Origin of the sequence: Actinomyces sp. S6-Spd3 (assembly GCF_000758755.1) — a bacterium.
In the GTDB taxonomy this organism is placed as follows: Bacteria; Actinomycetota; Actinomycetes; order Actinomycetales; family Actinomycetaceae; genus Pauljensenia.
Genome location: NZ_JRMV01000272.1, coordinates 1 through 57,671, shown reverse-complemented (window position 1 = coordinate 57,671; position 57,671 = coordinate 1). Strand labels below are relative to the sequence as shown.

The following is a 57,671-nucleotide window of genomic DNA, read 5'->3' as shown; positions in this document are numbered from 1 at the left end:
ACCTCCAGATGAAGCGAAGCTCACCGCAATGCGTTGTTGTGTCAGGGGTTTTAGATGATCCCTATACCGGGTGCCAGATCGACTTCCAACGAGGCGAGGATTCCTCCGAGGCAGTCCAGATTGATCACGTTGTTGCTCTTGCTAACGCCTGGAAGAGCGGGGCATGGCAATGGGACGCGGCGCGGCGTCAAGACTTCGCTAACGATCCTTTCAACCTGCTGGCTGTTGATGGAGCCGCGAATCAAGATAAAGGCGCGAGCAGCGCTGATCAGTGGTTGCCGTCCAACAGCGCATACCAATGCGCCTACGTCCAGCGACAGATTGCAGTGAAAGCTTCATGGGGATTGGGGGTGACCCGGGCAGAGAAGAAAGCAATGACATCGGTTTTGGAACGGTGCCAGTAAGGGAACTTGGTGGGGACCCTGGTTTCTCCCTGTCTTCCTCGAGCAACAAAAACACCAACTTTCCCGTACCATCAGGCCGAAAAGTCAACACTCCAGCAACACGTAGCGTCCTATAACCCGAAAAGTCGCCCCGCCAGCAACGCGTAGCGTCCTATGATTCTGGTTTAAAGCGCATCACCGCGCCCGAAAGTGGGTAAAGCAAAGCCCCGACCGGTGGGACGCACCGAGCGGGGCCGCTTGCGCGCTCGAAGGGACTCGAACCCCCAACCTTCTGATCCGTAGTCAGATGCTCTATCCATTGAGCTACGAGCGCAAAGCCGATTGATTGGCCGAGAAATAGTTTAAGCACAAGCTGCTCTGACAAGCAAACTCACAAATGCGTCATCAATCACATCCCCTGGTTTTCTGCTTCCCTGTGCCACGGAATTACCGCGCGATATCACGGAAGGAGGTGCGGCCTCGTCAACTAAAGAAATAGCAACGCGAATGGAGGGAACTTTCATTTGCTCGTCAAAATGAGTAAAAATGAAGAGGTCCATTTTTGAGTGACGTGCAGGAGCACAGCCATGGCAAATAGCCAGCCAAAAATGTCCACCATCCACATCGACCCTGTCAATGCAGTCCCTTCATTCCCCAAGCTCACAATCCTTGGTTTTCAGCATGTCCTGGCGTTTTATGCCGGGGCAGTTGTCGTTCCGCTGGTTATTGCCACCGGACTGGGACTCGATTCGGCAACCACTGTTCACCTGATCAACGCGGACCTCTTCACCTGTGGTATCGCCTCGATCATTCAATCTGCAGGACTTGGACCCAAGATCGGTGTCCGCCTGCCGCTCCTTCAAGGAGTAACTTTCACTGCGGTTTCGCCCCTGATTGCTGTCGGTCTGGCGGCAGGAGGCGGAGTTGAAGGCCTTGCGACAATGTATGGCTCCATCATTGTTGCTGGTATTGCAACCTTCCTTGCAGCGCCCTTCTTCGCGAAACTGCTACGTTTCTTCCCGCCGGTCGTCACCGGTACCTTGCTGACCGTCATGGGCACAACCCTTCTCTCGGTCGCGGCAAATGACATTGTCGCCTGGGGAACTGCGGCGGCAAAGGTCGGCGCGGATCCCATTCCCGGAACCTTGCGCGGCCTCGCATACGCACTGGGAACCCTTGCTGTCATCGTCATCATTCAGCGCATTTTCTCCGGATTCATGGCGACTATCGCGGTCCTTCTGGGCCTGGTCGGAGGAACCCTTGTTGCGTGGCTCCTTGGGGACGCAAACTTCTCGGCTGTGGGGGAGGCGGCACCGCTGGGTGTCACCACCCCCTTCTTCTTTGGAATTCCGAAGTTCTCTGTCGCTGCGATCATCTCAATGCTGATCGTCATGGCGATTACGGTAGTCGAGACCACGGGCGATGTTTTCGCCACGGGTGAGGTTGTTGGAAAGCGCATTACCCCCGCGCATATCGCTAACGCTCTGCGTGCCGATGGCCTCTCCACCGCTCTGGGCGGTGTCTTGAACTCCTTCCCCTACACCTGCTTCGCTCAAAACGTTGGTCTGGTGCGTCTGACTCGCGTGAAGTCCCGTTGGGTCGTCACCGCGGCCGGTGTGATCATGATCATCTTGGGTGTTCTCCCCAAGGCTGGCGCCGTTGTCGCCTCGATTCCTAAGCCGGTTATTGGTGGCGCTTCCTTGGCGATGTTCGCTGCCGTTGCGGTTGTTGGTATCCAGACCCTGTCCACTGTTGATATGCGCGATAACCGCAATTCGGTGATCGTGTCGACCTCGATTGGTCTGGGGCTGCTGGTGACCTTGAAGCCGGACTTAGCAGGATACGTGCCTTCATGGGCGCAGATTTTGTTCGGATCCGGCGTGACCATCGGTTCGATCTGCGCGATCATCCTCAACATCATCTTCTTCCACATTGGCCGCAAGCCCGCTCCCGCGGTGTCGATGCTCGACGGTCGTCCGCTGGACTTGGACGCAGTCAATAGCCTGGGTGAAGAGAAGTTCGTTCGTGTGTTTGAGCCAATGTTCTCCGGTGTGACCTGGCCTCTGGAGCGAGCATGGGCCCGCGCGCCTTTCGCAAGCGTGTCAGAGTTGCGTTACGCCTTCCAAGACGCCGTTGCTCAGGCGAGCCCCGAGGAACAGGAATCACTGATTGCCGCCTACACCGATATCGTTGACCTCCTCTTGTCTGACGAGGCCGATGAGCAGGCTTTGGTGGACACCGGTTCCACCTTGCTGGGTGACTTTGACCCTGCGAAGCAAGAAGAGCTTCGCGTCTTGGGCAAGGCCTACCGTGAACGCTTCAATCGTCCGATGATCGTGTGTATTTCGCGCATCGATTCGGCGGATCAGCTCTTGGCTGATGGCTGGCGTCGCGTTGAGAGCTCGGACTTGCGCGAGATGCGCGTGACCCTCAACGAGGTCATAGAGATCGCCGATAACCGTTTCGAAGCCATGGTCGCGGATGCGAATCCGATCCACTCCGCGTGGATGCGCTCTTTCGACCAGCTTGACTGAGGTCTTCTTCAGGCAGCGGCTCATACCGCCGCTTCTTGGCTAAGGCCGTGTGCCCCTGGGTGCTGTCCGCACCCAGGGGCACAGTCGTACCTGTACGGTCCCCAGGGCGCGGGGTTGTCGGCGCGCGTTGCCCGGTGCGGCCTCGTTCCCTCGCTCTCTTCTTCTTCTTCTTCCTCCCTCCCTCCTGGTTTAGCTCATTCATTCCGGGTCTATTGCTGTTCTAAGGCGGCAGGTGAGCGAGCTAAACCAGGAATGAGAGAGCTAACGGGGGAAGGGGAGAGCTAAAGCATGACTGCGCGATCTAAGCCGCGGTGCGCGCACTGTTAAGACCGCAGGTTGGGCAGCACAAAGCGAACTCGCAAAAGCACGCCCCTGGAGACATAACGATAAAACACACAAAAGGGCCGGGCCCCGACATTCGTCGAGGCCCGGCCCGAGCTTTGCGGTTAGAACCGCACTCGCGTCATGCGATCAGTTGCGACGCTTGCGAGCGGTGCCAAGGGCACCCACACCAGCGGTCAGCAACATGGCCGTCAGGATCGCGATCCACTGTGCATCCGAACCGGTCTTTGCCAGGATCGACTTCGCAGGCTGCGAAGGCGTCGGGATCAAGGTGACCGGGAAATCAATATCCAAGTTGACCTCGCCCTCGGTGAGGGTTACGGAAGTGGAGGTCGACGCGGCCTCGTAACCGGAAGGAACCTCGATCGACACGGTGTAGGTGCCGGGGAGGAGTCCCTCGAAGCGGTAGCGACCATCGGAGTCGGTCGTCGTACGCGCAACCTCGGTGCCGGAAGCATCCTTGAGGATCACGGTCACGCCGGGAACTCCGGGCTCGCCATTGTCAACGCCGTTGTGGTCCTGATCGTTCCACACGCGGTCGCCGATCGTTGCCGGCTTGACGAAGCCGAAGTCAACGCCCTGGACCGAGGAATCGGTGATGGTCACCGGTGCCTGGGTAGCACCGCGTCCGGTGTAGGCCTGGGTGTTGGTCAGACCGGCCAAGACGCCCGTGTTCGGATCAACGATCGAGACACGGTAGGTGCCCACTCCGAGGGCAACGAACTGGTAGTTGCCATCGGCATCGGTCACGGTCGTCATGGGGTTGCCATCGTGATCGAGGACGGGGTTGCCATCGCCATCGAGCAGAGCGACAGTCACGCCAGCGAAACGTTCTTCGGTCGAGCTCTTGGAGAAGCTTGCATCGGAGTCACGATAGATCGTGCCGCCGAGGTTGTAGCCGCCCTTGAAGGACGCCGAGGACTCGTTGTTCGTCGGGTTGTCGCCCGCCTGATCCTGGTGGGAGATACGCGCGACGTTCGTGACGAGCGCGCCAGCACCTTCACCGGTGATCTCGACGGTGATTTCGATGGACTGATCATCACCCTTGGCGATGGTCTCTCCGGACAGGTTCCACTCGCCGGTGGTTGCATCGTAGGTGCCGTCGCCCTCAGCCTTGACGAACTTAACGCCCGCCGGGAGCTTGTCGGAGACGGTGACACCGGTTGCCACGCCCGGACCATTGTTGGACAGGGTCAGGGTGTAGGTGACCTTCTTACCGGGGGTGAACTCGAAGGTTTCCTGATCGACCTCGTCCGGATCGGTGATCGCCTTCTTGATGGCGGTGTCAGCCGAGATTCCGAAGCCCCAGTCCTGATCAAGGTTCTGGTTCTTCTCGCCCGTCAGAGTCAGGTTAGCCGTGAGCTTCATGGCCGTTGCGAAGGCGGTGGAATCAGCCTTGGTTGCATCACTGACCACGGTCTTGTTCTCAACATCTCCAGCGGGGGAGTGGGTGAGAACGTCGAGCAGCGGTTCGGCGGTCTGGAGAGTCTCGGGATCGATACTCACCTTGTAGTCGCCGGGCAGCAGGTTCTCGAACTTGTACTTGCCATCCGCATCGGTCGTGGTCTCGTAGGTGCGGGTGATTCCACCCGGGCCGGTCCAGGTCAAAGTGACCTTCACGCCGGGCAGCACCTTGTCGCCAGCGTCGGGGGCATTGCCACCGTTCTGGTTCACGTCGAGGAACAGCTGATCGCCGATGACACCGGTACCAACGGCACCGAAGTCAATCGTTTCATCCGTCTGATCCTGAGCCAGGGTGACCGAGGCCGTGGCGCCGTTGGAGTCGAGAGCGCGGTCGGTTCCGGCGTCCGAGGTTGTTGCTTCGTAGCCTGCAGGTGCCTGGAAGGACACCTTGTAGTCGCCGGGCAGCAGGTTCTCGAACTTGTACTTGCCATTTGCGTCGCTCGTCTTCGCTGTAACGACGTTGCCAGAGGCATCGGTCACGGCGGAGCCATCCGCGTAGGTCAGGGTTACCGTCACGCCGGGCAGAGCCGGTTCGTCGGTATCCTGAATGCCATCGCGGTTGACGTCCATCCAGGTGTAGTCGCCCAGCGAAGCGGGCTTGACGAAGCCGAAGTTCACGTCGATAACGGAACCGGTTTCAGCCTTGATCGTCACTTCAGCGCTGGTCTTGTAGCGACCCGTGTAGGCCTCGAGAGGCTTGGTGCCTGCGAGAGGACCAGAGGTCGGGTTAACAACATCCACCTTGTACTCACCCAGGGGAAGACCCGCGAAGGAGTACTTGCCGTCAGCGTCGGTCACAGCGGTTACAGGGTTGCCATCCTTGTCGAGGACGGGGGTGCCGTCCTTCTTGAGGAGCGCAACGGTAACACCCGAGTAGGGGTTTTCGCCGTTATCAGAGCTGAAGGATGCGTTGGCATCGTTGTAGAGCTTGCCAGCGATCGTGTAACCGGCGGTCAAGGGCACCGAGGAGGTGTTGTCCGCGGTCTTATCACCGAACTGATCCTGGTGCTCGATGGTCGCCGTGTTGGTGACGATCGAACCAGCGGCCTCGGGAGTCACTCGCACGACAATGGTGTGCGTGCGGGTTGCGTCCTTCTCGATGACCTCATTGCTCAGGTCCCACTTGCCGGTGGTTGCATCGTAGTCTCCGTCGCCGGTAGAGCTCACGAAAGTCACGCCCGCCGGGAGCTTATCCTGCGCGATGACACCGGTTGCAGGGTTGGGGCCCTCGTTCGTCAAGGTGATCGTGTAGGTGACAGTCGTGCCGGGGGTGAAGCCACCCGCGGGCTCGGCTGCCGGATCCGTGATGGTCTTGGCGATCGCGGTGTTCGCGGGACCGGTGAAAGCCCAGTCCTGAGAATCGTTGCTCATCTTGCCCGGGCTCAGAGTGACCTTCGAGCTCAGGGAGAGCGTCTGGTTCTCTGAAGCGGTCAGATTGCCCGAAGGAGCGTGGGTCTGTGCGGTGCACACGGGGCACGCAGTCGTCAGCGAGGCCTGATCAACGGTGACCTTGTAGTCGCCGGGGGCCAGGTTCTCGAACTTGTACTTGCCGTCCGCGTCGGTCGTGGTCGTGAGCGTCTTCTCAACACCCGCCGGAGTCTTGAAGGTCAGCGTCACGGTTACGCCAGCCAGCGGCTTGTCGTGCTCAGTGGGGTTGAAACCACCGGAGTTGTCGACATCCCAGAAGATGGTGTCACCGATGTAACCGTTTGAAATCAGGCCAAAATCGATGCTCATATCCTTCTGGCCTTCAGCCAGGGTGACCTTCGGGGTGGGACCGTTGGAATCAGTATCCGCGTCGGTACCTGCGTTCGAGGTCGTGCCCGTGTAGCCAGCGGGAGGAGTGAAGCGCACGGTGTAGCTATCGTTACCGTTCTGGGCGAGCATACGCTCCGGGTTCGGCAGAAGGTTTTCGAAAGTGTACTTACCGTTCGCGTCGGTGGTCACTGCTGCAACGGTGTTTCCGTTGGCATCGACAACGGGATTGCCGAGGCTGTCGACCAAGGTCACGCGCACGCCCGCAACGCCGTATTCATCGGCGTCCTGGATGCCGTCCTTGTTGGCGTCGAACCACACGTAGTCACCGATCGATGCGGGCTTGACGAAACCGAAGTCGATCTTCGAGGCCGTCGGTGCCGCAGCGGTCAGGGTGATCGCCGTGGGGGTGGTGAGCTTGCCCTTGCCGGTGTCCGTGCGGCTAGCCGAGGAACCGTAGGCGAGGGTCTGCGTGTAGTCGGACAGTGCGACGGTGTCACCGTTCAGGGTGACGTTTCCGGGAACGACCTCAACCTTGTAGGAACCAAGAGGCAGGTGGGTGAAGGTGTAGTTACCGGAGGCGTCGGTCGTCGTGGTGATATCCGCGCCGGCGGCATTCTTCACGGGATTCCCGTCGCCGTCGAGGAGGCGCACGGTAACGCCCTCAAAAGGCTTGTCGATTCCCGGATCATTCGTCCATGTTGCGTCGGTGTCATTGAAGATGGTGCCGGACAGGGCGCCACCAACAGTGAAGGTCGCAGTGGAAGTGTTGTTCGCCGGGTTCGAATCGATCTGGTCGAAATCGCCAAGGCTTGCGGTGTTCGAAATGGTCGTACCCGCGGTACCGTCCTTGACCTTCACGAGGACGTACAGGGTCTCTGTTCCGCCAACATTGAGGGTGACGTCGGGATCTCCCGATGCAACTGCCTGCCATGTGGAGGTCGTCGGATCGTAGTCAGCGCCGGTAACCGGGGTTGCGTTTGCGCAGGGGGTTGCGCCCGCGGTCTGGCAGATTCGCGCCTCAGAGGAGACGTACTCGACGCCCGAAGGCAGGGAATCCTTCACCGACAAGCCCGAGGCAACCGCGGGACCATTGTTCTTCAAGTTCACCTTGTAGAGCATGTAGTCGCCGGGCATTGCCGGGCCGGTCGATTCGATGGTTTCGGGAAGTCCGTTTGCGTCGCGAACCACCTGATCGCCATTCATCTTGACGCGAGCGACAGACTTTTCGACAGCAACATCGGTGGAAACGTTGATACCGACCTTGGGAGCTTCATTCGGCTGCAGGTAGGACACCTTGCCGTTTTCAACGACGCCACCGGACAGTGCAACCGAGTTCCATGCGATGAGGTTCGCGTTGACCGGAGAAGTCATGGTTGCAACGAACTGGATTTTTTCTCCGATTTCGATATCGCGGTTCATAACAATGCGGAAACCGGTGATTGTCGACAAATCAGCGGGAGCAGCGCCCCAGGCGTTGGGGGTACATCCGGAAGGACCGGAGTTCATAGCTCCACCCGCGCTCATCACCTCGCCGCGGCAGGGGTTCTGAACGGTCGTGTATTCCACCGTGATATCCGAGGCCGGAACAGCCGTCGTCACGGGAGCCTGGCCTGGGAGCTGCTTAATTGACTGGAAGGACCAGTTGGTGGAGTTCAGCTGCGGACGCCAAGAAGATCCGCGTGCCTGCGAGGCAGCGGGGCCAACGCCGACATCGCCCTTGTAGGGCAGGATGTCGTAAGCGACAACCTTCGTCAGGGCAGCATTACCGGCATTGGTGATGGTGAAGCGGTAAGCACCGTCTGCACCCGGGTCGATCTGAGCAACCTGACCTGCGGGAACAAAGTCGGTGTCCTTGTTGCCCTTGACTTCCTTCGTGATGTTCATCGCGGGCGTAACGGCAACGTTGAAGGTCGACGATGAATTACATACGTAATCCGTCGTTGAGCCATTGCCGTTGACATCGAAGGTGTCCTGCGTGCGGCCAGCCCAGCAGTAGGAGGTGTTTCGCAGACTCTTATCTTCAGTGACGCTCTTCGCTCCATCTCCGGGCATGAAGATCATACCGTCGTTCGTGTTCTGTCCCGCCGGAGCAGTGGAGAGAACGTTCGTCGTGAGGTAAGCGTACAAGACTCCCTCGACGGCATCGGGAACGGTGATGCGAACCAGTGTGCGACCAGTGCCGTTGTAGTTCTTTTCGATGCTAACCGTGACCTTGGAGAGGTCATAGGCAGAGCCGTCTGCAGTAACGAGTCGCGATGTCTTTGCCACGCTGACCGCAGAAGCATCATCAATGTCAAAACCGGAGGGAAGCAGATCCGTCATGGTGAAGGGGGTAGGAACACCACCGTTGTTCTTCGGGCGAACGTTTCCCTGCAAGTAGAAGAGCGCAGGCTTGCCGATAACGACAGGATTCGTGGCGATGGACTTAGTGATATGCACGCTGGGGTAATTGTTGCGCACGCGCATCCACGAGCACAGGTTGTCGTTTGAGAAGATAACCCTGCCGGTCTCGATATCGGTCGCGGTACCGCTTGCACAGTTCTGGTAGCGAACATAGTCCGACGAGGCGACGTAATTGTAGTACCTCTCGGGCGGTGCAACAGGGTTGTAGTGGCTTGCAAAATCAGCCGGTTCTTCAGTCGGGAAGTTCGTTGGAATCGTCCCGTAGAAGAAAATGTTCGGGCTGGTCTGGGGGAGCGCATCCGTATCGATCGTGTAGCGGGTGATCCACTCACCCTCTGGAAGAGTCAAGGTAGACGAGGCCGTGTAGTTGACGCTTGCGTGGTTGCCCTTGTTAGTCCAGTACTCCAAGGTCCAGCCCCCGTTATTTTCGAAGCCGGAATTGGAGAAGATGGAGAAACGGTAGGGGCTAACCATTGTCGGCTGGTCACAGGGGGTACCAGCGGCCTTTGCGTCCTGTGTGGACCAGGTGCAGGGCAGAGTGTCATCCCAGTGGAAATGCAGCGTAGTGTTGCCTGAGTTAGAGGCTCCCAGACGCCACGGCGCGGAGCCTCCGCGAGTTTGATACTGGTTGTCATTGCCGAGCTTGATCATGGAACCAGCGGGCTTGCTTTCGGAGAAGCCGTGGGTGATTTGAGAGCTCTTGGTGACGACGGTCGTCGGATCGTTCTGTGCCTCGGCGGTGATGGTTGCCTTGTTGGTGACAGTGTCAGCGGTGGTGACGCTACCCGCAGGGTACTTGACGGTAACCGTCGAGGTAATGGGGTTTTGCCATGCCCAATTCGCGTAGGTCCAATTCACCGTGTGAGTGGCCGCGTCGTAGACGCCGCCATTCGTTGCCGAGACGAATTCAGCGTTTGCAGGAAGCGGGTCGCTGACTTTGATGTTCTGAGCCTGAACGAAGTTGAGGCCGTTGAGGTTAGCGGACTTTCGCGCGGAGCCGTTCCAGCGGATACCGGGCTTATTGGGGTTAGTCTGGTCGATCTGCTGGTAGCCATAGTAGAGCTTGTAGGTTGCGAGGCCGCCAACCGCGGGGTAGTCCTGCTGACGCGTCGGACCAGTCTTTTCGATTGCAACATCGAGGTCGGCAGTCCACTTTGTTGTCAGAGACTGCTCAATCGTGTCAGCATTCGTTGCCGAGAAGACGACTCGGGTCGTGGTCGTCGAGTTGTTCGGCGCATCGTTGGCGAAGTAGCTCCACGGAATCTGGATACGGTCCGAGGTTCCGGCAGGAATCGAATTCTTGAGCGTGAAGAGCAGGCGCTGCATGCGCGGGGTGCCGGAAACAACGTTGTTCTGGGTCTTGACGACGGTGTCACCGGTAACCGGGTATGTCTGATAGAAGCTGGTGGACAGCTGCTCACCCGCGGGGGTAACGGGTCCAGGGAGCCACACCTCAATGGTTCCACCTTCACACGGTGTCGAAACCGAGGAACAGGAGTAGTTGATAGTGGTGATCTGCTGGTCACGAATCGGTAGCGTTGCGGAGTCGTTCGAAACAGACATGGACAGCGTTGCTGAGTTTGCGACTGCGCGTGCGCGGCGCGTGCGAGGGGTGTTCGCGTTTACTCCTGCGGCCTGCGCTGAAATCTCTGCGGGGGCTTCGGTATTTGTTGCCGGAGCAGAGGTTTCTTCAGCAGAAGCGCCGCTTGCTTCTTCAGTCGTGGCGTTTTCGCTGCCTGTATCCGAGGCTTGGGCTGCCTGAGTGGTTTCGCTGCTGTTGTCAGCCGCTACGCTCCCGTATAGGGGGCTGAGCGGCGTGAACAGTAGCGAAAGTGTGGCAATACTTGCCGCACCAGCTATACGCACACGCGTATTGAGCAGTCGAGGGCGTGTCATCGAAATCTCTTTCATCGCACAATTTACAGGGATACAAGTTTTAATTTACTTTCTGCGTGCCACCCGGGCAATTGTTTGTGTATTTCATCATTGTGACGAAAAACGCTCAGACAAGTTAATGACGGCGCAACAAGGTGTCAGCCTACTGAAATAGGCAAAGAAAAACCCCGAGTTTTCAAGGAAAACTCGGGGTTATCTGCGGAGACGGCGGGATTTGAACCCGCGAGGGGCGTGAACCCCTACCTCCTTAGCAGGGAGGCGCACTCGACCGGACTATGCGACGTCTCCAATGCCGACTACTCTAAGGCATTTTCTTCGCGGACGCGAAATGCGCTGCGACCCTATTGTTGTCGGAACCGCGGAGGGCAAGGGATTCGAACCCCTGGTGCCATTGCTGACACAACGGTTTTCAAGACCGTCACCTTCGGCCACTCGGTCAGCCCTCCAGACCCGCCAATCATAGCGGATCTTGAACTATTCGCACATTCGTCTTCACGAATATGTAATAGATCCCCAAATGTTCTTCAGTGACGCCGACGGAAAGGAACCCAGGAGCGACGGTCGGTAGGAGCCTCCTCAGGGTGGTCAAGAAGGCCTCGTGAAATGGCCGAAGCGAAAGGCGGCCACATCGGAATACGGCCAATCAATACGGTCTGAATTGCCCACGCAATATCGCCACTGCGCGGGGCCGACTCCTCAGTCACCTGATTGTCAAACGAGAGAACGTGCAGCCACTGTCCCGGACGGACAATGAGCTCATCGTTGATGAAATCGAGCCATGAACGATAGCAGTGCTCATAGTGTTCGACTTCACCCTCGCTCGCGCCGTCATCGCGAAGCGCGCGCGCCAGAGAAACCGCGGCGCATACGCCCTCGCAGACAACCCACATGTAGTGGCGATTATCCAGGATCTGCTTCTCGTGGTCATCGAAACCAACAGAGGTGACAAAGCCGGCATGCCCCAGCTGCCTCCAGCCGTCGACGCGAGCACGCTCAAAGAACTCGGTCGCGGCCTCGAGAAGGGCATCATCGGGTTTCCTTCCCAAGGAACGCAGCGCAGCGCGGACCTGGATCGACAAACGCGCCCAGCGCAGCAGGGTACCGATCTGTACTCCCTCAAGCACGGGGGTTGAGGACCAGTGTTCCCACTTCTTCGCCCACCCCTGCTCCCCTTGGGCGACGGGGGAGGAGGTCTCGATATCGATGTATTCGCCCAGCCTCCACGAGGCCCCGTTTCCCATGCGCGCGACCGCAAGGGTGATCGCCTCTGCGCGGTCGATCCACACGGGGTCGGCGGTCGCTTCAGCGGCGGCAAGGTAGGCCTCGGTTGTCGAGGCCAGGGTCCCCAGGGAGACAATCGGAGCCTTGTGCTGTGTGCTTCCCGAGGCGATTGCGCCGTAGACCAGCGAATTCGGCGCTAGCCAGCGGCGTTCCTGTTCGTGAAGAGCCTCCAATAGGAGCTCGTGTGCGCCGGGGCGATTCGCAACCGCGGCCGCAGCGCTCGCGCTGATTAAGAGGGCGTTATCGAGCTGGTAGTCAATGTCGCCGCCGCGAACTTCGGCCTTATAAGATTCCGAGTCGGTGTTTTCTTCTTCATCAACGGCGCTTGGGTCGGGCAGTCCCTTCAGGTGCTCGTCAATTACGCGACGCAAGGTGTGTGTTGCGTGGTCGGCGTAGCGGCGAGAGCCGGGAAGCCCCAAGAGAGTCCCCAAAGAAAAGGCGTGGAGCATTCGAGCACTGAGGGTGAACTGAGCGCGCGGGCTGGGTTCTTCACCTTCTGGGCCTTCGCTGAAGCCAGAAGGTGTTGTACTGACTTTTGCTTCTGCGATCAGTGCTTGAAGTTGCGCCGAAAGCCAGCGATTGTGCTCGATTGAATCCAACCAGCCCATGTGGTTCTCCTTTGCCGTCCATGCCTGTCACTGTCAGCGTCGTTGCGAAAGCGACATCCTGACCGAGTTTATCCCAAGGGCGCCCCAGGTGTCGGAGCTTAACGAATATTTACTCACGATTGTGCTCTATGTGGACTCTCTTGCACGCCTGAGGGAAACATTGCAGACTAAAAGCATGTTTGATCGAGCTGGCACTGTTGCCCTTCCCGAAGACCTCACCGATATTGATGCGCTAATTTCCGCGTATTACGACATTGAACCGGACCCCTCAAACCCCGATCAACGGGTGTCTTTTGGTACCTCCGGTCACCGCGGTAGCGCATTCGATGGCAAGTTCAATGAAGCACACATCGTTGCGATCACCCAGGCGATCGTCGACTACCGAGCCGAGCAGGGCTTCAATGGTCCGCTTTTCATTGGTCGCGACACCCACGCGCTGAGCGAACCCGCATGGCGGACCGCCCTGGAAGTCTTGGCCGCCAATAACGTTGATGTCCGCATTGATGCACGCGGATCTTTCACTCCGACCCCCGCGGTTTCCGTGGCGATCCTCGGCGCAAATGGTGCACCCAAGCACCTGCGCGCGACTGGGGAAGGGCTGGCTGACGGTATCGTCGTCACCCCCAGCCACAACCCGCCTCGTGACGGCGGATTCAAGTACAACCCGCCTCACGGTGGTCCCGCGGACTCCGATGCGACCTCGTGGATCGCCAAGCGCGCCAACGAAATCCTTGAAAAGGGCTGGCGCAGCGTCGATCGCGTGCTGGGTTCGGACCTGCTGGATCACCCCTGTATCCACCGCTTCGACTACCTTGCCTACTACGTCGATCAGCTTGACCAGGTCATCGATATCGATGCGATTCGCGAGGCCGGCGTGCGTATTGGTGCCGATCCGCTGGGCGGAGCATCGGTGGACTACTGGGGTGCAATTGCCGAGCGCTACGGCTTGGAGCTGACCGTTGTGAACCCCAAGGTTGACCCCGCATGGTCCTTCATGACCCTGGACTGGGATGGAAAGATCCGTATGGACTGCTCCTCTCCCTATGCGATGGCGTCTCTTCGCGATGCGATGACTCCGGACGAAAACGGGAACACTCCCTACGACATTGCGACAGGAAATGACGCTGACTCGGACCGTCACGGAATCGTGACACCCGATGGTTTGATGAACCCGAACCACTACCTGGCCGTTGCGATCGAATACCTCTTCACGCATCGCCCGAACTGGCCCGCACAAGCTGCAGTCGGTAAGACTTTGGTGTCCTCGGCGCTCATCGACCGCGTTGCTGATTCGATTGGCCGAAAGCTCGTTGAGGTTCCCGTGGGCTTCAAGTACTTCGTTCCCGGGTTGGTCAGCGCCGAGCTTGGTTTCGGTGGTGAGGAAAGCGCAGGAGCCTCCTTCCTTCGCAAGGATGGCACCGTGTGGTCCACCGATAAGGACGGAATCATCTTGGCCCTTCTGGCCTCTGAGATTCTGGCCGTTACCGGTAAGACACCCTCGCAGCTGCACGAAGAACAGGTCGAACGTTTCGGGGCCTCGGCTTATGCGCGGATCGACGCGCCCGCGAACCGTGAAGAAAAGGCGAAGCTTGCCGCTTTGTCTCCCGAGGATGTTTCCGCAACCGAACTGGCCGGTGACCCCATCACCGCAAAGCTCGTGCGCGCTCCGGGTAATGATGCAGCAATCGGTGGCCTGAAAGTGACGACTGACGTCGCGTGGTTTGCGGCTCGTCCTTCGGGCACGGAGGATGTCTACAAGATCTATGCCGAGTCCTTCCGCGGAGCCGAGCACCTTGCTCAGGTTCAGGAAGCGGCTAAGCAATTGGTGAGCGAGGCCTTGAAGGGCTGAGCTCGCGTTCATAACCGTTGTGAGGGGTGCGGGGGCGTGTGACGGCTCCGCACCCCTTTCGTTATTCATGTTCAGGATTTGCGGCTTGGTGGAAAAAGAGCCTTCTGACCGGTACCTTTAAGGGGTCTCATTAAAGCAGGAGAGGTCCGGTAAAAATGGTGGAGAAAACGCGCGAAGGTGCGGATACCTTAACCTCTGCACGCCCGCCTTTTCCCTGGCGCCGGATGATCCTGCTCATGGGGGCGGCACTTGCCCTTCTGGCGGGACTTGACGCAGCTCTTGTCCGCCTGGGGGCCCTTGCTCCGGTGAGCTCAACGGACTTGGGCGCAATCCATGGAATCCTCATGGTTTACGGCTTCCTGGGAACAGCGATCTGTTTAGAACGCGCAGTAGCGCTGAACTCTCGATGGGCCTACCTTTCCCCGGCCACCTCGGCGCTCGCGGGAATTGCAGCCATCGTCATCTCTCAAAGCCGAGCGGTCGCCAATTTCATTGCTACATTGCCGCTTCCGGCCTACCTGAGTCGCACCCTTCCCGGGTATCAATCCCAGCGAATGCTTCCGGCAGTCCTGTGGACAATCTCCATGATCACCCTGGTCATGATTTACCGGCATGTGTGGAAAAAGCGTCAAGCTTCGTACGCGGTCCTCATCCAATTGATCGGTGCATGTGTCGGCCTGTGCGGGATCCTCTTATGGATGCGAGGACTGGAAGTCGCCCTCATCATGCCCTGGTGGCTCTTTTTCTTGCTTTTGACGATCGTTGGCGAGCGCTTGGAATTGGCGCGCCTCGCCTTCAATGAGGCAACCGAGAAGCGAATTTTGGTCTGGGTCGGGGCTCTGCTCATTTCCTTGGCACTGACGCTGATTGTCCCCCTTGTCGCCTACCCGCTTTTAGGAATCTCACTTGCGGCACTTGCAATCGATATGGGGTATCACGATGTCGCTCGTAAAACCATAAATATCCCCGGAATTCCGCGTCTTTCCGCGGTCGCTATGCTCGCTGGATACGGGTGGGTGATGCTCCCGGCTGCTCTGTGGATTACCGCACCCCCGACCTTTTCCGGCTATGGCTACGATGCGATTGTTCACGCCTTGACAGTTGGCTTCGCAGTCTCCATGGTCATTGCGCACGCACCGGTTATTATCCCCTCGGTGATTCGTCGCGAGGTTCCCTACCACTTCTCAATGTGGGTCCCTCTGGTTCTTTTCCACCTCAGCTTGCTGATTCGTTTCCTTTCTGGCGCGCGCGAGGCCGCACTTCCCTGGCGTTTTGGCGGAGCGCTTGGAGTATGTGCATTCCTCCTCTTCGTTGTTACGACTGCCAGCGTGACAATTGTGAACACGCGACGTGGGCGGAGCACCCATGCCTGAGATTTCTTCTCCCCAGGCGGGAGTGAGTATCGGTGCGGAACCGGCAGGTGCTCCCACCGGTGCCCCGGGGTCCGGACGCCCCTCCCGAATGCGCATCGATCGCTTGGGAACCACGTGGATGATCATCGCGGTTCTTATGGCAGTAGTGACCCTCTTCCTTCACCGCCGCATGCCGCAGCCCCTGTGGACCATGATCCATCTGGTGACTTTAGGCGTCTTAAGCAATGGAATTTTCCAATGGTCATGGTTCTTTGCCCGCTCCCTTGCACGTCTGGCAGCCGATGACCGCAGAGCTCACTCGGACAACCTGCGTCGAATGCTGAGCTTCAATGCGTGTTTTGCATTGCTCTTTATTTCGATGTGGCTTGGCTGGTTCATCGGAACTGTCGTTGCGGCAACGGGCATTGCGGCAATTGCTGCCTGGCATGGAGCCGCGATGCTGTCGGTTCTTCGCGAGCGTTTGGCCTCGCGCTTTGTCATCGTTGTGCGCTACTACGTGTGCGCGGCAGCTTTCTTTGTACTCACCGCGCTTCTTGCTGGTTTTGTCACCACCACAATGTTTTCTTCTTCCATTCCCGAGGCCTTGCTTGCGATGCGTGATCGCCTGACCTTTGCACACGCTCTCAGTGGTGTTGGCGGATGGCTGGGCCTGAGCATCGGTGGCACCGCAATTACCTTGGGGCCGACAATCTTGCGTACACGGATGTCTCCCGATGCGGTTTCCTGGGGGATTAAAGTTCTTCCGCCTTGGTGCGTCAGTTTGCTGATTGCGGTATGCGGAGCTCTCTTAGGAGCTATGCCCCTGGTCGGTGCTGGAATTTTAGGTGCGGCCGCCTGCGGGATTATGGGGATTCTTATCCCTTATGCGCGTGTTTTAGCAGCAAAGAAACCTCAAGAGTATTCCGCATGGTCATTCCTTATCGGATTGGGATGGATTGCTCTAGGCATTCTTTTCTTGGGGATTACGGCGCTTTTTGTCAGTACTCCGAGCGAAATTCGAGCACTGACCATGATGTGGCTTCCGATTATTGGCGCGGGCGGCTTCGCCCAGCTCTTTGTGGGAGCACTGAGCTATCTGATGCCAGTTGTCATTGGAGGCGGTCCTTCGGTTGTCAGAATTGGTATCGCAATTCTTGACTGGCAGTTCGCACTGCGTGTGGCGCTGAGAAACGGAGCTCTGTTCCTTCAAGTTGTCCTTTTCTGTGCTGCCGCAAGTACAGCGGTTACTACTCTTCGATACGCGCTTTGGCTGGTCATGATCATGACCTTCGCAATTGACATCGTGATGTTTGCGCGCGCGGGAAAAAATCAAGCACGAGCGCGTCAAGAACGCATCAAAGAGATGAGTGAAAGTAGGCAGGTTCAATGAGCGAAGAAAACACTGGGCCCTCGCGGGCAGCAATGGTCTTCACTGGCCTTGGCGCTGTTGTCGCCCTTGTTCTTGCCAGTGTCCTAGCTGGCGGAAGTAACGCAACGCAAAACTCAGCGGTGGGGAACACCTCAGGCGTGGCCTCGTCAACTCAGGTGAAAGAAACCGGTGAAACCACCCACGTGGAAATCGGTGTCCAAGGGATGTCCTTCACTCCTTCTGTCGTCCACGTTCCGGCGGGAAATCGACTGCACATTACTTTCACGAACACCGCGGAACAACGGCACGACCTCGTTCTTGCTAGTGGGCAAACGACCGGCTCTCTGGCCCCTGGAGCGAGCGCAGAACTGGACGCCGGAGTGATCACTGCCAACACTGAGGGCTGGTGTTCACTGCCGGGGCATCGCGAGATGGGAATGACGTTGAGCATTCTCGCCGATGGAGCACCGGGCGGCTCTGCATCAGCGGGCTCACACTCTGGCGGCGCCTCCCACAACCACGAGGTTGCAACGGGAACGGGAATCCCAACTGCAGACCAACTGCGAGCCTACGCAGCGAAAGTCGATCCCTATCCCGCTGAAGTTGCACCGGCCTCGGAAGAAAAAGACCACTACTACACCCTGGTTGCCCGCGACGATATCGTGCAGAATCTGAGCGAGGATGTCAGCCGGACGGTCTGGACCTTCAACGGGAACACTCCCGCTCCCACCCTTCGTGGAAAAATCGGCGATACCTTCCACATCACCCTCAAAAACGAGGGAACCATGGGGCATTCTCTGGACTTCCATGCGGGCGATATTGCGCCGGATGAGGCCATGAAGACGATCGATCCCGGGCAGACGCTGGAATACACCTTCACGGCGAAGGCAGCCGGAATCTGGATGTACCACTGCTCGACGCACCCCATGTCCATGCACATTGCTAACGGAATGACCGGTGCCGTCATCATTGATCCCAGCGATCTGCGCCCGGTCGACCACGAGTATGCGATGGTTGCGACCGAGCTGTATCTGGGGGATAACGGTGGTACTGCCAACGCTACGAAGATCGCCTCGATGATGCCCGACCTGCAGGCTTTTAATGGCCGTCCCTTCCAGTACGATGCGCACCCCCTCAAAGTGAAGGTCGGCGAGCGCGTGCGATTCTGGCTGATGGATTCGGGCCCAAATACCGCCATGTCCTTCCACATCGTTGGTGGACAATTCGACACCGTCTGGGACGAGGGCGGCTACACGCTCATCGACGGAGGCAACGCCATCAGCCGTGGGGGAGGGGGATCCCAAACCTTCCCCATGCTTCCCGCACAGGGCGGTTTCGTTGAGCTTTCTTTCAAGGAGCCGGGAACCTATACCTTCGTCAACCACGTCATGAGCCTTTCCGAGGCCGGGGCGCACGGAAAGATTGAAGTGACGAACTAAGCCGTGGCACGCGGCACGGACGAAGCGTACGCGGCGCGGAAATGGTCGAGGCCAAGCGCTGTGTCTATGCGTTGAAGGGTGCGCGGCACCATACGCGTGGGGAGTGCCAAACGTCTTGGTGAGCGCATAAACTGGCACAGTGCTGTCGACCTATGGGGAAATTCTTCGTCTGAACCGTGCTTGGTGTTTTTCGGCTGCTGGGTTCATTTTGCGTCTACCCATGTCCATCATGCCGATCTCGATTATTTTGTCGATCCAGGCGGCATATGGAAACTACACCCTCGCGGGCGTGGTCTCGGCGATCAATATCATCGCTTTGGCGGTGACCGCACCGATGTGGGCACGACTGGTTGACCGCTATGGACAGCTCAAAATCATGGGACCGGTTTTCGCGGTTTCTGCTATCGCGACCACCGTTCTCTTGTTTGCAACCTTAGAGGTTGCATCCACATGGATCCTCTTCGTATCGGCAGGTATTGCGGGAGCCACGTGGGGTTCCCCGGGTGCCCTAGTTCGTGCACGTTGGATTCGCGCGACTGACACCGTTGCCCAGCTCAATAGTGCCTTCGCATTGGAGGCCGCAGTTGACGAGTTTGTCTACATCGTTGGCCCCGTGGTTGCAACGGTTTTGGGTACTGCTCTTCACCCGACAACGGGTGTTGCCGTTTCCATTGTTTTCCTTGTCCTCGGAGCAGCGCTCTTCTTGGGACAGCGTTCTTCCGAGCCGGTTCCCGTGTCCCATCGTTCGCCCGTCCACCTTGACGAGGCGGGGGAGGCATCCACTTCCGAAGACGGAGGCAAGGGGACTGCTACTGGCGCCGCGGCCTCGGCCCCTCAGCGCTCTCTGCTTCTGCTCCCCGCAATGATCGTCCTCATGCTGACTTACGCGGGAATGGGCGCGCAATTCGGAGCAAACGATATCGCGGTTGTCGCATTCACGAAGGAGCTCGGGGTTCCGGCGCTTTCAGGCGTTTTGCTGGCCATGTTCTCCGTCGGTTCCTTCATTTCTGCCCTGCTCTATGGCGCGCGAAGCTGGCGCCACCCCCTGTGGAAGCTCTTCGCAGTCGGCGTTGTTGCCCTTGCCATTGGAATGACTGCATATCTGCTGGCGAACTCTTTGGTCTCGCTGGGGATCATCATGTTGATCAGTGGCATTGCCTGCGCGCCTACCATGACGAACGTCAACATGATGGTCACGAAGTCGGTTCCTCGCCATCGTCAAACCGAGGGCTTGGCATGGCTGAGCACAGCGATCAACTTGGGTGTTTCCCTTGGTTCTTCCGCCTCTGGACCGGCAGTTGACCGCTATGGTTCCACCGGTGCCTACGTGATGATTGCGATTTTTGCCTGGCTTATGGTTCTGGGTATGGTTGTTGGCCTGCCGACCCTCAAGAAGTCTCTCCTCAAATCCGCCCAGGAGGAGGCTGAACACCAGCGCGAAGTTTTGGATGAGGATTGAGATGATCGATAACGAAACCCCATCCCTCGCGCTTTCCGTCGCTGCTTCCCTTGACGAGGCGACTTCCCGAGGCCTCGCAGGCCTGCTGGGGTGGGCGGGTTTCTACCCTGGGATCGTGGGTTTTGGCGGTTATGCCTCCGAAAAAACGGCTCGCGTCATGGCTCGAGTCATTATGGAGGACCGCGGTGGTGAGCGTTCGTGGCTCAGCCAGCGTCGCGGCTGGCGTCAGTTTTTCGATGCCCAGGTCCCCGGCCAACCTGTTGTCGTGACTTTTGGTCAGGCACAAACTCTTGCCTTCAGTGACCGCGGTGGATACATCGATATTGATCTTGAGGGACACGGTTTGGCGGCGGGATGGCATACTGCTTCGATTCAGCCCTTGAACGCCTGTGATGTCGTAAAACTGGGTTTGCAAGAGGGTGAGAAACTTTTTCGTTTATCCCAGCTCGGCCACGGCGAGCTAAGCGCGGGCGGCGAGTTGTTCCGTGTTCAACGCGCTGACGATGATCGTGTATTGGGGCGGGTACGCGCAGCAAAATCGGTTGATGTCTCTTTGCGCGTGATTGGCAACGACGAAGAGTTTGGTGTGGTTTCCGATATCGATGACACCATCATTGTCTCGATGATTCCGCGACTCCTCACGGCCGCAAAACACGCGCTGATGGAGCGAGTTTCTCAGCGCGAGGCCGTGCCTGGAATGGCCCGTTTCCTACGTAAACTTTCTCGTCGAGAGATGCCAATCCTCGCCCGAGGAAAGGGCGCTGGTGGGCGCGCAGGAGCGCGGCCTCGTGAGCTTCCAGTCATGTATCTGTCGACGGGGCCGTGGAACTTGGTTCCCGGCTTGCGTGAGTTTTTGCGACGTGCCGACTATCCGATGGGTGCTTTGCTCATGACGGATTTTGGGCCCTCGAATACCGGGTGGTTCCGTTCTGGGATGGAACACAAGAGGCGCGAACTTCGTCGTTTACGCCGGACTTTTCCGCATATTAGGTGGATCTTGGTCGGTGACGACGGGCAGCACGATCCCGAGATTTATGCCGAATTTGCGCGGGAATTTCCGCACAATGTTGCGGGAATTGCTATTCGTTCGCTCTCACAAATCGAGCAATTGATGGCGCACGGTACTTTTGAAGCGATTTCCTCAGGCGCTTTGGATGATGTGCCGGCGGGTATCCCGCGTTGGTGCGGCGAAGATGGAGATGCGTTAAGGCGGGCGGTTGCAACTGAGCAGTCGCAACCGCCAACCCCGTAACGTCTAACCGGATATTTGGGCCGCTGAAGCAAGACCAAATATCCGGCTGCAGTCCTCGAGGCGGCGGGTCCTGCACTGTTTAGAGTAGTCTGTTTCAGTTCATTACGGCAGGGGTTAGTTCGTGCGGAAAGCTAAATTTTCGCGCCATTTAGCGGGCTGTTGACTAGGCAATAAGCCTGATGGGACCGGGTATCGATGGTTGACGAGGAAGCAAAATTGATACCCCTGTGATTTGTGGCATAGGTTGACGTAATGAGCACTATTCTCAAAGAATCTTCTTTACCAAATCTTGACAATCGTAATCGAAATGTAATGTTTAAATCATGGACACGTGAAGTTTTTGGGAAGAAAGTCGGCTATGCTCTCGGTCATCAGCACTTCTGATGAACAGCATTCCTAATAGGAGGAATCCCTATGAACCTCAAGAGGTCTTGGCTGGCAGTGCCCGCCGTCCTTGGTCTGACACTGACCGCCTGCTCTTCTGGCAGCACCGGCTCCAATGGTGGGTCGTCTGGTGGGTCTTCGGACAACATTGTCACCGTTAACGGTTCTGAGCCCCAGAACCCGCTGATCCCGGCGAACACCAACGAGACCGGTGGTGGCCGCATCGTCTCCAGCATCTTCTCGTCCCCCGCTTACTACGCGGCTGACGGTTCGACTCAGCTGGACGCTGCAGAGTCCATTACCCCTAACGCTGACAACACCGAGTGGACCATTAAGCTCCGCGCCGATGGTAAGTTCTCCGACGGCACCCCCGTTCTGGCAAAGAACTTCGTCGAGGCATGGAAGATGGCCACGAAGCAGAACCTCGGTTCCGCAGGCTTCTTCGCTGACGTTATCGGCACCGACGATGACGGCTCTGGCGACATGGAAGGCGGCCTCGAGATCCTCGATGACTACACCTTCGTTGTCAAGCTGAAGGGTCCCGAGTCGGACTTCATGAAGCGCCTGGGCTACACCGCCTACTCTCCGCTTCCCGACTCGACTCTGGCAGACCCCAAGAACGGTGGCGAGCACCCCGTGGGTAACGGCCCCTACATGCCTAACGGTGAGAATGCTTGGCAGCACTCCAAGCAGATCGATCTGGCCGTGAACCCCAACTACTCCGGTCCTCGTACCGCGAAGAATGGTGGCCTGCGCATCGTCTTCTACCAGTCCCTTGATGCTGCTTACGCTGACCTGAGCTCCAACGACCTCGACGTGCTCGATGCTGTCCCGAACTCGGTCTTCTCCAGCTACCAGCAGGAACTGTCCGGACGTACCGCCAACCAGCCTGCGGCCGTCATTCAGTACGTCACCATCCCCAGTCGCCTGGAGCACTTCTCCGGTGAAGAAGGCAAGCTGCGTCGCAAGGCCATCTCGATGTCGATCGACCGTGATTCGATCATCAAGACCGTCTTCGCCGGTACCCGTACCGCTGCTAAGGACTTCACCTCTCCCGCAATCGATGGATACAAGGAAGGCCTGAAGGGTTCCGAGGTTCTGACCTACAACCCTGAGAAGGCTAAGGAACTGTGGGCACAGGCCAACGCCATCTCCCCGTGGAGCGGCAAGCTGCAGATCGCTTACAACTCCGATGGTGGACACCAGCAGTGGGTTGACGCAACCTGCAACTCCATCAAGAACACCCTGGGTATTGAGGCTGAAGGCGACGCCTACGCAGACTTCAAGTCCCTCTTGGGCGACATGAAGGCCGGCACCACTAAGGGCGGCTTCCGTCAGGGCTGGCAGGGCGACTACCCCTCGCTCTACAACTTCCTGTTCCCGACCTACTCCTCGAATGCTTCCTCCAACTACGCCGGTTGGAAGAACGCTGAGTTCGATAAGTACCTGAGCGACTCTCTGTCCGCTTCGGGCACCGAGGCTCTTGAGCTCCAGTACAAGGCAGAAGAGCTGCTCTTCGAGGATATGCCGGTTATCCCGACCTGGTACTCGAACACCAACGGTGCATGGTCCACCAAGGTGAGCAACGTTCAGTTCACCTGGAACTCGACCGTGAACTACTTCGCGATTACCAAGAACTGAACATAGTTCTTCCCCGCTGAACATAGGCGGAAAAACTGTGGGGTGGAGGTCATTAGGCTTCCACCCCACAGTTGTTCATGACTTCACGCGAAACGTGCGTGTGTGCGCGTAATTAAAGACACACGATTGACCATTTACCACTTCTTTGCATTACTATGATCAGTAGTACGCATGAGTAGTGTCGTGTACCTGCTTTCGGCCTCAGGCTTGTAGAGTGTGCGACCCATGCGAAATCCCGTTCATCTTGATGAACCCCGACGAGTTTGCGAAAACCATTCGTAAACGCATGTATTAAAAGGACCTGTCCATGCTGCGATACATCGGACGACGTCTCCTGCAGACCATTCCGGTCTTCTTTGGAGCAACGTTCCTGATCTTTGCGATGGTCTACCTGATGCCAGGTGATCCCGTCGCGGCCCTCGGTGGCGATAAGGGCTTGACCGAGGCTGCGGCAGCTCGAATCCGCGAAGAGTACAACCTTGATAAGCCTTTCTGGCTGCAGTACCTGCTCTACCTCAAGGGCATCTTCACCCTTGACTTCGGAAAGACCTTCTCCGGTCGACCGGTCACCGAGGTACTGGCAACCGCATTCCCGATCACCATCCGACTGGCTGTCTACGCCCTCTTGATTGAGGCTATTCTCGGCATCCTCTTCGGCGTTATCGCAGGTGTGCGTCGCGGCGGTATTTTCGACTCGACGGTCCTGGTTCTCTCGCTGGTCGTCATTTCCGTGCCGACCTTCGTTATCGGCTTCCTCATGCAGTTCTTCCTCGGCATCAAATGGGGTATCTTCCCGCCAACGGCAAGTACTGTTTCATTGAAGTCGTTGACGATGCCTGCAATTGTGCTAGGCGCAACCTCTCTCGCATACGTCATCCGACTCACGCGCCAATCGGTGTCCGAAAACGTTTCTGCCGATTACGTGCGTACCGCTCGCGCCAAGGGCCTGAAAGAAGGCACCGTGATGACGCGCCACATTCTGCGTAACTCGCTGATCCCCGTCGCAACCTTCCTCGGTGGCGACTTGGGTGGCCTCATGGGTGGCGCAATCATCACCGAAGGTATCTTCAACATCAACGGTGTTGGCGGTACCTTGTGGCAGTCCATCGTCCGCGGTGAGCCCGCCACCGTTGTCTCCTTCACGACAGTCCTGGTCATGGTTTACATCACCGCAAACCTCCTTGTTGACCTGCTGTACGCCGTTCTTGATCCGAGGATTCGCTATGAGTGATTTCATCCCTTCGCAAGCTATTTCGCGTACTCGCGCCGGTCAGGAGCACTACGTCTCGGATATCGATGAGACCGGTCTGGGCGCAGTTGACGCAGTTGCCGATGAGTCCGCACCCGCCTCAATGTGGGGTGAAGCGTGGAAGAACCTGCGCAAGCGTCCCCTGTTCTGGATCGCCGCGGTCATTATCGTCATTGCCATCTTGATCTCTGCCTTCCCGCAGCTTTTCACCAGCGTTAAGCCCGACTACTGCGAACTCTCGCACTCTCTGGGCAAGCCCGAGGCCGGACACCCCTTCGGCTACACCTTCCAGGGCTGCGATATCTACGCTCGCGTCATCTACGGTGCACGCGCCTCGGTTTCCGTCGGCGTTCTGACGACGATTTGCGTCGTCTTGATTGGTGCAACTCTTGGCTCCATCGCCGGCTTCCTCGGCGGTTGGATTGACGCCGTGATCTCACGTGTCACCGACATCTTTTTCGCAGTTCCTCTGCTGCTTGCAGCAATTGTCTTCATGCAGATGTTCAAGCAGCACCGCAACATCTGGATGGTCATCTTGGTCTTGTCGATGTTCGGTTGGACTCAGATCGCACGTATCACGCGCGGTTCGGTCATGAGCGCCAAGAACGAAGAATTCGTCACGGCCGCGAAGGCAACCGGTGCATCGCGTTGGCGCATCCTGCTTTCCCACATCATCCCGAACTCCATGGCGCCGATCATTGTCTACGCGACGGTCGCTCTGGGTTCCTTCATCGTCGCCGAGGCCTCGCTGTCCTTCATGGGCATCGGTCTTCCCCCGACGGTGGTGTCTTGGGGTGCTGACATCTCGCAGGCGAAGGATAACCTGAGGCAGGCACCGATGGTTCTCTTCTACCCCGCTATGGCACTGGCCTTGACCGTGCTCAGCTTCATCACGATGGGTGACGCCGTTCGCGAAGCCCTTGACCCGAAGGCGAAGAAGTGAACGAAGAACAATTCGAAGAGACTGTCACCGAGGTCATCCTCGAAGGCGCTGAGAAGGTCGAAGTCCACCCGGACGACGCCAACCCCTTGCTGAAGATCACCGACCTCGAGGTCACCTTCACGACCTCGACCGGTGTTGTTCCCGCCGTTCGCGGAGCTAACCTGACCATTTACCCCGGTCAGACCGTTGCAATCGTCGGCGAGTCCGGTTCGGGTAAGTCGACCACAGCCGCTGCCGTTATCGGCCTGCTTCCGGGCACCGGTAAGGTGACCGGCGGCTCCATCGAGTTCGACGGCAAGGAGCTCACCAAGATGAGTTCCAAGGAATGGATCGAACTGCGCGGATCCGGCATTGGCTTGGTTCCCCAGGACCCGATGAGTAACCTGAACCCCGTTCTTCGCGTGGGCACGCAGGTGAAGGAAGCCCTGCTGGCGAACAATATTGTTCCCCGCTCCGAAGCAGGGGAGCGCGTCACCGAGCTGCTCGAACAAGCCGGCCTTCCCGACGGTGAGCGCCGCGCAAAGCAGTACCCGCACGAGTTCTCGGGCGGTATGCGTCAGCGCGTGCTGATCGCAATCGGTCTTGCTTCTCGTCCGAAGCTGCTCATTGCTGACGAGCCGACCTCCGCACTGGACGTGACTGTTCAGCGTCGCATTCTCGATCACCTCGAGACGCTCACCAAGGAAATGGGCACGGCAGTGCTCTTCATTACCCACGACTTGGGTCTTGCCGCTGAGCGCGCCGAACAGCTCGTCGTTATGCACCGCGGTCGCATCGTGGAATCCGGTCCTGCTCTGGAGATCCTCCAGCACCCGCAGCACCCCTACACGAAGCGCCTGGTGTCCGCGGCCCCGTCCTTGGCCTCGGCACGTATCGAGTCCGCTCACGCGCGCGGCATCACGCACACGGAAGAAGAACTCACTGGCTCGGCGAAGAACGCCTCGAGCGAGGAAATGATTCGCGTCGAGCACCTCACCAAGGAGTTCCACATCCGCGGCGCGAAGGGCGAGGCCGCGAAGCTTCTTGCGGTCGATGATGTCTCCTTCACGCTGCGTCGTGGAAAGACTCTGGCGGTCGTGGGTGAATCTGGTTCGGGTAAGTCAACTGCCGCGAACATGATCCTCCACCTGCTGGAGCCGACCTCGGGCAAGATCTTCTTCGACGGTGAGGACACCTCGGAGTACAGCGAAGCACAGCTTTTCGCGCTGCGTCGTCGCCTCCAGGCCGTGTTCCAGAACCCCTACGGTTCGCTGGACCCGATGTATTCGATCTACAGAATCATCGAAGAGCCGCTGCGCATCCACAGCTACGGTACTAAGGCCTACGCTCAGCAGGAAGTGGAGCGCGCGAAGGCGACCGGTCGCGATCCCGAACCGTGGGCCGTTGCCGCTCTTGAAGGTCATGGCGAGGCCGAGAAGAAGCTGCGCGCAGAGCGCGTCGCCGAACTGCTCGACCTGGTTGCCCTGCCGCGAAGCGCCATGCGTCGTTACCCGAACGAGCTTTCCGGTGGTCAGCGTCAGCGCGTTGCGGTTGCGCGTGCGCTTGCGCTGAACCCCGAAGTGATCGTCCTGGACGAGGCCGTGTCTGCTCTGGACGTGCTCGTGCAGAACCAGATTCTGCACCTGCTGAACGATTTGCAGGCTCAGCTGGGATTGTCCTACCTCTTCATCACCCACGACCTGGCTGTTGTTCGCCAGATCGCCGATGATGTCGTGGTCATGGAGAAGGGACGCTTGGTTGAAGCGAATACGACCGATGCTCTCTTCGACAATCCGGTTCAGGATTACACTCGCGAGCTGATCGAGGCTGTTCCTGGTCGAAAGATCCAGCTGAACCTCTGAGCGTTCTTTCGCAGTTTTCTCGTGTGGGCAGGCCTTCGGGTCTGCCCACACGTGTGTGTGCGGCTGCCTGTCGTTCTTCCCGCCCACATATTCCTGCTTTAGCTCACTCGTTCCTGTCCTATTGCTGTTCTGAGGCCGTAGGTGTGCGAGCTAAAACAGGAATGAGGGAGCTTAGACACGGACGGTTGAGCGGCGGATCGACAGCGTATGCGAGACCGTCACATCTGCCACGCCCTGAGGTTCTTCCTCTAACGAGGCCGCGCCTTCCTCACTGCTGAGCTTCCCATTAGCTGCGTGGGGTTGCTTTCCGCCCGCGCCACCGCGCCCCTCAATGAGTGCAATCAGGCCTTGGACGGCCTCGCGAGCAATCGCGTGAGTATCGGGGGTGATCGTGGTCAGCGTTGGCGTTGAGAAGCGTGAAAGAACCGTATCGTCCCACGTGGAGACCAGCACGTCCTCGGGTACGCGCACATTTGCCTCGGCAAGCGCGCGCAGTGCACCGATTCCCAAGAGGTCGTTCATCGTGAAGATCGCATCGGGGAGGTTGTTGGACTCCAGCCACTGCGAGAGTGCTTCCTGCGCTCCACCTGCGGTCCAGGGGGACACTTCGACGCTGCGCCATGCCCACGAATCCAAGCCGAGCTCGGCCAGTGCCTTCTCGATCCCCCGTTGGCGAAGTGCGCCCGCGCTGGAGGTAGCCTGCGTGTGCGTCGATCCCAGAACCAGGAAACTGCGCGCTCCCTGGTCGTAGAGATGATGGACCATTTCCGAGGCCGCGGAGACGTTATCCATTGAAAAGTGGGGGATACCCGCGTCTTGGATCCTTTCACCGAGCAGCACCAGCGGTGCGTCCAACTCGAGCTGGTTGAGGCCGTCAAGGTCGAGCTCGATGGGGGAAAGGATGAGTCCATCGATGAGATTGGTTCGGAAATCGCGCAGGACCGAGACTTCATGTTCGCGCGAACCAGCAGTCTCGACAACCATGATCGAATATCCACTGCGCCGCGCCTCTTCTTGGATGAGGTGCGCGAGTTCCCCGAAGTAGGGCCATGCGAGGTTGGGAATTGCCAATGCCAAGGTGTGGGTCTGTCCCTGTCGAAGGCGCTGCGCAGCAATATTCGGTCGGTAACCCAGTTGACGGATTGCGTCCTCAACTGCCTTCCGAGTAGCGGGGGAAATATGGGGGAAATTATTTACTACGTTTGAAACGGTGCGCTGTGAGACGCCGGCGAGTTGCGCAACATCGCGCATATTAGGCCGTGAAGCTTTCATGTCCGTCTCCGATAAAATCGCGGCGAGATGTGGAATTATCAGGGGATATGGGCTCTAGTCTACTGAAAAATCAGGGAATCCGCTGAAGAGATTGCGATAATTTGCTACGTTGCAATTTTCTGGAAAATCCTGCATGATAATTCCATGAAGGTCAACGTAGACACTTTTGAAGCATGGAGCGACGCGCACTATCCTCGCCCCGATCTTTGCCGTGAATCATGGTTGAACCTAGGCGGCCAATGGGAATTCGCAACGGATCCTACCGATGAAGGCCTTACCTTGGGATGGCACCTCCCCGGTGCTCACTTCTCGCACACAATCTGTGTTCCTTTCCCTCCCGGAAGCCCCAGCAGTCAGTGGAGCGGAGAGCGCTCCGATGTTGTCTGGTATCGCAGGCGCGTCACACCTGAAGAAATCAAAGACGCCGGCCTAGCTGACGCCGGCCACCGCCCCCACCTCCTCATTCACTTCGAGGCCGTCGATTTCGCAAGCGACGTGTGGGTCAACGGACTTCACCTCGTCCATCATGAAGGTGGCTACACCCCCTTCACCGTTGAGATTGATCCCAGTGACTACCTCGACGCAGGCTTCGAAATTGTTGTGAGGGCGCACGATCGCCTTGACGCGGTCGATCAGCCTCGTGGCAAGCAAGACTGGCAAGAACATCCCCACGGTATTTGGTACCACTCCGTCGTCGGAATTTGGCGCGATGTGTGGATGGAAGTAGTGCCCGCAAACTACGTTCGCTCGCTGACCTGGTCATGGGACATCGAAGAAGCCCAAGTGACCTGCGATGTGGAGTGTGCTGGCCTCCCGCTTAACACGGGCACTCACGAGGCCATCGAGGCAAGCCTCACCCTTGACCTTGCGGGCGTCACGCTAGCGGCAACCATGGTCCGTGCGCGCTCAGGCCAGCTCCGCCTCGTCGCACAAATCCCCGCATTGGCAAACCGTCAGGAATGGGGCCGGCTGCTGTGGTCGCCCGCCCACCCCAACCTCATCAACGCGCACATCTGCGTGGGCGAAGACGAGGTTGTCTCCTACGTGGGAATCCGCGACGTCAACCTCTCGCACCGCTACCTCGAGATCAACCACCAGCCCACCTACTTGCGTGGCATCCTCGACCAGGGCTACTGGCCGAGTTCATACTTCACTGCGCCAAGTGCCGAGGCGCTGAAAGCAGACCTGGAACTTGCCCGAGATATGGGCTTCAACTTCGTGCGAATCCACGAACGCAGCGCCGATCGGCGAACCCTGACATGGGCTGATCGTATGGGAATGATGGTCTGGGGAGAATCCGCCTCGGCCTACGCTTTCAGCGACCGAGCGGTCAGCGTCACCACGCAGGAATGGCACGACCTAGTTCTGCGCGACCGCAACCACCCCAGCGTCATCGTGTGGGTGCCCTTCAATGAAAGTTGGGGAGTAGACCTCATCGTCACCTCATCGCGCCAGCAGGCATTTGTCCGCTCGGTCGTCGCGCTCACCGATGCGCTTGACGGAACTCGCCCAGTCATCGCAAACGATGGGTGGGAGCAGCTGGAAACTCCGATCGTGACAACCCATGACTACGGGGTTTACGGCGAGCAACTCCGCGTCAACTACGCCGACCGTGAATCGATTGCAGAGCTGGTGAACGGAGTCGGTCCACAGGGACGCAAGATCCTTCTGGGGCAGCCGTGGAGTGATGACCGCCCCGTCATGGTCACGGAGTTCGGCGGGATCTCATTGCCGCTGGATGCGGAAGACGCATGGGGCTACGCGGTTGTCCCCAATGCGCAAGCCTACGAAGAACGCGTGAGTGGTCTTTTCGAGGCCCTTGAAGCCTCTCCGATCCTCGCGGGCTTCTGCTACACGCAACTGACCGACACCCGCCAAGAAACAAACGGCCTCGCTGACGAAAACCGCACTCCGAAGCTCCCGCTGGATGTGATTCGTGGTTTCGTCACCAGCTCCGCTCAGCAGAGCGGACAGATTCGGCCTCGCACGATTGTCGAGGCCAGCGCGGTGCTAGGCACCGATGAGCGCAGTGTCGTGTCAACGGCTTTCGAAGGTGATCACAATGCCTAAGCCACGCGTGCTTCGCAGATGGGCCGTGAACTTCGCCTTCACGCTTCCCTTCCTGATCTTCTACGGGATCTTCATCCTCTTCCCGGTCGTCCAGGCTGTCCTCATGTCCTTCTTCAACTGGGACCTGCTGGGCAGTACCCGCGAATGGATCGGGTTGGAAAATTACACCCACATGCTTGGCGGTACCGGCCTGGTTTGGGACGCCACTTCGATGTGGCTTGTTCGATTGCTCTGCTTAGTGTGCGGAGTGTATGTGGCCGTCAAGGCGGTGCGCGAACGCGATCTGAACTCGGGCCGAATCCTCTTGATCGTCACCTTGATCGCCGCGGCAATCATCTTGGGAATCCACCCCGGTGACGGTGGCTCCTGGTCTGACCCGCGTTTTTGGAACGCGATGAAGAACACCGCGATCTTTACCCTGGTTTCGACGCCAATCATCGCGGGCCTCGGCCTGATCTATGCGCTCCTCCTTCAACGAGGCGGACGGGCAAGCTCCTTCTACCGCGCGGCGCTCTTCGTCCCCTACGTTCTTCCGGTCTCGGTTGCCACCCTGATCTGGGGATATATGCTCAATCCCTCGCGCGGCATCGTCGCGCGCTTCACCGAATACATGGGGTGGGGGACCATCTCGTGGCTTTCGGATCCGCAGTGGGCAATGACCGCAATCGTTGTAACAACCGTATGGTGGACGGTCGGCTTCAACCTCATCCTCTTTGGTGCGGGCCTTCAAGACATCGATCCGACGCTGTACGAGGCCGCAAGCTTGGACGGCGCGAATTCCTTCCAAAAATTCGTCAACATCACCCTTCCGGGCCTTCGTCACGCAACGGTCTTGGTTCTGGTCACCCAGATCATTGCCTCGTTCCAAATCTTCGGTCAGGTCAACATCATGACCGCGGGCGGCCCCGGTGGAACAACGGATGTCCTCGTGCGCTACATCTACCAGACGGGCTTTAGGGATACCCAGCTTGGCTACGCCTCGGCAATGTCCTTGGTGCTCTTCGTGCTGATGGTCTTCATCTCGCTCATTCAATTCCTCATTTCACGCCAAAGGAGCCGCTGAGATGCGAGAGAAATTCAAGTCCTGCGGCTACCACGCAGTGATGCTCGTACTTGCCTTGCTGTGGCTGATTCCGCTGCTGTGGACGGTGGTTATTTCCCTGAGCTCGAACTCTTCACTGAAGACGAACTCGCAGATTCTTGTCCCCACCGAGCCGACCCTGTCGAACTATGTGGACGTTTTTAGAACTGGACTCGCGGGGCGCTGGTTCCTCAACTCGATGATTGTTTCGATCACCGCCACGATCATCACCGTCCTCATCTGCGCGGCCGCCGGATACGCCTTCGCGAAGCTGCCTTTCCCCGGGCGCACCGTGGTCTACGGGCTGACCTTGGCGGGAATGATGGTTCCTAAAGAGGCAATGTTCGTCCCCTTGTTCATGATGTTTTCCGAGGCCGGGCTGGCGAATTCCTACATTGCGCTGATTTTCCCCCGCGTGGCCTTCCCCCTGGGCGTTTTCATCATGACGCAGTTCTTCTCTCAGGTACCCAGCGAAATGGAAGAGGCTGCGCAAGTTGATGGGGCTTCTCCAATTCGAGTCTTCTTCTCCATCATGGTTCCGCTGGCGCGACCGGCTTTGATCGCCCTGGCAACCTTCTCTTTCGTTCAGACCTGGAACGACTACCTGTGGCCCTTGGTTTCGGCAACAAAGCCCGAAATGTTCACGGTGACCACGGGCCTCGCATCCTTGCAGGGAACCTTCGCGCAATCGACAGAACTGGGCTCGCTGATGGCTCGAGGAATCGTCGGTGCTGCGCCCCTGCTCATTGTCTTCCTCCTGCTTCAGAAGTATCTGATCAGAGGAATCTCACTGTCCAGTGGCGATAAGTAGGCTATCGCCACCTGCGCCACACGCCTGATCGGCTTTCCCGGGGTTCTCAACGATGGCCTCGGAAATGGCGATCTTACATACACAGGAAAACTCACCACACCATTCACCACACAGATTGAAAGGCATGACAATGCGACAAGGACGCGCACTGGCACGTCACGCGGGATTCAGCGCATGCGCGCTGGCAACGACCGCTCTCTTCGTGCTCACCGGATGCGGAGTGTCCTCCACATCCTCCTCAAAGACCGTCGACGGTGCAGCAATTGCCGGCGTGAGCGATGAGGACCTGAAGGGGACCACCATCACCATGGCTCGATTCTTCGGCGATTGCCAGGAAAAGACCGAGGGAGTCACCGACCTGTCCAAGGCCAATAGCGAATGCACCGCTATCTCGATCCTCACGAACAAGTTCAACGCTGAGAACAAGTGGGGCATCAAGGTCGAGCGTATGGGCGGCGCCTCGTGGCACAGCTACTACGACTCACTCAACGCTGCTCTGGCCTCGTCGGATCGCCCCGACGTGGCGATCATGCACGGCTCCAACCTGCCCGACTACGCGGCCAAGGGCCTGCTCATGGAGGTGCCCGATGGAGTCGGCATCGACCTGTCCGGCTCGACGAAGCCCGCTTTGGACGCTGTGACCTACAAGGACAAGAAGTGGGGCGTTCCCTTCGACACCCACGCCATCATCAGCCACCTGAACATGGACATCCTGTCCCAGGCCGGATTGGTCGGTGAGGACGGCACCTACAAGCTTCCGACTTCGCCCGACGAACTCCTTCAGCACGCAAAGGCCGTGAAGGAAAAGACCGGAAAGAACTACATCGATATCGCCCTGTCAAAGGACCCGATGGGCGAGCGCTTGTGGATGACCCTGGTCCAGCAGCAGGGCTCTGACATCATTTCCGCGGACGGTACCAAGGCAAACATGAACTCGGCCGAGGCGAAGACCTCCCTGGAGTTCATCAACACCCTGGTCAAGGACGGCTACACGACCGTCAACCACGACTACGACGCTTCCGTGCAGGCCTTCCTGCGTGGCGAGTCGGCCGTCATGTACAACGGCGTGTGGTCGGTCAACCAGTTCACCGCTGAAGCTCCCTTCAAGTACGAGACCAGCGATGCGCTCATGCTCTTCAAGGACAAGGCAACCTGGGCAAACTCCCACGTGTGGACCGTTCCCGTCTCGGCCAAGCCCGATGCTAAGAAGTACCGTGCAGCCTTCGAGTTCACCAAGTTCCTCAATGAGCACACCGGCGACTGGGCAATCGCGACGGGTCACATGCCTGCAACCCAGAAGGCTCTGGACTCCAGCGAGTACCTCAATGCTCCGCACCGCTCGCAGTACCTGAAGACCGCGACGACCTACGCTCGTATGGCTCCGCGCGTCGAGGCCTGGCCGAAGATCGCCGATCAGATTCAGGAACAGATCGAGGCCACCTGGCTCAACGGCGCAGGTGTGGAAGAAACCTTGAACTCCTTGCAGGAAGCGGCAAGCTCATCTCTGAAGTAGCGAGAGGTAGCTGCTGCTCGTAGTAGGGCAGAGTAGCCGGGGGTGAAGGCGTGGGCTTTCGCCCCCGGCGCACGTTTGCGCTGCCCGCTCGAGCTGCCGTGTCTGTCCGCTCTCGCCCCCGTGTGCGCTGCCCGCTGCCGTTTTGTGCCGTTAGCTCCTGGTGCATGCTCCCGTGTGCTGCCCGCTCTCGCCCCTCTCCACACGAAGTCGTGAAATGACACAGCTTATGGCCTGTGACTTTTGCTGACTTCGTGTGTCATTTGCGGGGGAGGGGGATGCGCGAGGCGTCGCGCCGAGCGATCAAGCGAAGAGCCTCTCCAAGTCGGGTGTCCACGGCTGATGGGGAAGCGCGCGCAGCCTCTCAACATCCATTGATTCAAGAAGCTGCGAGGCCGAGTAAACCCCTTCAACTCCCATCGAACGAGCTAGAACCTCAATGATCTGGGCAATCGTCACACCACGTTCTGCAAGTTCCTCGATGGTTACCGCACCATCACGCTTGGCTAGGCGCGCCCCCGTTTGCGCTAAAACCAAGGGGACGTGTGCGTAGGTGACCTCCGGATAGCCGAGCAATCGTGCAAGGACAGCTTGGCCGGGGGACTGAGACAAGAGATCATCTCCGCGAACGACCTGATCGACGCCCTGGAAGGCATCATCGACAACGACCGCCAAGTTATAGGCAGGGGCGCCGTCAGAGCGCTGAATGACGAAATGGTCAACGGGCCCCGTGTAATCGCCGAAATACTCATCATGGACAGTCCACTCGGCGACGGGGGCTTTCAAACGCAACGCGGGACGGCGTCCCTCGGCGGCAAACTCTTCACGCTTTCGACTGCTTTCGGCCTCGCTCAGGTGCAGGCAGGTCCCGGGGTAGTGTCCCGGTGGAACGTGAGGGGCAGACGAGGCCTCGCGAATGTCCTTACGCGAGCAGAAGCACTCGAAAGCGTAACCCTCGTGGAAGAGGCGGGCGACTGCCTCGTCATGGACGTGTGCGCGCGAGGACTGGATGAGGACCTCGCCATCCCAATCGATTCCCAGCGCGCTCAGCTCGTCGATTTGCCGCTGCGTGGAACCGGAGCGCACGCGATCGATGTCCTCGATTCGCAGGACGAACTTCCTTCCGGTCGTGCGCGCCCACATCCACGCCAGCAGCGCCGTGCGGAGGTTCCCCAGGTGCAGGTCGCCGCTGGGGGAGGGAGCGAAGCGTCCCACGCCACTTGCATGCAGCGCAGTATCTCCCATTGCCGAGGCCGCGGGAGCGCAGGCGGAAAAAGGGGAGTTTTCCGCACCATTGCTGGGGTGAGAAGAAAAAGGTGCCGCAGTTGCCATACCCCCAGACTAACCTTGAAGACGTGGAAGAACGAAGAGATCGCGGATGCGGCGCGGCAGGGGAAAGCTCTTCAGCGTGCGGGACGAACGCGTCAGACTGCGTGGGGACAGATGCGTCACACCGCGGCGGAACAGGCGCCCCGAGCAGTGACGCGACCCATACGCATATGGCGTGGGTGTCGAGTATTCCCTCGTGGTTGTGTGTTGCTTTCGGAGCCTTCCTTGGCACAGCGATTCGTGCGGGATTGGATCTTGCAGCTACGGGTAGTGGGAAACTTACGGTTTTTTCTTGGTCCACGGTAGCCGTAAATCTTTGTGGAGCCTTCTTTCTCGGTTTTGTCACTGCCTGGGCTCAGAGCTATTTCCGTGAGGATGCGGTACGCAGAAAAGTCATGCTTGTCGCAGGAAGTGGGTTCGCCGGCGCTTTGACCACATATGCCACCATGGTCATGGCCAGTATCCATAATGCAGTCCAAGCAATGACAGCAGTCCCCGCTGATGGGGGCGAGCTCTCTGGAGCTGTTTCATCTCCGTTTAGTGCTGCGGCGCTGTCCTCCTTACCTCTGCTTATCGAGGGAATGCTTGCAAGCCTTGTATTGCTTGCAGTTGGTATTGGGATTGCTGCTTTGGGGTACTCGCTGGGAATACGTGCGGGCGGATCATCTCAATTAGGTGACAATCAGAAAGCATCTGAAATGCCTGAGGTTCTACGCACTGCAAGTGCCTCTTCGCCCACGTCAAATGAGGACTCTTGCCCTCGGGGGGCAAAGAAATGACCCCACTGCTCTTTCTTCTCGTGTGTGTTTTCGGCTCCCTGGGTGCGCTCTCTCGCTGGCAGCTGGATCTTTATCTCAAAAAGTGTCGTGCAAAGCGAACACCCCAGTGGGGGATCGGCCTTGTCAATATGCTGGGCTGTTTATGCGCGGGGCTGGTTGCTGGTTCGCTTGCTCCGGTTTCGCCACTGTACTTCCTGGTATCAACGGGGTTTTTAGGCGGATTTACAACCTTTTCGACCGCTGTGCTTGATGCGGTAACCCTCATTCGTGAGCGGCGATACCGCAGTGTTGCAGGCCTTGTTCTAGGGGTCTGGCTGGGCGCAAGCGTGTTGGCCGTTACCGGTTTCCTCATTGCTGTCAGTTTCGCTATGTGAGGTTGTGTAACAAAAAATTTGGACACTCCGGCAGGGACTCATAGTCTAAGACTGCATGGAAGGAGGACCCAGTGATTGATCTGATCGACGTCTCGAAGATCTATCCCGTGAAGGGAAGTGATGATGTCGTTGCCCTTGATCACGTGAATCTGCACGTTAAAGCAGGCAGTATTCACGGAATCGTCGGCCAGTCAGGTGCTGGTAAGTCAACACTCATTCGCTGTCTGACCGCTCTGGAAAAACCGACCTCTGGGTCGATCATCGTTGACGACATTGATCTGTCGCAGCTCCGCGGACGCGAATTGCGCCAAGCACGACGCAAGATTGGCATGGTCTTCCAAGCAGCGAACCTTTTCGATGCCAAGACTGCGGGAGAAAACATTGAATTCCCGCTGAAGGTCGCGGCGAAGAAAGAATTCACCCGTGAGGAACGCAAAGAACGCGTTCGTGAACTTCTTGCCCTAGTCGGCCTTGAACATCGAGGCGGAGCCTACCCTTCCGAACTTTCTGGCGGTCAGCGCCAGCGCGTGGGTATTGCACGCGCGCTCTCAGACACCCCCCAAGTTTTGCTCTGTGACGAGCCGACCTCAGCACTTGACCCCGAATCAACCCGTGCGATCCTGTCATTGCTGCGCCAGGTTCGTGACGAAACCGGCGTCACCATCGTCATCATCACTCACGAGATGTCAGTCGTTCGCGAGATCTGTGACTCCGTGACGCTCCTGAAAAATGGCGGAATTGTCCAGAGTGGAACAATCGAAGAAGTCCTAGCCGACCCGGGTTCACCTCTGGCAAAGGAATTGGTTCCCGCGCCCAGCGTCGACGAACTCGATGTCACTGACTTCAACCGCGAGCTGACCGACCGTGAAATCGCTGCACAGGGCGACTCGGCGGAAGACGATACCCCAGCCCAGGCCTCGGAAGACGGAAATATTCTTCTGGACGTCATCTTCACCTCGCATCCGGGTGTTCCAACCGGTTCAAATATGCTCAACCTTGCCGCGAAGGTCGGCGCGGACGTGACCGCAGGAACTTTTGAATCAATGGGGTCCGTCCAGGTTGGACGCTTGGCTCTGGCGATTCCCGCCGCCCAGCGGTCCTCGATTATTGACCAACTTCGCGCCCAGGGCGCACATGTGGAGGTGCGTTCGCTGTGAAGCTTTCGGCTCTGTCAACAGTCCTTACGTTGCTTCCACTGGGCAAAGGCGACCCGACGTGGGGCGATAACCCCGCACTCACCCAGCAGTTCCTCCCGGCAATCGGGGAGACCCTGCTCATGGTCGTCTTCGGCACGCTCTTTACCGTCCTCGTTGGTCTTCCTCTCGGGCTGCTTCTTGTTCAGACATCGAAGACAGGCCTGACTCCTAACAAGATGATCAACCAAATCGTTGGTTTGATCGTCAACGTTGGCCGCTCTTTCCCCTTCCTGATCCTCATCATCGTGCTGCTTCCGGTGACCAGACTTGTCATGCGCAGTGCGATTACCTGGCAGGGGGCAACCTTCCCCTTGGTTATTGGTGCGATTCCTTTCTTTGCTCGCTTGGTGGAAACCAACTTGCTTTCCGTCGAAAACGGCAAGGTCGAGGCCGCGCTTATGGCGGGGGCTTCCAATCGTCGGATCCGGTGGAGCATTCTGGTTCGCGAGGCCTTGCCCGGCATTATCCAGTCAGTGACGGTTTTGGCGATCACCTTGGTGGGTTACTCGGCAATGGCGGGCGTCGTTGGTGCCGGTGGCCTCGGAAAGATGGCGATCGACTACGGGTACCACCGCTTCCAGACAGACACAATGATCTGCTCGGTCGTTGCGATCATCATCATTGTTCAGTTAATTCAAATGATTGGCGACATGCTCAGCCGGCTGGTGGATCACCGCTGAGCATCCACCAGCCGGGTCGCGAACTCTGCTTGGTAATTAGGTAATAATTCGCGGGATTATCCCGGGCCACTCAGGTCCCCCCGCTTGTAGGAAACAGACAATCTAAGGAATTACTCTCATGCGTCACTCTCGTTCACTTCGTACTCTTGCCGGTCTTGGCGTTGCAGCAGCACTGGTTCTCTCGGCCTGCTCCAGCGGCTCCGCGGGCTCTTCATCATCTTCGAACGGTGCAACCACCATCACCGTTGCAGCCAGCCCCTCGCCTCACGCAAAGATCCTCAAGTACATCCAGGACAACCTGGCAAAGGACGCGGGAATCAACATCAACATCAAGGAATTCACCGACTACGATCTGCCCAACCGTGCGCTGGATCAGGGTGAAGTTGATGCAACCTACCACCAGACTGTTCCCTACTTGGAGAAGGCGGAGCAGCAGTTCAACTACGATTTCACTCCCGGTAAGGGTATTCACCTCGAGCCCCTGGCTATCTACTCCTCCAAGCACAAGTCGCTGGATGAGCTTCCCGAAAAGGGCGGAATCATTGGCGTGATCTCCGATGTCACCAACCAGGAACGCGCCCTGCGCCTCTTGGCTGCGAACGGCTTTGTTGAGATCCCCGCCAGCGGTGATGTCAACGTGTACACAGTCAAGAAGCTGAAGAACTTCGATTTCAAGGAAATCGACGGTCCTGTTCTGGTGAGCAACCTTGGTGAGACCGACTACTCGGTCATCAACGGTAACTTCGCACAGGAAGGCGGCCTTGCTCCTTCTCGCGATGGTCTGGCCGTTGAGTCCCCCGAGAACAACCCCTCGGTGAACGTTCTCGTGTGGAAGACCAGTGTTTCGGGCGATAAGGCCGAGGCCGTGAAGAAGCTCGATGAGCTCCTGCACTCCGACCAGGTGAAGAAGTACATCGAAGACACGTGGAAGGATGGCTCGGTGATTCCGGCCTTCTGATCAGGGGGTCTCGCGATTAACTGATCGCTACTTTGATGTGTGGGGGCGCGGCTTGGCCGCGCCCCCACACATGTCTCACACACGCATAAAGGTGCCGCGCCCTTTTGGACGCGGCACCTTGAGCGTTTAAAACCAGTCGTTAGACTCAGTCGACAATGCCGTAGAGGCGGTCGCCGGCGTCGCCCAGACCCGGGACGATGTAGGACTTTTCGTTGAGGCGCTCGTCAACGGATGCGACGACAACGGTGACATCGGCGCGGTCTCCGACGAACTCTTCGAGGACCTTCAGGCCTTCGGGAGCGGCCAGCAGGCAGACGCAGGTGACGTCCTTGGCTCCACGGTCGAAGAGGTACTTGGTTGCTGCGACCATCGTGTGGCCGGTGGCCAGCATCGGGTCAAGAACGAAGCACTGGCGACCCGAGAGATCTTCGGGAAGACGGTTCGCGTAGGTCTCGACCTCGAGAGTCTTTTCATCGCGCTTCATTCCCAAGAAGCCAACCTCGGCGGTGGGAAGGAGACGAGTCATGCCTTCGAGCATGCCCAGTCCGGCGCGAAGAACGGGGACAACGATGGGGCGAGGCTCGCTGATGCGCTTGCCAACGGTGGGCGCAACGGGAGTATTGATTGCGATCTCAGTGGTTGACACGTGACGCGTGGCCTCGTAGGCAAGAAGCGTAACCAATTCGTCAACCAACTGGCGGAAAGTCGCCGAGTGAGTGTCGCGGTCACGCAGGACGGTGAGCTTGTGGGCAATGAGCGGGTGATCTGCAATATGAAGGCGCATAGTTCAAGAGTAACCCGCGAAGGGCCCTTTACGCGATAGGCTTTGAGGGTGACAACAATGGATCAGTACAAAGAAGCGATGGCCCGCGCGCTCTTCTTGGCGAATAAAGCCCGAGAAATGGGGGATGTCCCCGTGGGCGCAGTCGTTATTGACTCTCTGGGACGCATTATCGGCCGGGGTTGGAATTGCCGCGAAGCCCTGCATGATCCCTGTGGCCACGCCGAAATAATGGCCCTCCGCGAAGCCGGAGAGCGATTGAATCGATGGAACCTCATTGGGTGCACCTTGGTCGTCACCCTTGAGCCGTGCACGATGTGTGCAGGAGCCGCCGTCTCTTCACGAGTCGATCGCGTTGTTTTCGGTGCATGGGACCCGAAAGCCGGTGCCGCGGGCTCACTGCGCGACGTTTTGCGCGATTCTCGCCTCAACCATCAGGTCGAGGTCGTTCCCGGCGTTCTCGCCAAGGAAGCGACCGTTCAGCTGCGTGCCTTCTTTGAAACCCGTCGCGACCGTCCCGATAACCCCTTCGTTGGAGTTCCCCCGCGCGCTCACCGCGCCGAGGAGATCGAAACTCTGAGCGGTTGGGCCCCGGCAACGGCGACCCCGTCAGCCACAGTGTCTGCACAAGAACCCGCCGCCGCGCTGGAGTCCGCCGTAGTCGCCTCGCAACCGCCCGTCCTTGCCCCGGAACCTGCCGCAGCGACTCGTCAGGAGCCTCGCGTCTCCGATTCTCCTGACGAGGCCATTGCCGCCATCCGCGCACGCCTGACGAGGCCGGAAGTGCAGGAAGCTCCTGCACCTGCCCCCGTTCTTCCCCGTAAACCCGCCGCTTTCGTTCCGGGAACTGCTGGGGTAGTGGTGCGTACTCGTGCGTCGAGGCACGGGAAGCCGCCTCAGGAGTAATCAAGCTCTGCGAGGGATCCGAGAGGACGATCCGGATTAAACAAACGATAAGGGTGTGGCCCGCGCGTGGAACGCGCGGGCCACACCCTTCGTCACAAACGAGAGCGCAAACTGGGCTTATGAGCGGGAGGCGTCGCCTGATCCCATTGCCTTCCACAGGCCACCAACAACGGCCGCTCCGGCAGCGGCCTTGACGATACCGCCGATGATGAAGGGGGTAAATCCCGCGTTCAGAGCCTCAGTCAAAGACATGCTCACTCCGCCGATTCGCAGAACCGCCCACATGTAGGGGATTCCAACAATGAAGGGAATCAGGGTCGCTCCGCCGAAGGCAGCAAGAGAGAGCCAGAAGTGGCGATCCCATGCTCGCTCAGAGAGCTTTCCGATCAGCCATGCTGCGGGAATGAAGCCCAAAATGTAGCCAAAAGAAGGCTTAGCAAGGGCAGCAAGACCGCCGCTCGCAGCGGAAAACCAGGGCATTCCTGCCAAGCCAAGAAGCATGTAGGACAGCAGGGACAAAGCACCCCTGCGCGCACCCAAAATTGCTCCGACAATAAGGACCCCAAGGGTTTGGCCGGTGATCGGAACTGGCCACATCGGAACCGAAACCTGCGCGAGTACGCCCACGAGGGAGGCTCCTGCAAGAACCATCAGTGCATCTTTCGCAAAAGAATCGACACCGAGGCGATCGGCCAAAACGGAGGAACGTCCCACAGATGCGGGCGAAGTTAGTTGTGTACTCATGAGAATTCCTTTGCTTCGCGCAGATCAGTCTGGTTCACGCTGACCCACGCAATCGCGTAGTTACCGTCGTGTGAGAGAGAAAGAAGCCAAGAAAGCGATGCCTTGAGTTCTTCTTGCGTCTTATCTAGTTCGGAGGCGATCCGGCCGTGGAAACGGAATGCGGGGCGTCCCCAGCGGTCGCATACCACCTCGATTTGAGCCCAATCGATGTCGGTGGACTTCAGTGGGTCCTCTCTGCCGTAGTAGAGCGAGGACCACGCCTTGATGAAGGCTTCCTTCGCAGCCCAACGTGCGGCAAGGGAGTGCAGGGCGCGTGTGGGCAGTTCAGGCACGGAAGACTCAGACAGAAGATGACTTACAGACTCCTGAAACGGCCCTGAAGGAGAGCGCCCGGCAGGCGAGGCCCCCTGCTCGGGAGCAAAACGCAGTGCCGCGTTCCACTCCCGAGCAGTGAACACTCGATGAAACACCGAGCCTTCCTGGCGAAGCTGCTCCCCGAAGGAAGCAACGTCGACCAGGTCAACTCCGATTGCCGCGGATGTCACGCTGGGCTCAGTTCTCTGCCCCCGCGTAGGTGCCATCTGCACCCAAGCGAGCGGAAGGATCCAGAAGCAGGGCAACCTCGGCCTCGTGCGTGCGATCGGCGGGCAGGCGACGTCCCTCAATGGGAACGAAGAGCTGCGCGCGGCCAATCATGGCCTCGTCCAGGTGACGACGTCCCTCTTCGAGGCGTACTTGCGCGCGCTCGCGCCACTGGGCCAGCGCAGCCTCGCCGCGTTCGGCCAGTAAAGCGGCCTCGAAGGCACCGGGGTGTGCCAGGACAACTATTGCCGCAATGTGACCGAATCCCAGTGAGGTCAGCACGCCCGCGCGAACCGGGGATGCGGAGACATCCAGGGGCTTGCGCAGCCACAGGAGCGGCATCCACTGCGCCATGTCGGGATCCAAGCAATCCAGAGAGCGGTTTGCGGGGATTTCCTGACGGCGGAAGATATCGATGAGGCCCGCTGCCTGGAAGAGCGCAGCGCCACCCTTCGCGTGACCGGTCAGGGTCTTCTGGGAGACAACGTAGAGCGGGTTGCCCTCGCTTCGTCCCAGGGCCGCCGACAGGCGCGAGTGGAGCTCGGCCTCGTTCGGGTCATTCGCGCGAGTCGAGGTGTCGTGCTTGGAGACAACCGCGATATCGTCCGCGCTCAGTCCGAGGTCGGCAAGCGCGTGAGCGAGAGCAGAATCGCGGCCACCGCGTGCTGCCGCCAGAGCGCCGAGGCCGGGAGCGGGGATCGAGGTGTGTGCGCCGTCCGCGAAGGAACGCGCGTAGGCGACAACCGCCTGGACCGGCAGGCCCAGATCCGCGGCAATATCACCGCGGGTCACCAGCAGGGTGCCACCACCAGCGGCCTCGAGGAAGCCCGCACGACGACGATCTCCAGCGCGAGAGAAGTGACGCGGGGTAATTCCGCGGGCCTCAAGAGCGGCGGACTCAGCGGTCGCGTTCATGTTGCCGAAACCGGTCAGCGATTCGACGGAAATATCGTCGATACCGCCTGCGACCACGAAGTCGGACTTGCCCAGGCGAATCTTGTCGACAGCCTCCTCGATGGAAACCGCTGCGGTCGCGCAAGCGCCCACCGAGTGGATCATCTGACCGTAGCCGCCAATGAAGGACTGCATGGTGTGTGCGGCCACGACATTGGGCAGGGCCTCCTGAAGGATGTCCTGCGGACGATCCTCACCCAGGAAGCGCGAGAGGAAGACATGGCGCAAGGACTCCATGCCGCCAATACCCGTGCCCTGCGTCGAGGACACATCCGCGGGGTGGACGGCCCGCAGGAGCTCAGCGGGGGAGAAGCCCGAGGAGATGAAGGCGTCCACTGCGGTGACGAGGTTCCATACGGCGATGCGGTCCAGGGCCTCGACCATGGAAGCGGGGATACCCCACTGAGCCGGATCGAAGTCTTGCGGGATCTGGCCACCAACCGTGCGGGTCAGGGTTGCTCGCGCGGGAACTTGGACTGGGGAACCGGCGGACTTGGTGACGTGCCAGGTGCCGTTTTCTTCCCAGATCGTCGTGTGCGAGGGATCGGCCAAGACGTAATCTTCGGCTTCAGCCTTCGTGTCCACGGTGAAGGTCTGCTCGGAGGTCAAGAAGACCGTCCTCACGTCATTCGAACCGCAATCAACCATGTTTGAATCGTCGTTGAAGCGACGGATACCCGATCGGGCCACGACCTCATCGCGGAAACGATCGTAGATCTCGGCCTCGTCAACCTGCGTACCCGAGGCGTCATACCAACCGGGCTGCGGGCTTTCGGACCAGGTGATGAGCTTCATCATCCAGGCCATTTCCAGCACGCCGGCTGCGGTCAGATCGAAGTCTTCGCCGAACTCAGCCTCTTGGCGGGTACGACCCGAACCCCAGGTACCGATCTCGCCGGTGCCGACGATGACAATCTGATCGCGCAGGCTCGCTCGCGGAGTATCCCACGCGAGCGGAGCAGCCAGAGCCGGAGCATGCGGGTTGGGCAGTGCGCGAACGCTTGCTGGGGCCTGTTCTGCGGCTTCCTGTGCCGAGGCCGCGGCCTGCTCGCGTGCTTGGCGTGCCAGTGCCGGCAGGTCGAGTCCAGCATCGGCGAGGCCGCCCGTGAGATCGGCGTGGACCGGGGCGGAAAGCGCCTGCTCACGGACCTCGCGAGTCAGGAGCTGAGCGAGTTCTCCGGCAATTTCTTCGGTCGTGTAGACGTGAACACCGGCTGCCTGAGCGGCGGGAACGAGGACATCGTTGCCGCCCATGAGCGAGGTGCCCTGGACCCAACCGATGAGCGGGTGAGCGATGGTTGTGCGCGTCGGCCAACCGGACTCATGCTCCCACTTGGTTGCGATCGCATCGAAAGCGGCCTTCGCCTCGCCGTAGGCACCGTCACCGCCGAAGATTCCGCGGTTCGGGGAACCCGGGAGCAGGACGTGCGTGCGGTGATCGGGAGCGGTGTCCGCGCCGAGGCCGGCGAGGAGGTGGATTGCGCGCTCGACGCTCCACAAAAGCAGGCGCTCTTGAGCGAGTGCCCCCTGAGGATCCGAACCAAGGGTTCCAGAAACGCGAGGCGCTGCGAAGGGAACGAAAAGATCGGGCAGAAGCGCGGGCTTAACGACCTCGGTCGTTGCACCGTGCGTTTCGGTCTGTTCGCTACCCACCCACGAGATCAGCGCATCGACATCGCGGAAGGAGGCCATATTCGCGGGAACAACCCACAGGGCCGCATCCATATTGGCGTGGGTGCGGTACAGCTCCTTGGCGAAGGCCAGACGAGCATCGTTGACGCGAGAAGAGGTCATGATGACGGTCGCGCCTCCGGCGAGCAACTCGCCCACGACCGCGGCAGCGATCGAGTGGGGAGCCGCGCCGGTGACAACGGCGACATCTCCAGTGAAACGGCCTTCGGCTGCCTCAAGGGCGGCCTCGGAAACCTTCGTGAAGTAGGCCTTCAAGTCCGCATCCGCCGTGTGAACGGCATACCAGGAAGCCAATGCACTCAAGGACTGGCCGCCTCCGCGCAAGCGTTCGGCAGGGACCTCGGCGGGCTCAAGAGAACCAGCGAAGATGCGTGCAAGATCTTCGCGTGCGGTTGCCCAGCGGTCATCCAAGAGAACCGCGCGACGCTCGTCGAAAGCGGGGCGAACGGAGGCTTCCCAATTTGCGCCCAGCTCGGCCTCGACAGCGGCGATCAAGGAGGAAGAATCCTCGATCTCGGTGGCGACAGGAGCATCGGCCAGGCCAAGGGCCTTGAGGATATCGCGTGCCTGGGTAGCCAGGATTCCCTGCTCACCGAGGATTCGCGATTCCAGATCGCGTAGGGCCGCCGAATCAACGACCTCGCCACCGGCCGAACCACCCGCACTCGGGCGGCTGAGGGTTAGTCCCTCGCGGGCTGCAATCAGTGCCAGAGCCTGGTCAATGAGCGCCGAGGCATCCTTTGCGGAGGAAACCGAACCCGGCAGAGTCGAGAGGCTACCACCACGAATCGAGTCGCCATCGCGTGTACCGAGAAGGATTTCTGCGTTCACGCGTGCAGCCCACTGCTCGGACAGGCCCCAGTTGTCCTTGACGTAACCGGTCGTGAAGCTTGCGGGAAGGCCTGCGGATCCGAAGATCTTCCTCAGCTTGGAGTTGATCGCTTCAGACAGGACCGGTCCGAAAGCTGCGTATGAGGGCACCAGCGAATCGATCGTCGAGAAGAGATCGCCCATTGACGCCTCTGCGGCACCGTCAATCGTGGACACGGAGAGCTCAGCGGCCATGTCCATGAGGAGCTGGTTACGCTTCGAGGAGACGCCATTGGTCAGCGTTTCAACCGTGTCCGTGGCTTCGATCTGCTCGGGGAGGAGCTTGTTCGAGAAGGCCAAGAGGATACGGATCGCGTCCGAAGCGGAAAGCGGCAGCTCCGGCATGGTTCCGCTTGCTGCGGCAGCCGGTGCGGGCGCTGCGGGGGCCTCGGTCGCCACCTCGACGGCGGGCACCTCCACTGCCGAGGCCGGGGCTGCACTTTCGGCGGGTGCGGCCTCGTCGGCGGAAGCGGGGGAGTCTGCCTGCGCGCGCTCGGGGGCGGCAACCGCATCCTCGTTGCGAGCGCGGGCGCTATCGCGTTCAACGTTTAAGACATCGACTTGAACCTGTGCGAAAGCGGGCAGGGACAAAGTCTTCGATGCCATATTCGCCAGGGTCGGAGACGACGCAAGACCGATTTCAACGAGGCGTTCAACACCCAATCCCTTGGGGGGAGCGCTGAAGAGCAGGTCCTGAGTCTCGATCCAGCGAACCGGGGAAGCGAATTGCCAAGAGAGAAGCTCGATGAGCAGGGTACGGGCGGTCGATTGAGGATTGGCCTCGGCCTCGTCCCAATTATCGACGAGCTTCTGGGTCGCCTCGGAAGGAACAACCTCGAGGATCGACTGTGCGAAGTCCCGGCTCAGCTCGAAGGGACGTGCAACCAGGTTGGGGATGTAGCGTCCCTGGAGGACATCAAGGTTGATGCTCTCGGGAAGCAAAGAATCGAGCTTGTCGCGGAAGGCCGGTACGCCTGCGCGCAGTCGCGAAGAGTGGAAGGGAACGTCAATTCCCGGAATCATGATGAGGGCTCGGCGGCCGCCGTGTGCGCGAGCGCGCTCAGCGGTATCTGCTTCCAAAGCCTTCAATCCGGCAATGCTTCCGGCAACGGAGTACTGGGATCCGGCCAGGTTGTAGTTGACGATCTCCAAGAACTCGCCGGACTTTTCGGCGATCGAGGCCACGTAGTCGCGGACCTCGGCGTCACCCATTCCGAACTGGTTCGGACGCAGAGCTCCCATTGCGTAGTTCGAGCGTCCCTGCGCATCGCGTTCGACCAAGTGGTGCATGGCCGATCCGCGCTGGAAGACGATCTCAAGGACTTGCTCGAGGGGGAAGATCTGCGCGTAGGCCGACAGTGCGGTGTATTCACCCAACGAGTGGCCAGCGTAGAAGGCGTGTTCTTCAAAGGCCCCGTCGGCGCGCAGTTCCTCGGTTTGCGCGTAGGCGAGAGTCGCCAGAGCAACCTGAGTGAATTGCGTGAGGTTGAGGACGCCCTTGGGATGGCGGAAGATCTCGGAACCAACGCGAAGCTCGGTCGGGTTCGTGCGGACAATCGATTCAATCGAGAAGCCCAGTGCCTTGCGAGTATGCGCATCGGCTTGCGCCCACACGCTGCGAGCAGTCGCAGACATGTGCTCCAAGCCCATCATCTGGCGCTGAATGCCCTGGCCGGGGTAGACGTAGGCGGTGCGCGGTGCGCGAGTACGTGCGCGGGCAATCGAGACGACCTCATCGCCAATGCGGCAGGTTGCTTCAAGGACGAGCTCGCCGCCGATGCGGCCGACGCGCTCAATCGTGATATCCACGATGTCGTTGAGCTGGACCATGCCGAACATGCGGTACGACCACGCCGAGATCTCTGCCTCGGGCATCTCAACCGAACGAATGACACCCAGGGTGTCGGGGCTATCGACCGGCTGAGTGGAGTGCGCACACAGCGTGTGCTGAACGGTTGCCGAGAGCCACATTCCGTGGACCAGCGGTGCACTCAGACCAGACAGACGCGCGGCCGCATAGGAGGTGTGGATCGGGTTGAAATCGCCAGAAACAATGGCGAAAGCCGTCATATTCTCCGGTGCCTGGACACGCACGTGACGCAGGAAAGAACGCGGAGTATCAACGAAGGAATCAGCGACCTCGGGAGCGGGGGCCGGCGGCTGGGTCGAGGCGATGCGGCCTCGGATCGCGAAGCGCTCAACCATACGCGCAAAGACTTCGCCCTCATAGGAGAGTTCCAGCTCGACGCGCACGACTCGACCCGCCGAAGACTCGGCGAGCTCGGCGCAGCGTCCCTCGACCTCGACGCGAGAACCGAAGGGAGGCAGTTCGCGGTCCAAGAAGATCGAGTGATCCAAGTGCACGGCGTTGACCAGGCCCTCGATGACGGGAACTCCCTGGTACATTGCCGAACCTAGCGCTGCGTAAATTGCAGGCCAGCAGGGGCCAACCAGCGCATCGGGAACTCCCGAGGCCAGCTGGGTCGACAGCGCGCCACCGGTCACCGCGCCGTGAGCAAAGCCCAGGTTTTCGGTGAAGGTGAAGGAATCGCGAACCGTACCAAATCCATCGCCCGGGATAACTGCGGGCATCTTCTCAATGTGGTCGCCATTGACGGTCGTTGTGCCAACGCCCGCAGCACCCGCAAGCAGGTCATAAGCGGTCACGGACAGGCGCGACATGTCAACAACCGGGTAGGCGCCGGTCATGCACGCGCTGGACAGAAGAACCGGGATATCAATGTATTCCACCGAGTGGTGGGAGCTATTGGGGGTCTGGTCCCACATCGAATCGCAGTGGATGCGGATCGAGTAGCCAGCCTCGTCGTGGAGAATTTCAGTTGCGTCCACCGAGGTGTATGCGGGGTTGTCGACCAGGTTGCCCGCCCACTGGATGTGGGAGATTTCCCGCAGGAACGAGGCCGCGTCCTCCAGGTCGTGGAAACGTGACCACACGTGGGGAACCTGTGCGGGAGAGGTGGCAAGAGCATCGACAACTGCCTGCTCGAAACGTGCAAACATCTCGCCGATGGGCTCGTTCACGCGATCAATACCAGCGACCGAACGCGGGCCGGGAATGATGCGGACAGCATCGGCATCAAAACGGGCATCCTGAGACTGCCAGAGCGTATCCGTTCCCCACCAGCGAGCCAGATCGCCATCAAGAACCGGAACGAAAGGCATCGGCTTGTGGTGCTTGCGGCACAGGACCGGGAACCATGCGACATCGGCGGGGACAACTCGAGTCGTCTCAGCCTGGGGGTATGCCTCAAGAAGGCGAGACAGAGCTGCCTGGCCGTCCTCAAGATCCTCGCGGCTCTCGAAGAGAGTCGGAATATCGCCGTGGTCGGCGGGGCTGAGGCGAGACTCGATGCGGTGGAAGAGATCCAGAGCGCGATCCGTCCACGTCCAATCCGCCCAGGGGTAGGACAAGTCGATGACGCGGCGTGCCCACTCGGCGTAGGTCATTTCGGACAATTCGCCGAAGTAGGGCTTGGCCGTCTTGTTCATGGCCTCAATGAGCTCATCGCGGCGTGCATTGATCGCCTCAAGATCGGAGCCAACCTCGTGAATGAGTCGCGATGCACGTGCGGAGGAGTTCTCGATCTCGTGCATGTCGGCGCCCAGGTGCGACAGGCCCGAGGTCATTCCACCGCGAACCTTTCCGCTACCGACCCAACCATCTTCGCCGACACCGGGGGTGTCCTTGAGGAGCTGCTTGACCTGCGGGGAAGTTTCCGCTTCCAAAGTCGCCATCGAGGCCGTGCCCACGAGCACCGCATCGACGGGCATCGCCGGGGATCCCAGGTCCACGGACCACTGGCCGGTGATGTAACGAGCTGCATCGGCAGCCGAACCGATACCGCCGCCGACAGCCAGAACAACGTTGGGAGTGCGACGAATATGCCCGTAGGTCGCCAAGAGCAGATCGTCCAGGTTTTCCCACGAGTGGTGTCCGCCTGAGTGGCCGTCTTCAACCTGAATAATCAGCGTGTGCTCGGGGTTTGCGCGGGCAATGCGCAGGACCTGCTCGATTTGCTCCACGGTTCCGGGCTTCAAGCACAGGTACTCAAAACCATCGGCGCGCAGTTGGGCGATCAACTCGCGGGCCTCGTCCAATTCGGGAATGCCCGCAGCGATGGTCACGGCGTCGATGGGAGCACCGGCGCGGCGAGCCTTGGGGACAATCCGGTTGACGCCGAATTGGAGGTTCCACATGAAGCGGTCAAAGAACATCGTGTTGAAACCAGCGCTGCGACCGGGTTCGAGAAGCTTCTGAAGCTCCAAGCGGTGCTCGGTGAAGACCTCTTCGGAGTACTGTCCGCCACCGGCCATTTCCGCCCAGTGTCCGGCGTTAGCTGCCGCTGCGACGATCCGAGGACCAACGGTCGTCGGGGTCATACCGGGAAGAACAATGGGAGAGCGACCCGTCAGGCGCGTGAAGGCGGTTGAGACGACGTGGCGGCCGTCGGGAAGGGCAACAACCTTGGGAGCAAAACGCGACCAGTCGGCTTCCGGCTCATAGTGCGAACCGGTCTCATCGAGCTCGGTGCGACGAGCGTTCGTCGATGCGTCGACGATCTGAGCACCAGTTCCATCTAGGAGATCCTGGGTCAGGCGCGTGAGCATATTCGAGGGGCCAAGATCGATGAAGACCTTGACGCCTTCGGAGACGGCAGAGGCAACGGCTGCCGACCAGTCATCGCGCTCAACAAGGATTGCGCGCGCGACGCGCTCGGCCTCGGCGTCGTCGATGCTGTGGCCAGCCTCGGCCAAGGTCCGCGTCCACGCAGCAACCTGTGCGACGGCCTCTTCAAGCATTTCGGAGTGGAAGGGAGCTGCAACGGGGAGGAATTCGAAAATTGCCTCGAGGGGAGTTCCGCCCTTGAGGTGCTCTTCCAATGCGCGGTTTTCGGCGGCAACGCGAGACTCGAGCGTGTGACGGAAAGCCTGAAGGTCGTCGGGGCGACCCGAAAGGACGACGGAGCGCGGGCCGTTGACGACGGCAAGGGAGAGCGCTTGGGCGTCCAGGGCCTCGGAAACCATCGAGCAGGGGAGCCCGCGCACAGACAGCATCGGGGTGGCATCCCCAAGCTTCGTGGCGCCGAGGCGAACGCTCAGCGACTGCGCAGCAGTACCGATGAGGACGGCGAGGGCAAGCACGTGGGTGACGCGCTGGTTATCGCGGGCAATCCATGCGCGCGCGACCTCGGCGCCCAAGATGCCCTGGGAGTGGCCCAAGAGCACGGGAGAGCTTGTGTGAATGTCGAGCTGGGTTGCGTCCAGGTCAGCAAGAGAACCGAGCTGCGCGAAGGTAATCCCGGGAACTGACACCGAAGGCGAGGCATCGGAGGGAAGATCGGAGGTATCGCCGTTCATCAAGCCGTTGAGGCGCTCCAAAGAACCGGGGGCGCTGGTGAGCAGATCCGCAGCGACAGGAGCGAGAAGTTCACGCACCTGCGCGTAGTAGGTGCGCAGCATTTGCGCGTGAGGCGGGAAGGACAAAGAAGATGTCAGAGCAGGGCGCCACGCGGACCCCTGTCCCGCAAAAGTCAATGCGTAGGGAGTGGGGATTTCGGTAAAAAATGCAGTCATGATTGATCTACTTTCCTCATCACATAGGGGCGTTGTCGTGGACACGAGGGGTGGTGACCGTACGGTCTTTCAAGTGGAGAACTGCCAGTGAACGGCAGATATATTCGCGGGTCATGGAGGGCTCGATAAGGGCATCGAGCTCGCCATTTTTCAGTGAGAGATTCGGGTTCATCGCTTGGCGTTCGTACATTTCCTGGTAGTGCGCGCGCTGCTCAGCAACGTTGCGTCCTTCCTTGCCTGCGGCGGCCAGCTGGCGGCGGAAGACAATGTCCACCGCGCCTTCAGATCCCATCACGGCAATTTGGGATGCGGGCCACGAGAAGTTCATATCTGCGCCAAGCGACTTCGATCCCATGACGATGTAAGCGCCGCCAAAAGCCTTTCGGATGATGACGGTGATCATGGGAACCGTGGCCGTCGCGTAGGCGGTAATGAGCTTGGCGCCACGACGAATGATTCCCGCGCGTTCCTGTTCGGAACCGGGGCGATATCCGGGGACGTCGACCAAGGTGATGATCGGGATTCCGAAGGCATCAAGGAATTGGACGAAACGTGCGGCCTTCTCCGAGGCGTTCACGTCCAAGGTTCCTGCGTCCACGCTGGGCTGATTCGCGACGATACCCACGGGACGGCCCTCGAAGCAGGCAAAACCGACGATGATCGACGGAGAGAAGAGCGGCTGGACCTCAAGGAATTCACCGTGGTCCACCAGGGCCTCGATGACCTCGACCATGTCGTAGTCCTGCTTGGGGGATTCAGGAACCAAAGAGGCAACCTCGCGGGCGCGAGTCTCGGTCCCGTCATCTTCGAAGAGATAGCGCGGGGGCTTCTTATCGCAGTTTTGAGGCAGGTAGGACAAAAGAGTGCGCGCGTATTCGAGGGCTTCTTCCTCGTCCTCCGCCAGGAAGTGGGCAACACCCGAAACGGAATTGTGCAGGTCGCCGCCGCCCAGGTCCTCAGAGGAAATGTCCTCGCCGGTTGCCGCCTTCACAACGGAAGGGCCGGTGACGAACATGTACGAGGAGTTCTTCGTCATGATGATGAAGTCCGTCAGCGCGGGCCCGTAGACCGCGCCTCCCGCACAGGGGCCGAGGATCACCGAAATCTGCGGGACGACTCCCGAGGCCTCGGTGGTCTTGCGGAAGATTCGACCGTATTGCGCAAGTGCGGTCACGCCTTCTTGAATGCGCGCACCACCCGAGTCCAGCAGGGCAATGATCGGAATGCGCATCGAAATTGCGCGGTCCATGAGGAGGAGGATCTTATCTCCCTCGACCTTGCCCAGCGTGCCACCGCGGATTGAAAAGTCCTGAGCATAAACGGCAACCGGACGCCCATCGAGTGTGCCGATACCGGTGATCACCGCCGAGCCAAGCTCTCCGGCCTCGATATCCCCGCCTGCGTAGCGGTTGAGTTCATTGAAAGAACCTTCATCGAGGAGGAAATCCAGGCGCTCGCGTGCGGTCTTGCGGCCTCGCGCGTGCTGTGATTCGCGTGCTCGTTCTTCTGCTGCTTCTAGGATGGAGTGCGTGCGATCGTAGAAGTTACGACGACCGATGGCCTCGTGTTCTTCGGTTTCCTTGAGGCGATGAGTGCTTGACGGAGTCATGCTTCCTCCTTAATGCTCACCAGGACGTCTCCGGCTTTGACGGTGTCGCCGGCAGCCACGTGAATCTTTGCGATTGTTCCGTTGCAGCCTGCGGTGAGGGTCTTTTCCATCTTCATGGACTCGATAACGGCGACGAGTTCGCCTTCTTCAACCTCTTGGCCTTCTTCAACGGCAACGCGAATGACGGTTGCCTGGATGGGTGAGGTGACATTGGGGCCTTCGTCGACTGAGTTTGCGCGCTGGCGCAGTGCGCGTCGCAGTGGCTGACGAGGCCGTGGACGCCCCGCGCCCTCCGCACTTGTTGCGCTCAAAAGATCGCTGGGGAGCTTGAGGGCGACGCGCTTACCGTCGACTTCGATGACGAAGGAACGCATCACGGCGCATTCCTCGCGTCCTTCTTCCGAGGCCTCGGCGGGGCTTGTTCCCTGTGCGCGCACGCTCTCGGCGACCTCGGTGAGGATTCCCTCGCGCTCGAGCCACTGCGTGTAGACACCCAGGGCATCTCCTTCTTCGCTTCTAAACTGCGGGGTTGCGAGGATGTGCGAGAGCAGGGGAGCGGAGGTGGGAAGTCCTTCAACGCTGAGTTCATCGAGCGCCCGCTGGAGACGGATGATCGCCTGGATGCGGGTCGGTGCATGGACAGTGATCTTGGCAATGAGGGAGTCGAAATCCGTACCGATTTCTTCACCCGGACGGATGAAAGAATCGATGCGCACCCCCGGGCCTCCAGGCCACTGAATTGCCCCGAGACGTCCGGTTGCCGGCATAAGTTCATTAGCGGGGTCTTCGCTGGTGACGCGCACTTCGATAGCGTGGCCTCGCACAGGGGGAATAATGCTCAGGGGAAGACCGTGGGCGATGCGAAGCTGTTCGGCGACAAGGTCTAGTCCGGTGACTTCTTCAGAGACGGTGTGCTCGACTTGAAGACGGGGATTAACTTCCAGGAAGTAGGCGTGACCGTCTTCGACGAGGAACTCACAGGTTCCGACTCCCACGTAGCTCACGGCGTCGAAGAGCGCGCGAGAGAAGTGTTCGAGGCGAGAGTGGAGTTCCTCTGAAATGAAGGGAGCCGGTGCTTCCTCGACGACCTTCTGGTTGCGGCGCTGGACCGAGCAATCACGGGTCGAGACGACGGCGAAAGTGCCGAAGGAATCGCGTGCGCACTGTGTTTCGACGTGGCGACCGCGTGCGATGAACTTCTCCATGAAGCACAGAGACAGGGTGGTGGGATCTGCAAGATTCGTGTAGAACTCACGCAGTTCCGAGTCGGAATTAAAACGCGTGATTCCGCGTCCGCCGCCGCCATCGGCGCGCTTGATGAGAACCGGGTAGCCAATTTCGTTGGCCAGCGCAATGGCGTCCTCGGCCTCCGTTCCCTCAAGAGACTTTCCGGCGATGGTTGGGACATTGCAAGAATCCGCAAGGGCTCGCGCGCGGATCTTGTCGCCCAAGGCATCGATGGCCTCGGGAGAAGGACCAATCCAGATCAGTCCGGCTTCTTGCACGCGGGCAGCGAAGTCGGCGTTCTCAGAGAGGAATCCATATCCCGGGTGAATGGCGCGGGCACCGGACTTCTTTGCGACCTCGAGGATTGCTTCGGGGTTGAGATAGGTTTCTGCAGCGCTGCGTCCGCCCAGGGAATATGCGGATGTCGCGAGTTCACAGGCGAGGGTGTCACGGTCTGCTTCCGCGTAAACGGCAATCGATTCAAGACCGAGTTCACGCAGCGTGCGGATCACGCGAACAGCAATTTCACCTCGGTTCGCAACGAGAACGGGAGAAAGGGCATTCGTCATGATAGGTGTCCTTCCACGAGTGGAGTGGGAGAAAGTTCCCCGGTTGTGACAGTGAAAATTTCGCCTTCTCGTGATTGGCACACGAGGTGGGCATGATCATCGATGCTGAGAGGAGTTGCTGAAAGGACTGCTTTGCCGGGCAGGTGCACAGGACACTCGCGACCAAACACCGCGACGAGGGAGGCGTAAGACTCGCGCCAAGCGGCAAGGTCACCAGCCGAGATGCAATCCACAAGATTGCCTCGGAAAGCATCGATGAAATCTTCGCGAGAGGAAGAATCAAGAGAGCATTCAATAGTTGCGGCAAAGTCCTTGACCGCCTCTGGGAGGGCGCCGATATTCAGACCGACGCCCACAATCACGAGGTGGCCAGATGCAGCCAGATCAACGTGCTCGCACAAGATACCGGCGAGTTTGCGTCCTCCAAGAAGAAGGTCGTTGGGCCACTTCAATGAAAGTTCAGAATCGAGGCGGACGGCGGGGGTGGCCTTGATCGTGCGCAGGAGTGCTACCCCGGCAAGAGCCGTGAGCCATTCCATCTCAGCTTCGCTGACCTCGATGAGAAGAGAAAAAGTCAGTGCCTCCTCGGAGGAAAGCCATACCCGGCCGTCACGTCCGCGCCCGTGAATTTGTCGGTCAGCCCAAAGCGCGCATCCCGAGGCCGCCGCGCGACCCGAAAGGGGGGCGAAGGCCTCGTCAGTGGGTAGCTCGCCGCGTGCAGCACGGGCGAGAAGAGTGTTCGTTGAGTCAACCTCATCGCAGTGAAGGATGGGCGCAGTGGTGTCGATATGCATCATGCCCATCGTTCAAGCCGCTACATAGCTGAACAAATACAGGGGTGCATATTCTGCCCGGTCGCACAAACAGTAGTAGAGGAAGAGGGCGAGTTTGTGGCGGAATATCGCCACTCTTAGAGTTTTCTATAAAAAGCCTTAGTGGGTGATACCGATGTGTATCGCCGCGGCTTGTCCGGGGTGAAAAGTATGAGCCGGGCTACTCAGCTTCGCGCGAGCAGGCATAGAGGAGAACCAAAACAACCTCAAGAATCGATCGGGTTGCGGGGCTGGCTTGGGAAGCGGTGTGTGCCGCGGGCACCGGTGGATGATTCTCCCGAGGCGCGGGCGCTGGATATCCCGAATCGGTAGGCGTGCTGTGCTCGCTGCGGTAGGCGCGGATTGCTTCACGCCATCCCGCAAGACCGGCGGCACGCATGACGACGCCGATCACGCTTTGGGTGAGAGCGCCGATGGGGACGGTGAGTTCTCGACCTGCGGCGGTGAGAATCGTGTGGAGGACCGAGCCGAGTTGATCGGCGAACTCGCGGTTGAGGTCGAGGAGGCGCATTCCCCATTCCGCATCTCGGATGGAGCGCATGAGCATTTCGGAGTGGAGGATGTAGAGGCCCTGATCGATGTGGATCGCGTCCAGTGCTTCGAAAAGAAGATTCTCCATGAGGAGATGGCGGTCTCCATCATCATTTCGAGATGCTGGGGTTTGGGCGTTTTCCCACAGGAGTACGCGCTCGCGAAGACGCTGGATGAGGTCGGAGTATTCGGCTTCGGCAAGAATTCCCAGCAGTGAATCCTTTGAAGAGAAATTCGAGTAGAACGCACCGCGGGTAAAACCGGCTACCGAGCAGATGTGTTCAAGAGAGGTCGCTTCGATGCCTTCGTTGATGATGATCTGACGGGTTGCGGCCAAGAGGCGGTCCTGGGTTTCGACTCTATTCCCCATAAAATATCGACCCCTTATATGCCTGAAACCGGTGCGAACGTCAGCGTTCAGTAGGCGGCGCGGCCTGCGCTTTGTTCGTTATGAGCTGAGGTCTCCATTGTCTCACGCAACAGGGGTGCGGTGTAGGGTGAAGACATGATTGGCACACTACTTACTGCCTTGGGCAACCTCATTATCTTTGTCGTCGTTGCCGTCTTGGTGATCGTCGGCGTTTTCCTTTTCTTGCTGCGCCGGGCCCTCACCCGTGGAGGTGCTCAGGGGAGTGGGCGCGCAGGATATGGTGCGCCTCGTCCCGGGGTTCGTGTCGTTGACAGTACGGTTGTTGACGAGGCCGGAGCTAGCGCTGGAGCTTCCTCAACTCCGCGCGCCGCGGATATTCCCGATTCTGCGGAAGTTCAGATCATCGAAGTGACAACCCGCGAGGACTGATTTTTCGTCTTTTCCTGTGCTGGTAGATGCAGACCGCGCGTAGATAAAAGAACATATGGGTGGGGCCTCCACGCGATTTCGCGTGGAGGCCCCACCCTTTTCAGGAGTTAAGCGCCTGTCTTTCAGGCTTGCTCGCGACGCTTGCGAGCTACCAGGACACCGCCAGCTGTGGCCGCGCTCAGTGCTGCGCCGAGGACAATCTGCGTCGTTGCTCCCGTCGAGGCAAGCGAACGGTTAGGTTCCTTTGCCGAGGGCTTCACAGGCGGAATGCTCTCAGAGGGAGCCGGCGGAAGCGGAGGAGTCGTGCTCTGGGTGGTCGCCGGAGGAGTGGTGCTGGTCGTCGAGGTCGACGGCGCAGGCGTGGAGGTGGTAGCCGATGGGGTAGGTGTGGTTGTCACGGCCGGAGTGGGCGACGTGGTTGCCGTGGTGGTGGGGGTGGAGGGAGTTGTTGTCGTGACGACGGGGGTCGGGG

General features: G+C 59.3%; 36 protein-coding genes and 3 tRNA genes (1 of these 39 running past the window's edge). 23 read left to right on the top strand and 16 right to left on the bottom strand.

Going from position 1 to position 57,671, the window contains the following annotated elements; all coding sequences use genetic code 11:
• Positions 1-404 carry the 3' portion of an HNH endonuclease family protein gene (locus HMPREF1627_RS02340; protein WP_034500826.1) on the top strand. Its footprint begins 298 nt before the window's first position, so only the last 404 of its 702 coding nucleotides appear in the window; its start codon lies beyond the left edge, outside the window; its stop codon occupies positions 402-404.
• 240 nt (positions 405-644) lie between these two features.
• On the opposite strand, the gene HMPREF1627_RS02335 is transcribed toward HMPREF1627_RS02340, so the two are convergent.
• Positions 645-717, bottom strand: a tRNA-Arg gene (locus HMPREF1627_RS02335).
• A 253-nt stretch (positions 718-970) separates the two neighbouring features.
• Between HMPREF1627_RS02335 and HMPREF1627_RS02330 the strand changes: the two genes are divergently transcribed.
• Positions 971-2,917 (top strand): solute carrier family 23 protein, encoded by a 1,947-nt coding sequence (locus tag HMPREF1627_RS02330; RefSeq protein WP_034500824.1) that lies wholly within the window; start codon positions 971-973, stop codon positions 2,915-2,917.
• Positions 2,918-3,388: 471 nt separating this feature from the next.
• Here HMPREF1627_RS02330 and HMPREF1627_RS02325 read toward each other — a convergent pair whose 3' ends face one another.
• The 4 genes from HMPREF1627_RS02325 to HMPREF1627_RS02310 form a co-directional block, all read right to left on the bottom strand.
• Positions 3,389-10,780 (bottom strand): SdrD B-like domain-containing protein, encoded by a 7,392-nt coding sequence (locus tag HMPREF1627_RS02325; protein WP_034501131.1) that lies wholly within the window; start codon positions 10,778-10,780, stop codon positions 3,389-3,391.
• A 199-nt stretch (positions 10,781-10,979) separates the two neighbouring features.
• Positions 10,980-11,068: transfer RNA gene (locus HMPREF1627_RS02320), tRNA-Ser, on the bottom strand.
• Between the two features lie 71 nt (positions 11,069-11,139).
• A tRNA-Ser gene (locus HMPREF1627_RS02315) sits at positions 11,140-11,226 on the bottom strand.
• Between the two features lie 78 nt (positions 11,227-11,304).
• Entirely contained in the window at positions 11,305-12,669 is a 1,365-nt protein-coding gene (locus HMPREF1627_RS02310; protein ID WP_034500823.1) for an AGE family epimerase/isomerase, read from the bottom strand.
• Positions 12,670-12,844: 175 nt separating this feature from the next.
• Here HMPREF1627_RS02310 and pgm point away from each other — a divergent pair, with 175 nt between their 5' ends.
• The 10 genes from pgm (at position 12,845) to HMPREF1627_RS02260 (ending at position 27,447) form a co-directional block, all read left to right on the top strand.
• The gene (gene pgm / locus HMPREF1627_RS02305; protein WP_034500821.1) at positions 12,845-14,518 is read left to right on the top strand and encodes a phosphoglucomutase (alpha-D-glucose-1,6-bisphosphate-dependent); all 1,674 of its coding nucleotides are present in this window, start codon (positions 12,845-12,847) and stop codon (positions 14,516-14,518) included.
• Between the two features lie 155 nt (positions 14,519-14,673).
• On the top strand, positions 14,674-15,891 hold the full coding sequence (locus tag HMPREF1627_RS02300; protein WP_034500820.1) for a hypothetical protein: 1,218 nt from the start codon (positions 14,674-14,676) through the stop codon (positions 15,889-15,891).
• Complete coding sequence (locus HMPREF1627_RS02295) at positions 15,884-17,260, top strand: hypothetical protein (protein ID WP_234305211.1); 1,377 nt, start codon at positions 15,884-15,886, stop codon at positions 17,258-17,260. Before HMPREF1627_RS02300 ends, HMPREF1627_RS02295 begins: the two co-directional genes overlap by 8 nt.
• Entirely contained in the window at positions 17,257-18,678 is a 1,422-nt protein-coding gene (locus tag HMPREF1627_RS02290; protein WP_034500819.1) for a multicopper oxidase domain-containing protein, read from the top strand. The genes HMPREF1627_RS02295 and HMPREF1627_RS02290 overlap by 4 nt, the downstream gene beginning before the upstream one ends.
• Positions 18,679-18,817: 139 nt before the next feature.
• Positions 18,818-20,137, top strand: a complete 1,320-nt coding sequence (locus tag HMPREF1627_RS02285; protein WP_034500817.1) for an MFS transporter — start codon at positions 18,818-18,820, stop codon at positions 20,135-20,137.
• Between the two features lies 1 nt (position 20,138).
• Positions 20,139-21,389, top strand: coding sequence for an App1 family protein (locus HMPREF1627_RS02280; RefSeq protein WP_034500815.1), 1,251 nt, complete (start codon positions 20,139-20,141; stop codon positions 21,387-21,389).
• A gap of 414 nt (positions 21,390-21,803) precedes the next feature.
• A complete protein-coding gene (locus HMPREF1627_RS02275; protein ID WP_034500814.1) occupies positions 21,804-23,414 on the top strand; it encodes a peptide ABC transporter substrate-binding protein in 1,611 nt (536 codons plus the stop codon).
• A gap of 307 nt (positions 23,415-23,721) precedes the next feature.
• Positions 23,722-24,645 carry an ABC transporter permease gene (locus HMPREF1627_RS02270; RefSeq protein WP_034500813.1) on the top strand — a complete coding sequence of 308 codons (924 nt, stop codon included), beginning with the start codon at positions 23,722-23,724 and terminating at the stop codon, positions 24,643-24,645.
• Positions 24,638-25,606: an ABC transporter permease gene (locus tag HMPREF1627_RS02265; protein ID WP_034500811.1), complete on the top strand. Its 969-nt coding sequence runs from the start codon at positions 24,638-24,640 to the stop codon at positions 25,604-25,606. The genes HMPREF1627_RS02270 and HMPREF1627_RS02265 overlap by 8 nt, the downstream gene beginning before the upstream one ends.
• Before the next feature lie 35 nt (positions 25,607-25,641).
• Positions 25,642-27,447 carry a dipeptide ABC transporter ATP-binding protein gene (locus HMPREF1627_RS02260; protein ID WP_234305231.1) on the top strand — a complete coding sequence of 602 codons (1,806 nt, stop codon included), beginning with the start codon at positions 25,642-25,644 and terminating at the stop codon, positions 27,445-27,447.
• Between the two features lie 171 nt (positions 27,448-27,618).
• Here HMPREF1627_RS02260 and HMPREF1627_RS02255 read toward each other — a convergent pair whose 3' ends face one another.
• Entirely contained in the window at positions 27,619-28,719 is a 1,101-nt protein-coding gene (locus tag HMPREF1627_RS02255) for a LacI family DNA-binding transcriptional regulator (RefSeq protein ID WP_234305210.1), read from the bottom strand.
• A gap of 144 nt (positions 28,720-28,863) precedes the next feature.
• On the opposite strand from HMPREF1627_RS02255, the gene HMPREF1627_RS02250 reads away from it, so the two are divergent.
• The 4 genes from HMPREF1627_RS02250 (at position 28,864) to HMPREF1627_RS02235 (ending at position 34,194) form a co-directional block, all read left to right on the top strand.
• Positions 28,864-30,789 (top strand): glycoside hydrolase family 2 protein, encoded by a 1,926-nt coding sequence (locus HMPREF1627_RS02250; RefSeq protein ID WP_034500805.1) that lies wholly within the window; start codon positions 28,864-28,866, stop codon positions 30,787-30,789.
• Positions 30,782-31,852 (top strand): carbohydrate ABC transporter permease, encoded by a 1,071-nt coding sequence (locus HMPREF1627_RS02245; RefSeq protein WP_034500804.1) that lies wholly within the window; start codon positions 30,782-30,784, stop codon positions 31,850-31,852. The genes HMPREF1627_RS02250 and HMPREF1627_RS02245 overlap by 8 nt, the downstream gene beginning before the upstream one ends.
• Before the next feature lies 1 nt (position 31,853).
• Complete coding sequence (locus HMPREF1627_RS02240) at positions 31,854-32,681, top strand: carbohydrate ABC transporter permease (RefSeq protein ID WP_034500803.1); 828 nt, start codon at positions 31,854-31,856, stop codon at positions 32,679-32,681.
• A gap of 124 nt (positions 32,682-32,805) precedes the next feature.
• Positions 32,806-34,194 (top strand): extracellular solute-binding protein, encoded by a 1,389-nt coding sequence (locus tag HMPREF1627_RS02235; protein ID WP_234305209.1) that lies wholly within the window; start codon positions 32,806-32,808, stop codon positions 34,192-34,194.
• 300 nt (positions 34,195-34,494) lie between these two features.
• Here the strand turns inward: HMPREF1627_RS02235 and gluQRS are convergent, their stop codons facing one another.
• Positions 34,495-35,436 carry a tRNA glutamyl-Q(34) synthetase GluQRS gene (gluQRS, locus tag HMPREF1627_RS02230; RefSeq protein ID WP_034501127.1) on the bottom strand — a complete coding sequence of 314 codons (942 nt, stop codon included), beginning with the start codon at positions 35,434-35,436 and terminating at the stop codon, positions 34,495-34,497.
• A 110-nt stretch (positions 35,437-35,546) separates the two neighbouring features.
• Between gluQRS and HMPREF1627_RS02225 the strand changes: the two genes are divergently transcribed.
• The 5 genes from HMPREF1627_RS02225 (at position 35,547) to HMPREF1627_RS02205 (ending at position 39,507) form a co-directional block, all read left to right on the top strand.
• Positions 35,547-36,299 (top strand): fluoride efflux transporter FluC, encoded by a 753-nt coding sequence (locus HMPREF1627_RS02225; RefSeq protein WP_234305208.1) that lies wholly within the window; start codon positions 35,547-35,549, stop codon positions 36,297-36,299.
• Entirely contained in the window at positions 36,296-36,673 is a 378-nt protein-coding gene (locus HMPREF1627_RS02220; RefSeq protein WP_034500801.1) for a fluoride efflux transporter FluC, read from the top strand. Before HMPREF1627_RS02225 ends, HMPREF1627_RS02220 begins: the two co-directional genes overlap by 4 nt.
• Before the next feature lie 71 nt (positions 36,674-36,744).
• Positions 36,745-37,830, top strand: a complete 1,086-nt coding sequence (locus tag HMPREF1627_RS02215; protein ID WP_034500798.1) for a methionine ABC transporter ATP-binding protein — start codon at positions 36,745-36,747, stop codon at positions 37,828-37,830.
• Positions 37,827-38,549, top strand: coding sequence for a methionine ABC transporter permease (locus HMPREF1627_RS02210; RefSeq protein ID WP_034500795.1), 723 nt, complete (start codon positions 37,827-37,829; stop codon positions 38,547-38,549). Before HMPREF1627_RS02215 ends, HMPREF1627_RS02210 begins: the two co-directional genes overlap by 4 nt.
• Before the next feature lie 118 nt (positions 38,550-38,667).
• Positions 38,668-39,507, top strand: a complete 840-nt coding sequence (locus HMPREF1627_RS02205; RefSeq protein ID WP_034500794.1) for a MetQ/NlpA family ABC transporter substrate-binding protein — start codon at positions 38,668-38,670, stop codon at positions 39,505-39,507.
• A gap of 145 nt (positions 39,508-39,652) precedes the next feature.
• On the opposite strand, the gene upp is transcribed toward HMPREF1627_RS02205, so the two are convergent.
• The gene (gene upp / locus HMPREF1627_RS02200; protein ID WP_034500793.1) at positions 39,653-40,291 is read right to left on the bottom strand and encodes a uracil phosphoribosyltransferase; all 639 of its coding nucleotides are present in this window, start codon (positions 40,289-40,291) and stop codon (positions 39,653-39,655) included.
• 57 nt (positions 40,292-40,348) lie between these two features.
• Between upp and tadA the strand changes: the two genes are divergently transcribed.
• Positions 40,349-41,194, top strand: coding sequence for a tRNA adenosine(34) deaminase TadA (tadA, locus tag HMPREF1627_RS02195; RefSeq protein WP_034500791.1), 846 nt, complete (start codon positions 40,349-40,351; stop codon positions 41,192-41,194).
• 117 nt (positions 41,195-41,311) lie between these two features.
• On the opposite strand, the gene HMPREF1627_RS02190 is transcribed toward tadA, so the two are convergent.
• From HMPREF1627_RS02190 to HMPREF1627_RS02160, 7 genes are all read right to left on the bottom strand, one after another.
• Positions 41,312-41,938: a biotin transporter BioY gene (locus tag HMPREF1627_RS02190; RefSeq protein WP_034500789.1), complete on the bottom strand. Its 627-nt coding sequence runs from the start codon at positions 41,936-41,938 to the stop codon at positions 41,312-41,314.
• Positions 41,935-42,483 (bottom strand): 4'-phosphopantetheinyl transferase superfamily protein, encoded by a 549-nt coding sequence (locus HMPREF1627_RS02185; protein ID WP_034500787.1) that lies wholly within the window; start codon positions 42,481-42,483, stop codon positions 41,935-41,937. The genes HMPREF1627_RS02190 and HMPREF1627_RS02185 overlap by 4 nt, the downstream gene beginning before the upstream one ends.
• A gap of 7 nt (positions 42,484-42,490) precedes the next feature.
• A complete protein-coding gene (locus HMPREF1627_RS02180; protein WP_034500786.1) occupies positions 42,491-51,631 on the bottom strand; it encodes a type I polyketide synthase in 9,141 nt (3,046 codons plus the stop codon).
• A gap of 19 nt (positions 51,632-51,650) precedes the next feature.
• Complete coding sequence (locus HMPREF1627_RS02175; RefSeq protein ID WP_034500785.1) at positions 51,651-53,240, bottom strand: acyl-CoA carboxylase subunit beta; 1,590 nt, start codon at positions 53,238-53,240, stop codon at positions 51,651-51,653.
• Positions 53,237-55,036, bottom strand: a complete 1,800-nt coding sequence (locus tag HMPREF1627_RS02170) for a biotin carboxylase N-terminal domain-containing protein (protein ID WP_034500783.1) — start codon at positions 55,034-55,036, stop codon at positions 53,237-53,239. The genes HMPREF1627_RS02175 and HMPREF1627_RS02170 overlap by 4 nt, the downstream gene beginning before the upstream one ends.
• Positions 55,033-55,833, bottom strand: a complete 801-nt coding sequence (locus HMPREF1627_RS02165; RefSeq protein WP_234305207.1) for a biotin--[acetyl-CoA-carboxylase] ligase — start codon at positions 55,831-55,833, stop codon at positions 55,033-55,035. The genes HMPREF1627_RS02170 and HMPREF1627_RS02165 overlap by 4 nt, the downstream gene beginning before the upstream one ends.
• Positions 55,834-56,029: 196 nt before the next feature.
• Positions 56,030-56,770: a TetR/AcrR family transcriptional regulator gene (locus HMPREF1627_RS02160; RefSeq protein ID WP_034500778.1), complete on the bottom strand. Its 741-nt coding sequence runs from the start codon at positions 56,768-56,770 to the stop codon at positions 56,030-56,032.
• Between the two features lie 135 nt (positions 56,771-56,905).
• On the opposite strand from HMPREF1627_RS02160, the gene HMPREF1627_RS02155 reads away from it, so the two are divergent.
• The gene (locus HMPREF1627_RS02155; RefSeq protein WP_034500776.1) at positions 56,906-57,199 is read left to right on the top strand and encodes a hypothetical protein; all 294 of its coding nucleotides are present in this window, start codon (positions 56,906-56,908) and stop codon (positions 57,197-57,199) included.
• Between the two features lie 122 nt (positions 57,200-57,321).
• Here HMPREF1627_RS02155 and HMPREF1627_RS10385 read toward each other — a convergent pair.
• Positions 57,322-57,671 (bottom strand): LPXTG cell wall anchor domain-containing protein (locus tag HMPREF1627_RS10385; protein ID WP_158705809.1); only part of this gene is annotated, 350 nt, incomplete at its 5' end.

What these genes read in the sequence shown, in the direction of transcription:
- HMPREF1627_RS02330 (WP_034500824.1), top strand. Translation starts at nt 971, where the DNA reads ATGGCAAATAGCCAGCCAAAAATGTCCACCATCCACATCGACCCTGTC.
- HMPREF1627_RS02325 (WP_034501131.1), bottom strand. Translation starts at nt 10,780, where the DNA reads ATGACACGCCCTCGACTGCTCAATACGCGTGTGCGTATAGCTGGTGCG.
- HMPREF1627_RS02310 (WP_034500823.1), bottom strand. Translation starts at nt 12,669, where the DNA reads ATGGGCTGGTTGGATTCAATCGAGCACAATCGCTGGCTTTCGGCGCAA.
- pgm (WP_034500821.1), top strand. Translation starts at nt 12,845, where the DNA reads ATGTTTGATCGAGCTGGCACTGTTGCCCTTCCCGAAGACCTCACCGAT.
- HMPREF1627_RS02300 (WP_034500820.1), top strand. Translation starts at nt 14,674, where the DNA reads ATGGTGGAGAAAACGCGCGAAGGTGCGGATACCTTAACCTCTGCACGC.
- HMPREF1627_RS02295 (WP_234305211.1), top strand. Translation starts at nt 15,884, where the DNA reads ATGCCTGAGATTTCTTCTCCCCAGGCGGGAGTGAGTATCGGTGCGGAA.
- HMPREF1627_RS02290 (WP_034500819.1), top strand. Translation starts at nt 17,257, where the DNA reads ATGAGCGAAGAAAACACTGGGCCCTCGCGGGCAGCAATGGTCTTCACT.
- HMPREF1627_RS02280 (WP_034500815.1), top strand. Translation starts at nt 20,139, where the DNA reads ATGATCGATAACGAAACCCCATCCCTCGCGCTTTCCGTCGCTGCTTCC.
- HMPREF1627_RS02275 (WP_034500814.1), top strand. Translation starts at nt 21,804, where the DNA reads ATGAACCTCAAGAGGTCTTGGCTGGCAGTGCCCGCCGTCCTTGGTCTG.
- HMPREF1627_RS02270 (WP_034500813.1), top strand. Translation starts at nt 23,722, where the DNA reads ATGCTGCGATACATCGGACGACGTCTCCTGCAGACCATTCCGGTCTTC.
- HMPREF1627_RS02265 (WP_034500811.1), top strand. Translation starts at nt 24,638, where the DNA reads ATGAGTGATTTCATCCCTTCGCAAGCTATTTCGCGTACTCGCGCCGGT.
- HMPREF1627_RS02255 (WP_234305210.1), bottom strand. Translation starts at nt 28,719, where the DNA reads ATGAAAGCTTCACGGCCTAATATGCGCGATGTTGCGCAACTCGCCGGC.
- HMPREF1627_RS02250 (WP_034500805.1), top strand. Translation starts at nt 28,864, where the DNA reads ATGAAGGTCAACGTAGACACTTTTGAAGCATGGAGCGACGCGCACTAT.
- HMPREF1627_RS02245 (WP_034500804.1), top strand. Translation starts at nt 30,782, where the DNA reads ATGCCTAAGCCACGCGTGCTTCGCAGATGGGCCGTGAACTTCGCCTTC.
- HMPREF1627_RS02240 (WP_034500803.1), top strand. Translation starts at nt 31,854, where the DNA reads ATGCGAGAGAAATTCAAGTCCTGCGGCTACCACGCAGTGATGCTCGTA.
- HMPREF1627_RS02235 (WP_234305209.1), top strand. Translation starts at nt 32,806, where the DNA reads ATGACAATGCGACAAGGACGCGCACTGGCACGTCACGCGGGATTCAGC.
- gluQRS (WP_034501127.1), bottom strand. Translation starts at nt 35,436, where the DNA reads ATGGGAGATACTGCGCTGCATGCAAGTGGCGTGGGACGCTTCGCTCCC.
- HMPREF1627_RS02220 (WP_034500801.1), top strand. Translation starts at nt 36,296, where the DNA reads ATGACCCCACTGCTCTTTCTTCTCGTGTGTGTTTTCGGCTCCCTGGGT.
- HMPREF1627_RS02205 (WP_034500794.1), top strand. Translation starts at nt 38,668, where the DNA reads ATGCGTCACTCTCGTTCACTTCGTACTCTTGCCGGTCTTGGCGTTGCA.
- upp (WP_034500793.1), bottom strand. Translation starts at nt 40,291, where the DNA reads ATGCGCCTTCATATTGCAGATCACCCGCTCATTGCCCACAAGCTCACC.
- tadA (WP_034500791.1), top strand. Translation starts at nt 40,349, where the DNA reads ATGGATCAGTACAAAGAAGCGATGGCCCGCGCGCTCTTCTTGGCGAAT.
- HMPREF1627_RS02190 (WP_034500789.1), bottom strand. Translation starts at nt 41,938, where the DNA reads ATGAGTACACAACTAACTTCGCCCGCATCTGTGGGACGTTCCTCCGTT.
- HMPREF1627_RS02180 (WP_034500786.1), bottom strand. Translation starts at nt 51,631, where the DNA reads ATGACTGCATTTTTTACCGAAATCCCCACTCCCTACGCATTGACTTTT.
- HMPREF1627_RS02175 (WP_034500785.1), bottom strand. Translation starts at nt 53,240, where the DNA reads ATGACTCCGTCAAGCACTCATCGCCTCAAGGAAACCGAAGAACACGAG.
- HMPREF1627_RS02170 (WP_034500783.1), bottom strand. Translation starts at nt 55,036, where the DNA reads ATGACGAATGCCCTTTCTCCCGTTCTCGTTGCGAACCGAGGTGAAATT.
- HMPREF1627_RS02165 (WP_234305207.1), bottom strand. Translation starts at nt 55,833, where the DNA reads ATGATGCATATCGACACCACTGCGCCCATCCTTCACTGCGATGAGGTT.
- HMPREF1627_RS02160 (WP_034500778.1), bottom strand. Translation starts at nt 56,770, where the DNA reads ATGGGGAATAGAGTCGAAACCCAGGACCGCCTCTTGGCCGCAACCCGT.
- HMPREF1627_RS02155 (WP_034500776.1), top strand. Translation starts at nt 56,906, where the DNA reads ATGATTGGCACACTACTTACTGCCTTGGGCAACCTCATTATCTTTGTC.